Source organism: Lachnoclostridium sp. An196, assembly GCF_002160135.1.
Lineage (GTDB): Bacteria > Bacillota > Clostridia > Lachnospirales > Lachnospiraceae > Hominiventricola > Hominiventricola avistercoris.
Map to the genome: position 1 here is coordinate 171,336 of NZ_NFJZ01000003.1, position 57,327 is coordinate 228,662.

Sequence of the window (57,327 nt, forward strand, 5' to 3'; positions counted from 1 at the left end):
AAACGGTCGAGATGCCGGACAATGAAGCAGTACGCGGAATGATCTGGCATGTAAGACATCTGGTAAAAGTAGAAGAAATTTAATTTTGGATATGTAAGGAGGTGCCACTATGGATTTATCGAATTTAAGGTACGCCGAAGGCTCCAAACACAGCGGCGACTTCAGAAGAGGCCGCGGACATGGTTCAGGAAACGGCAAGACCGCAGGTAAAGGTCATAAAGGACAGAAAGCCCGTTCCGGAGCTCCGAGACCGGGATTTGAAGGCGGTCAGATGCCATTATACAGACGGCTTCCGAAGAGAGGCTTCACCAACCGCAACAGCAGAGAGATCGTTGGAATCAACGTAGACGCGCTGGAGAGATTTGAGAACGACAGCGTAGTTTCTGTAGAGACTCTGATTGCGGAAGGTATCGTGAAGAACCCGAAAGACGGTGTTAAAATTCTTGGAAACGGAGAATTAACCAAGAAACTGACCGTGCAGGCGAATGCATTTTCTGCCGGTGCGGTAGCGAAGATTGAAGCTCTTGGTGGAAAAGCCGAGGTGATCTAATGTTAAAAACATTACGGAACGCGCTTAAAATTGAGGACATCAGGAAAAAACTGATTTTCACATTTTTAATGCTTGTAGTTGTGCGCTTCGGCTCTCAGCTTCCGATTCCGGGTGTGAATAGAGATTATTTTGCCAACTGGTTTGCAGCCCAGACCGGTGACGCATTTAACTTTTTTGATGCGTTCACCGGCGGGTCATTTACCAGTTTGTCTGTATTTGCGCTTGGTATTACGCCGTACATTACATCTTCCATTATTATGCAGCTTCTGACGATCGCTATTCCAAAACTGGAAGAGATGCAGAAAGAAGGCGAGGATGGAAGAAAGAAGATCCAGACAATTTCCCGTTATCTGACGGTAGGACTGGCTCTGGTTCAGAGTATCGCTATGACGATCGGTTTCGGCGGACGCGGACTTCTGGAAGAAGTAACGGTTCCCAATATGATTGTCGTAGTGGCTGCTATGACGGCAGGAAGTGCATTCCTCATGTGGGTCGGTGAGCAGATTACAGAAAACGGAGTCGGAAACGGTATTTCTATCGTACTTCTGATTAATATCGTATCCACGATCCCGGACGACTTTGTAAATCTGTACAGACAGTTTATTCAGGGGCAGACAATCCTGAACGGAGTCCTGGCGGCTGTGATTATTCTGGCAGTCATCCTGCTCACAGTGATCTTTGTCATTGTTCTTCAGGGCGGCGAACGCCGTATTCCGGTACAATATGCAAAGAAAGTACAGGGCCGGAAGATGGTGGGCGGACAGTCTACCAATATTCCTTTGAAAGTCAATACATCCGGTGTGATCCCTGTGATCTTCGCTTCATCTTTGATGAGCTTTCCAGGCGTGATCGCGGCTTTGGCAGGATATACGGGCGGCGACAGCATCGGCGCGCATATTCTGACCGGACTGAGTCAGTCCAGCTGGTGTAACCCGGATCAGCCGATTTATTCCCTCGGATTACTGCTGTATATTATATTGGTTGTATTTTTTGCATATTTCTATACATCCATTACGTTTAACCCGATTGAGATTTCGAATAATATGAAGCGCCAGGGCGGATTCATCCCTGGTATCCGGCCGGGCAAGCCGACGACGGAATATCTCAGCAAGATTTTAAATTATATTGTATTTGTCGGTGCAGTGGGACTGATCATTGTATGTATCATCCCGATCTTTTTCAGCGGCATGTTTGGAGCAAACGTCTCTTTTGGAGGAACATCCATTATCATTATCGTGGGTGTAATCCTGGAAACGCTGAAGCAGATTGAATCCCAGATGCTCGTGCGCTATTACAAGGGCTTCCTGAACGACTGATACAGCGAGACATAAGCCTGTACGGAATACCATGCGGTGGTTCCGCACAGGCTTTTCGAATAGGATGGAAAAAACTGGTTACACTGAATAAGGGAGAACAGAAAATATGAAGATTATTATGTTAGGCGCGCCGGGTGCGGGAAAAGGGACACAGGCAAAAAAAATCGCTGAAAAGTATCAGATTCCCCATATTTCCACAGGAGATATTTTCCGCGCAAATATTAAAAACGGTACGGAATTGGGAAAAAAGGCAAAGACTTATATGGATCAGGGACTTCTGGTACCGGATGAGCTGGTCTGCGATCTGGTCGTAGACCGTGTGAAACAGGAGGACTGCAAAAACGGTTATATTCTGGACGGATTCCCAAGAACGATCCCGCAGGCAGAGAGCCTGGATGAAGCGCTGGGCCAGATGGGTGAGAGTCTGGACTACGCCATCAATGTGGATGTTCCGGACGAACATATCGTAAACCGCATGTCCGGACGCCGCGCGTGCGTGGGATGCGGAGCAACCTATCATATTGTGTACGCTCCTACAAAGAAAGAGGGAGTCTGTGACGTATGCGGCGCGGAGCTGATTCTCAGGGACGATGACAAGCCGGAGACGGTGCAGAAACGTCTGAGCGTTTATCATGAACAGACGCAGCCGCTGATCGACTATTATAAAGGAAAAGGCATCCTGAAGGATGTGGATGGAACCAAAGATATGGATGTGGTTTTCCAGGCAATTACAGACATTTTGGGAGCGTAAGATTATGGCGGTAACGGTAAAATCTGCGAAAGAAATAGAACTTATGAGAGAGGCAGGACGCCTGCTGGAGATCGTTCACGACGAGATGGCGAAAATGATCCGGCCGGGGATCTCTACGATGGATATCAACGAGTACGGAGACAAAGTAATCAGAGATCTGGGATGCGTACCTAATTTCCTTAACTACTCCGGATATCCTGCTTCGATCTGTGTGTCTGTCAATGAGGAAGTGGTCCATGGAATTCCCAGGAGAGACCACATTCTGAAAGAAGGAGATATCGTCAGCCTGGACGCGGGACTGATCTATAAAGGATATCATTCCGACGCGGCAAGAACCCATGCGGTCGGAAAGATCGCGCCTGAAGTGCAGAAGCTTCTGGATGTGACGAAGCAGAGCTTTTTTGAGGGAATCAAATATGCAAAAGCGGGAAATCACCTGTTTGATATTTCCAATGCCATTGATAATTATGTGACGCCTTTCGGGTATGGGATTGTCCAGGATCTGGTAGGTCACGGGATCGGCACCAGCCTTCATGAAGATCCCCAGATTCCTAATTTCCGCCAGAAGCGTAAAGGCATCATCCTGGTGCCCGGCATGACGCTGGCGGTGGAACCCATGATTAATATGGGGACCTGGAAGGTAAAATGGCTGGACGACGAGTGGACGGTCATCTCCGCGGATCACTCCGTATCAGCGCATTATGAAAACACAATCCTGATCACGGACGGCGAGCCGGAGATCCTGACCCTGCATGAATAGGCGGGAACAGGAGGACCCTATGATAAATATGGAAACAGGTATGCTCGCCAGATCGAAGGCAGGGCATGACCGGGGCAAACTCTATATCATAATCCGCGCGGAAGCGGAATATGTATGGGTAGCGGACGGACGCTGCCATACGACAGCAAATCCAAAGAAGAAAAACAAGAAACATATACAGGCGATCCGACGGATTCCGGATAAAGTGAGAACAGCACTGATGTCCGGGGAACCGCTTACAGACGGACATATCATAGCAGGAATTGAATCAGAGTCATAGACAGGCAGGAGGATAAACATGTCGAAAGCAGATGTAATTGAGATTGAAGGAACCGTAATTGAAAAACTTCCCAACGCTATGTTCCAGGTGGAACTGGAAAACGGGCATAAAGTGCTTGCCCATATCAGCGGAAAACTTCGGATGAATTTCATCCGTATTTTGCCGGGAGATAAAGTAACCATTGAGATGTCTCCGTACGATCTGTCCAAAGGACGGATTATCTGGAGAGATAAATAAAAAAGTACTTGCATTCCTTGCATGCCTCTGCTATAATGTGTAGGCATGATTTTGGGGGCGTATGCCTTCGGAAAGGAAAATGATGAAAGGAGGACTTTACTGTGAAGGTTAGATCATCGGTGAAACCTATTTGCGAAAAGTGCAAAATCATCAAGAGAAAAGGTAGTATCAGAGTAATCTGTGAAAATCCCAAACATAAACAGAGACAAGGCTAATGGTCTGTGAATGTTAGCACTTGTAGCTTTTTTATATGAGCGGCTGCAGTTGAAACACACGGAAGCGTGTGACAACTGATTTATATAAAAGAACTTAGAGTGGTAGATTATTCAAGGATTGGTGCATTTAGCTCAGGGATGCCGCCATGCGGGCCCGGCTTCGTCAGGCGCAGGCGCCCTATACATCCTTGCCAGTGTCCCCTGTCTCAGGCAAGCCTGGACAGTTTCCGCTGTCAAGTCTGTGCATGGCTGAATGCGAAATGATATTGCTTAAAACCGGGAAGTTTCTGCGAAAAGAGTACCGGAAAGAATGGGTATTTACCCATTTGGGCGTTGGGATGCGCAGACGTTCCGTGCCTCATTTAGGAAAATATTGTAGTATACGAACTGTTCAGTACAGGCCGAATCACTTGCTGATGAGGCCGTAAGAAAATGATTCAGGCGTGAGCAAACCCCATCAGCGGAGCTGATCCTTTTGGGTTTGCGAATCGTGACTGTGAAGGCACTGAACAGTTACGAAGTGTAGAAAATGGAGGAATAATCACATGGCTCGTATTGCTGGTGTAGATTTACCAAGAGAGAAACGTGTAGAGATCGGGCTGACTTACATCTATGGGATCGGCAGGGCAAGCTCCAACCGTATCCTGAAAGAAGCTCAGGTAAACCCGGATACCCGTGTCAGAGATCTGACAGACGAAGAAGTGAAGAGAATCAGTTCTGTGATCGATGAGACCCAGACTGTGGAAGGTGATCTGAGAAGACAGATCGCTATGGACATCAAGAGACTGCAGGAGATCGGATGCTACAGAGGCGTTCGTCATCGTAAGAGCCTGCCGGTTCGCGGTCAGAAGACAAAGACCAACGCAAGAACCAGAAAAGGTCCGAAGAAGACCGTTGCAAACAAGAAGAAATAAAGCGCTTGGCGAATACAGGGCAATCTTTGCCGTATGAGTATGAGTGCGTACCATATAATTTGAAGAAAGAAGAAAGTAGGTTAGTTTAGAAATGGCTAAAGTTACGAAAAAAGTGACAAAAAAGCGTGTCAGAAAAAACGTTGAACGCGGACAGGCACATATCCAGTCATCTTTCAATAATACGATCGTTACCCTGACCGATGCAGAGGGCAACGCTCTGAGCTGGGCAAGTGCCGGTGGTCTTGGTTTTAGAGGTTCAAGGAAATCTACTCCGTATGCAGCGCAGATGGCTGCAGAAACTGCTACGAAAGCAGCTCTGGTACACGGATTAAAGACTGTAGATGTATTCGTAAAAGGACCTGGTTCAGGAAGAGAAGCTGCGATCCGCGCGCTGCAGGCATGCGGTCTGGAAGTTGTCAGCATTACCGATGTTACGCCGGTACCGCACAACGGTTGCCGTCCACCAAAACGCAGAAGAGTTTAATCAGGAGGGTATGAGAAATGGCAGTAAATAGAACACCTGTCCTTAAAAGATGCAGATCCCTTGGACTGGATCCGGTCTATTTAGGAATCGATAAAAAATCCAACAGAAACTCCCAGAGAGGAAACAAGAAGATCTCCGAATACGGTCTTCAGCTGAGAGAAAAGCAGAAAGCAAAATTCATCTACGGCGTACTGGAGAAACCGTTCCGCAATTACTATGAGAAAGCGGATCGCATGAAAGGTATGACCGGTGAAAACCTGATGGTTATGCTGGAATCCAGACTGGATAATGTAGTATTCCGTCTCGGCCTTGCAAGAACCCGTCAGGAAGCAAGACAGATCGTTGACCATAAGCATGTGCTGGTAAACGGAAAACAGGTGAATATCCCGTCTTATCAGGTGAAAGCCGGAGATTCCATTGAGATCAAAGAGAAATGCAAGAGCTCTGACCGCTATAAAGCGATCGTTGAGGCAACCGGCGGAAGACTGGTGCCGGAATGGCTGGAAGCTGATCTTGACAATCTGAAAGGAACGGTTAAAGAACTTCCGACCAGAGAGATGATCGATGTGCCGGTTAACGAGATGCTGATCGTCGAGTTGTATTCCAAATAATTAAGTAGTTTCGTCACCCATCACAGAACAGGAGGGGCTTTTAGTGGTAGTATTTAACAAACCCAAGATTGAAATTGCAGAGATTTCAGAAGATAAGAGATATGGCAGATTCGTAGTAGAGCCGTTGGAAAGAGGCTATGGTACGACCCTCGGAAATTCTCTGAGAAGGATCATGCTTTCTTCTCTGCCGGGTTCTGCAGTCAGCCAGGTGAAGATTGACGGTGTTCTTCACGAGTTCAGCTCCATCCCGGGTGTAAAAGAAGATGTAACGGAAATTATCATGAATATCAAGAGTCTGGCAATCCGTAATACCAGTGATTCCGATGAGGCGAAGACTGCCTACATCGATTTCGAAGGCGAAGGTGTTGTGACTGCCGCTGATATTCAGTGTGATCCGGATATTGAGATTTTAAATCCGGATGTGGTGATCGCGCACTTGAACGGCGGCGCGGACAGCAAACTGTACATGGAGCTGACCATTACCAAGGGCCGCGGATATGTGAGTGCAGACAAGAATAAAGACGACGATCTTCCGATCGGTATCATCGCGGTGGATTCCATTTATACGCCGGTAGAGCGCGTGAATCTTACCGTTGAGAACAGCCGTGTAGGTCAGGTAATCGATTTCGATAAACTGACTTTAGACGTATATACCAATGGAACTCTGGCTCCGGACGAGGCTGTCAGTCTGGCGGCAAAAGTCCTGAGCGAGCATCTGAGTCTGTTCATCGATCTGTCTGAGAATGCCAAATCCACAGAGATTATGGTAGAAACAGAGACCGATGACAAAGAAAAGGTTCTCGAGATGAGCATTGATGAACTGGAACTTTCCGTTCGTTCTTACAACTGCCTGAAGAGAGCCGGAATCAATACAGTGGAAGAGCTGTGCAACCGGACTCCGGAGGATATGATGAAGGTCCGCAACCTGGGCCGCAAATCCCTGGAAGAAGTCCTTGCAAAGCTGAAAGAACTCGGCCTGGAACTGAACCAGAGCGAGGAATAAGCAATAAAAGATTCGCGAAAAACATTTGCGAATGAAGCGAAAAAGTTGATGCCAGACCCCGGGTCAGTAAGACCGAAGAAGCATGATCCGCGGGCGCAACGAATGGAGGAAATAAAATGGCAAAATATAGAAAACTGAGCAGAACTTCTTCTCAGAGAAAAGCGCTTCTGAGAAGCCAGGTAACCGCCCTGCTGGCAAACGGCAAGATCGTTACCACGGAAGCAAAGGCAAAAGAAGTGCGTAAGATTGCAGAGGGCCTGATCGCTCTTGGCGTAAAAGAGAAGGACAACTTCGAGATGGTGAAAGTAACCGCTAAAGTTGCCCGTAAAGATAAAGACGGCAAGAGAGTCAAAGAAGTTGTAGACGGCAAGAAAGTAACCGTATACGACGAGGTAGAGAAGGAGATCAAAAAAGATCTTCCGTCCAGACTGCATGCCAGAAGAGAGATGCTGAAAGTTCTTTACCCGGTGAAGGCTCCGGTAGAGGGCAAGAAAAAGAAAACCCAGGAAGTAGACATGGTTGCAAAGATCTTTGACGAGATCGCTCCGAAATACGCGAACAGAAACGGTGGTTACACCAGAATCGTGAAGATCGGACAGAGAAAAGGCGACGCAGCTATGGAAGTACTGCTGGAGCTGGTATAAATCCATACAGAGTGATACAGAGACTGTCATGAGAACAAATTGTTTTCATGGCAGTTTTTTTCTGTTCTTTTCTTCCGGTTTCAGAAGAATGGTTTGCACGATGGCTCAGAAAATCCGCTTGCTCATGTAATATGCGTCAGCTATAATAAAATCAACTATAATCTGTGAAACCTTTGAAAAGGAGGCTCTTATGTTCAGGTGGAGGATGAGAGAGGTGCTGCTTACGCAGGACGCCGGGCTGTTCGGCGCGGTACAGGACGCGCTGAGCGACAGCCATATTCCGTATGACACGCGAGTGATCAATACAGGAAGCCAGAACCGCCGGACCGGCGGGTGGGGAAGAATTGGGGAGAATGTAAATCTGGAAATTCTGTATTATATATATGTAAAACCAAAGGACGAGGAACAGGCCGGATATGTGGTTGCCGAATGCAGGAGCAGGATGCGCAGATAGAAGCAGGGTATTTGTCCCTGAGGCTTACCGGTTGCCGAATCTGAAGAAATCTTCTATAATGAGAAAAAGACAAGAAAGGCGGGAAACAATATGGATATTCTCTGGAGTGACAGAAAAAGGTGGCTGTTGTTCGGCCTTCCGTGGACATTTACAAAATACACCTGTACGCCGGAAAAGTTTGTAGTACAGTCGGGCATCCTGAAGCAGCGGGAAGATGAGATCCGTCTATACCGGATCATGGATCTGACGCTGGAGAGGACGTTTCTTCAGCGGATTTTCGGCCTGGGGACGATTATCTGCGATACGGTGGATAAATCTTCACCGCAACTTATAATCCGCAACGTGAAAGATTCCCGGCGGGTGAAGGATCTGATCTCAAATGCAGTGGAAGAGGAACGTATAAAGAAACGGGTGTCCTCCCGGGAATTTATGGCATCCGAGGATGAAGACGGGCTGGAGGAAGAACCATGATCAATGAAAAAATGTATGAATATGGGAGCAAAAGTTCTGTGATCCGCGAGCTGTTTTCTTATGGTCTGGAACGGAAAAAAGTTGTGGGAGAGGACAAGGTCTACGATTTCAGTCTGGGAAATCCCAGCATTCCTGCCCCTGCGGAGGTAAAACAGGCAATTCTTGAACTTTTGGAGGAACCGGCGGAGGAGCTGCACGGGTATTCTCCGGCATCCGGAGACCCGGCAGTGAAACAGGAGCTGGCGGAAGCGGTAAACCGCCGGTACGGGACGCACTTTACCGGAGACAATTTTTATATGACGGTAGGCGCGGCAGCGTCTCTGAATATTACGATTCAGGCGCTGACCAATTCCGGAGACGAGTTTATCGTATTCGCGCCGTTTTTTCCGGAATATCAGGTGTGGGTGGAGAATGCCGGAGCCGTACTCAGAATCTGTCCTCCAAATCTGAAAGACTTTCAGATGGATTTTGCGGAACTGGAGAAGCTGCTGAATCCGAAGACGAAGGGGATTATCATCAATTCTCCGAACAATCCCAGCGGGGCAGTTTATTCGGAGGAGACGATTCTCAGGCTTTCCGCACTGCTGAAAGAAAAACAGAAAGAATATGGAACGCAGATCTATCTGATCACGGACGAACCGTACCGGGAGATCGTCTATGGCGGAGTGGCAGTACCCTATGTGACCAAATATTACGCCAATACGATTGTCTGCTATTCCTACAGCAAATCTTTGTCCTTGCCGGGTGAGCGGATCGGTTATATCATCGTTCCGGATGAGATGACGGAATCGAAAAAGGTGATGGCGGCAGTGAACGGCGCGGGAAGGGCGCTGGGATATGTCTGCGCGCCGGTGCTTTTCCAGAAGGTGGTGGCAAAGTGCACAGGCGTGACCGGGGATATTTCCGCTTATGAAAGAAACCGGGAACTGCTTTACAATGGCCTTACGGAATTGGGTTATGAATGTGTGCAGCCGCAGGGAGCGTTCTACCTGTTCGTAAAATCGCCGGAGCCGGATGCCAATGCCTTTTCCGAAAAGGCGAAGAAATATGATGTGCTGATCGTGCCGGGGGACAGCTTCGGATGCCCCGGTTATGTCCGGATTTCCTACTGCGTAGCTGAGAAGACGATCGTAGACGCGATGCCGGCGTTTGCGAAGATTATGGAAGAATACCGAAGCGTATAGAAGATATTTTAATAATGACCGGACCCCCTGAAAAAGTTACTTCAGGGGGTTAATTTTTTGTTTTTGTTGACAAATCCGTTTGCTTGTAATAACATGAATTTATCCAATAAGTCAGCCATTCGGCTGATACATTCCCAAACTATTATGGAATCTGGCGCATGACAGGAAGAAGAGGGGATTTTTATACCCTTTTTTCAGCATTTCGTCATGCAGCCGTTATATTGGTGTCCCTGTGTGAAAGACCGGGAGGCCTTTTATGCCCGCATGGGGGCTTGGAAGGGGGGAAACTGTAATTTTTAAGGGCGCTTATTATTATTTTGGAAAAGGAGAAGAATTGTGAAAAGGAGACTATTTTGGAAACGTTTGTGCGCGCTCCTTTTGAGTGCCGCGCTGCTGGCGGGAGATGCGTCCGCCGTCAGCGCTTCCGTGCTGCAGGAAGCACCGGAGGCGGAATGGGAAATAGAAGATGCGGCGCCGGAATCTGAGCGGGGAAATGAAGAACAGCAGGATGTATCCGGGCAAACTCCCGGGGAGGGATCAGAGCAGGAGTCAGAAAAGGGTTCCGGGGTAACGGAGCAGGAGCCTGCAGGGCCTTCTGAAGAGCCCGGGAAGAGCGGCGCAGAAGCTTCTGAAACGCCGGAACAAAACGCTGCGGAGTCGTCTGAGACGCCAGCGCCAGAGATCTCTGAGACGCCGGAACAGACCGATGGAAATCCTCAGGAGACGCCGGAACAGACCGAAGAAGACCCTCAGGAGACCCCGGTTCCGGAAGCGGAGACGGCCCCGGAAATATCAGAGTCCGCCGCAGGAGAAACTTCCGGGACAGCAGGGCAGGATCCCGCGGAAACTCCGGGGGCTATAGGAACAGATACAGAGATGCCTTCTGAAAGCACAGAACAGATTCCGGAGGTGTCGGAGGAGACGGCGGAGGAACTGCCGCCGGAAGAAGACCAGGGATTTCAGGTATTGGATCAGGACGGGAATCCGCTTTCGGTGAATCTGGAAGAAGTGGACGATCCGGAAGCGCTGGAAGCTCAGGTGGATTTTTCCAGAGTATCCGGGGAGCTGGTATGGCTGCAGGATATACATGTGGAGACAGAAGGGACCGTTAACGTCCGGATCCGTTTGGAGAATCTGGATGGGAAAGTCGTTACAGTTGTGCATTTCCCGGATACAGGCGAGGTGGAATATCCGGAGGCGGAGATCCTGGATGGAGAAGTGTTGTCCTTCAGCCTGGATTCTTTTTCTCCCGTGGCAGTCTATGCGGCGGAAGACCTGTATCACTACAGCAGAGAAGATATGGCGACCATTCTGACGTGGAAAGAGAAGTATATACCCAATGGGTTTGAAGATCTTCTCGGTTACAGCGATTCCTGGTGGGACAGTCTGTATGATTATGAGCGCAGTCTGGCGGAATTCATGGAGGGATTGATCGAAAACCTGTCGGATACGGTGTATGACGGTCAGGATCTGTTCTCCTGTATCCGGATCCTGGAGGGCGGCGTGCCGGCAGAGGCATTCTTTGACGGCACGGTGTATCAGGGACTTACTGTTGAAGATCTGTATACCTTGTCGGAGTACGGGTATGATCTGGAGGATGTGTATGCGTTTCTGGCCGGAGCCTGCGGCTGGGAGGATACGGAACTGTTCCGGGAATATCTGCAGAGTCTGGAAAGTGAAGCGGGACCGGACGCGGGGCCGGAGGCACTGGCAGGGATGGCGGAGCGGATCATGCCGGCTAATCCCATGCTGTATGCGCTGTCAGACGGCGACCTGGTGGCAAGCATGTCTGTGAGCAGCACCGGATTTTCCGGGACAGGCCATGGAACGATCTGGAAACTTTCCATCGGAGGCGCGGACGCAATCTGCGCGACCCGGGGCAGAAGCGCCAGAAACGGATTCCTGTACAACGCCAATCCCGGCACATATGAAGTGCGTACCGGCGGAGAGGGGTACCTGGCCACGGTCGCCGCATTCTCCGGAGATTATTATGCCTGCGGACAGATCGCGCTGTGGCTGTTCCTGGAGTCGGAATCCTATACCCGGACAGAAGTAGAGGAACGGGCATACGCGCTTCTGGACGAATCGGATACCACGATTGAATCCATGCTCGTCAGGATCTGGAATTATTACCGCAGGGCCGCGCAGAATCCGGAGGCATACTATGTGTTCCATTCGGACAATGCAAATGCGCAGACTATTTTTACTTCTGATTTTCCGGATACCTATCCGTATGAAGGCGGAGGCGGAGAAGAGCCGGGACCGGGAGGAGATGAAGAATATGAGACGGCGTCGGTATCCGCGTCTGCAGAAGACAGCATAGAAGTGGAAGCGCGGGTGACTGTGACCAAACATGACAGCATTACGGACGAAGTCCTGGAAGGCGCTTCGATTAAGATCAACGGAAAGACTTATACCTCGGATGAATCGGGCGAGGTGACGCATAGGGAAGAAGATTCCCATACAGCCTCAGCCAGCGGTTCTTCTTATACTTATGTGACAGACTGGGGTTCCCTGACGCCGGAGCAGCAGGCGGACGCGGACAGCCACGGATACTATCACAGCTATGACGAAGCCTATTCCGCGTCCTGGGGAGAAGCCAATCAGCAGGTACAGGATGAACTGGATGACTGGGCAGACAGCTGGAGCGCGGACTTCTACGCGGAAGAGACGGCGCCGCCCTACGGTTACTGCGATAAGGAGGAAAATATTTATGATACATCGGCAGGGGACGGAGCTCATAAATATCATGATTTCTATAATAAACCCTGGGAAGCGTGGATCAAAGTGACAAAGCATGACTCCGTGACCGGGCAGACGGATTTCTCCCTGGCGGACGCGGAATTCTGCGTATATGAGTACAATAAAGATACAGAAGAGTACGAATTATACCGTTACGCAGACCGGCAGAAGATGCTGGACCAGGGCGACGGTACCTATCAGGTTGGACCCTTGTACTATAATCCGCGGAATCAGGGGAAATTCATGATCCTGGAGACCAGATCTCCCTACGGCTATACGATCGATCGGGAGACAAACCGTTTTTACTTTGAGATCACAGGAGAAAAGCAGATTACATATACTCAGGGCAATCAGTACAATCAGACAGGTACCTTTTCGGCGGCGCCGGACAACATGCATGACTTTCAGGCATACAATGAGCCCTGGAAGATCCGTGTACAGGCCATGAAGATCGATGAGAACACCGGAAATCTTCTGTCGGGAGTACGGTTTGATATCCTGAGATTTAACCGGGACAGCAATGACTACGAGGTGAAGACTTCTTACGCTCCGGTGGAAATCAAAGTATCAGAACAGGCGGATCAGACCTACTTAAGCGACTGGGTTTACTGGAATTATCAGAACCAGGGGAAATTGTATCTGGTGGAATCAGAAGCCAGAAAAGGTTACTTTGGCGACTGGAAGGACCGGCTGGCAGAGCTGATCACCGGACATCCGGCAGGATGGCAGGATGACGGCGCGGACGGGAAAAATGCCTATTATTTTGAGATTACCGGGTCCCGGACCGAAGAAGGAGTCGTAGAGGGCTACAATAATCAGACCACTCAGACCGCATCCGCCAATAATCAGGGAACAATCGCAAACGAGCGGACAAAAGGCCGCGTACGTGTGGTAAAATACGATACAGAATCGGAGAGCCAGATCATACAGGGAGATACGACTCTGGAAGGCGCGGTCTATGAACTGAGGGCGGCGGAAGATATCATTTACGCGGACGGACACACAGGCGTGATCTACCGGGCAGGAGACCTGGTGATGACCGGAACGGTCGGAAAGACGCCGGTGGTGGACGCGGCCGGATACATGCTGAACACGGAAGGCCAGAGATATATCTCTTACGGAGGAGAGATCCGGTACCGGGATACGCCGGGAGAGTTTTCTTTTTATAATATTGAACTGGGCAAATATGTCCTGAAAGAAGTAAAAGCCAGCGAAGGTTATATGCTGGACGAAACTGCCTATGAGCTGACCTTTACTTATGACGATGAGACACAGCGCGTGATCCTGCGCGACGAAACCTCCGGGGAAGATAAGAATACGCTGACCGCAGATGATCAGGACGATGGAAATGAGACGATCTATACCGGGGATCACGTGCAGAAGAAAGCCTTCTCTATCGTGAAAACTTCCGATAACCAGTTTCAGACGGAACTGGAACCGGCAGCAGGGGCAGGATTTACGGTTTATCTGGTGTCAGAGCTTCAGGGAGTAAAGGACAAAACCCTGGTCCCGGCAAACGGGGAAAACTGGTCCGGCCTGGACATCCAGCAGTTTTATGATTATGATTTTACGCAGGACCGGCCGGCCACCGTATATAAAAGAGCATTGGAGACCTGGACGGAAGGAGATCATCGCTGGCTGGAGCCGGTCCCGGGCGGCAAACTCAATGAGTACCGGGTAGGAGAGATGTTTACGGATGAACAAGGAGCCTTGACGTCGCCGGAACTTCCCTATGGAACCTATGTGGTAGTCGAGACTACCACGCCGGAGAAACATGTGATGGCGAGACCGTTTTTTGTGTTTATTACCGATGACGGAGGAGTAGTCTATACCGATGAAAGCCGGCAGGAGGTCAAGGAGACTTTTTCGGAACAGAAGGATATCCGGTTTGGAGATCATGCCAACAGCCGGGTATATAAAGATGAAAATGTATATGAGGAGGACGCGGTAGAAGGGCGTCTGCCCCAGGATACCCGTTATATATCCGATAATCAGACAGAGTCCTGGCTGCGGCTCATAAAGGCGGATACTGCTTTTCTTCCCCCGGACGGCACCGTGCTGAAACCGGAAGAGATGGCGGAGGGAACGGTGCTGAAAGAAGGTTCCCAGTACCGCATCCGCATCGTCAGCATGACGGACCGGGAGCTGGAGACTTTCACGAAAACGGGATGGAAGCAGGACGGGGACGGATACATCTGGTATTATGAACCCACGTCCCGGATTACTTACGGCACGGAAGAATCTCCCTTTGCGCCCACATTTTTAAGAGACGGATCAGGGAAGATTACAGACTGTTACCTGACGCTTCCGGCGAAGCTGCCGACAGGCGTCTTTGAGGTCACAGAACTTCAGGCTCCGGAAGGATATGTGCTGAACGGATACGAAACGACGCTCACGGATACCAGTACAGAAGATCTGAATATTTATGAAGTGTCGGATACGCCGGCAGAGCCGATCCGTTTTATCCTGGATAATAATTCTGTCTATCCTGACGGGCAGATGGGAGAGCATAAGTATACGCTGGCGGATTCCTACGGGAATATCACCTGTACTGTATTTCAGGACAATCAGGAACAGAAAGGCGTCCTGGAGCTGATCAAATATGGAGAACAGCTCTATGACGCAAAGGACAGCGGCACATCTCTGAAGGAGAAGCTTGATGATTCTTATTTCCGCCGGATCTGGCGGGAAGATCCCTATAATGCAAAAGATTATATATTCGAGTATCAGGACGCTCCGGTGGCGGGAGCAGTCTTTGAGGTCTATGCGGCGGAAGATATCTATACGCAGGAATTAGACAAAGAACTGCTGGAAGAATACGAGGTGGACATATCCGACTATCTTGTATGGGGCAAGGACCGGAAGGTGGCGGAGATCACCACCGATTCCACCGGATATGCATACCTGGCCGACTTGTATATTGGCAGGTACTACATAAAGGAAACGGTGGCAGGAGAAGGATTTGTCCGCAACCCGGAGATCCAGGAGTTTGAAATCACCCCGCAGGATCAGAAAGTAAGTCTTACCTGGGTGGCCAGTATCTGGGAAAACGAACGCCAGAAGATCGCCCTGGAAACAGTTAAGCAGGATGTGGAAAGCGGGGAGCCGCTGGAAGGCGCCGTGTACGGACTGTACAATGCGGAAGACATATTCAGTCAGGTCGTGAAGAACCCGGATCCGTCGGCGCCGGATTACCGTCATATAGACCTGACATTTGAATATATCCCGGATGAAGAGGGCCGTCTCCTGATCCCGGCGGACACGCTGATAGCGACGGCCGTGACAGACCAGGATGGCGCGGCGGTATTTGATGAGGATCTGCCCCTCGGGCAATATTATGTCAAGGAGCTGGAGGCGCCGTTGGGTTACACATTTACGGACCAGACAGAATCTGTTGACGGCAGCTACCAGGGCCAGGAGACAGAGATACAGGATCACACAGATCTGATCTATCAGAACCAGAAAACAAAGAGAGTCATCACAAAATCTGATATTGTATCCGGCGTCCATATTGCAGGCGCTTATCTGGAGATCTGGGAGATCCTTCAGGATGATCAGGGAAACGCGAGACGGAATGAAGACGGTTCTTATGTGCTGGCGGATCGTCCTGCGGATTCATGGGTGTCCGCGGCGGAAGGAGAAGAATTGCACTATTTTTATGAGGCGGACGGCTTCTATATGGAGATTCCTTCCCCCGAAGAACTGCCGGAAGGAAAGGATCTGATCGTCAAGGAAGGCCATCTGATCGAAGGATTGACAGCGGGACGGCAGTACATATTGAGAGAGACGCTGGCGCCGGAAAATTATGTGGGCTGGAAAGCTTCTTCCGATGATACGAAAGAACAGAACCAGATCGACAACCAGATTACAGAGGAAGTGATGTTTACGGTGGAAGACAGCAATATTGTGGCGGAACACGATCTGAAAGACCAGCGTACAGTCGGCGCGTTTTCGGTAACCAAAGAAGGAGAATTCTTTGTGGGAACGGAAGAGCAGGTAAGTTTCACAGACCGGGTGAAAAATCTGTTCCTGACGGTTTTCCGGTATCTGACAGGCCGAGTGGAACAGGCAGAATTTGAAGTGTACGTGAAAGAAGATATCTTTACGCCGGATGGAACGGGAGAATACGCCAGCTGGGTCAACGCGGCAGGGGAGACGATGATATTGAAGGCGGGAACCAGGATTGAAACTTTGATCACGGACCGTCAGGGACTTGCGTCTATAGAGAATCTCCCTCTGGGAACCTATTATCTGCGTGAGACTAAGGCGGGCGACGGCAATTTCCTGCTGAACAGAGAAGAAAAGGAAATAGTGCTTTCCTATGCCGGGCAGGATATCCCGGTAGTGTATCCGGACAGTGTACAGTATGTAAATGCCCGTCAGAAAATCCGCATACAGATTCACAAGATGGAGGAAGACACGGATCTGCCGCTTCAGGGAGCCGTCTTCGGATTATATGCCGCCGAGGACCTGCCGGGCTACGCGGTGACAGAGGAAAAGGCGGTCAGCCGTTACCCGGATGCACTGGTGGAGAAGGACTCGCTTATTGAGACGGTGGAGACCGACGCTTCCGGCATGGCCGTTTTCCAGGCAGATGTGCCGAACGGGCGATACTATGTCAGAGAACTTCAGGCGCCGGACGGATATCTGAAAACAGACGAGGTGTGGTATTTTGACGCTTCTTACCGGGGAGCAGATTCTGAGGAGACATTGAACTTCGAGCAGGATATATATAACGAGATATCCGACGTGACAGTATCCAAACAGGATCTGACCAACGGAGAAGAGATCGAAGGAGCACATCTGGAGATTGTGGAAGAAAGCACCGGAACGGCAGTAGACCGGTGGATATCCGAAAAAACACCGCATAGAATCGGCGGTATCAGGGTGTCAGAGGGTGAAGAGCATGTCTATGTGCTTCGGGAAACGCTCCCGGCGGACGGGTACGTGACCGCAGAAGAGATTCGTTTCCTTGTAAGAGAAACGGACGGGCTCAGAGAAGTCTGGATCGATCAGGACGGATGGAAGCCGCAGGACGACCGCTGCATCGTCATGAAAGATGATGTGACAAAAGTCGAGATCCGGAAGACAAAGGCGGACGGCGTGAGCATGCTCGCCGGTGCGGACCTGCAGCTGCTGGACGCGGAAGGAAATGCTGTGGCCGCCTGGACCAGTACAGAGGAAGCATATACGATAGAAAGACTTCCCATAGGGACCTATACGCTGCGGGAGACGAAAGCTCCGTCCGGTTACCGGAAAGCGGAGGATATGACAGTGGAAGTGCTGGATACGCCGGAAGTGCAGAGCTTCGTACTGATGAACCAGCGAAAACCGGGAAGTTCCGGAGGCGGATCCGGTGAAGATACTTCGTCCGCGCCGCAGCCTTCGGCGCCGGGACCTGTGTCGCCGGTGCTGACCGGGGATCAGGCAATGGCTGCCGTGTGGATCGGCGCGGCAGGGGCGTCTGTGGCAGGAATCCTGTATCTGATTCATAAAAAACGTCGTTCATAGGCAAAGAAAGGGACTGCGGCGCATGCTGCAGTCCTTTTTCCGATAGCCTTATTTTTTCTCCGGTTCCGGGTAAACAACTCCAAAAGTCTCTGCGGTGACTTTTTTCATAACCTGCGGAACGATCGGGCGGTCATTGTAATCCGTATCGACTTCCGCGATGCGGTCTACCACATCCATACCTTCTATGACTTTTCCGAAGGCGGCATAGTCTCCGTCCAGATGAGGCGAGTCCTTGTGCATGATGAAGAACTGGCTTCCCGCGCTGTCCGGGATCATGGTTCTCGCCATGGAAAGGACGCCTTTCGTGTGTTTCAGATCGTTTTTAAAACGGTTGCGGGTGAATTCTCCTTTGATGGTGTATCCGGGACCGCCCATACCGTTGCCGTCCGGGCAGCCGCCCTGGATCATAAAGCCTTCGATGACGCGGTGAAAGATCAGTCCGTCGTAAAAGCCTTTGTTTACCAGGCTGAGAAAATTGTTGACCGTATTGGGGGCCACATCCGGATAAAGCTCTGCCTTGATGATGCTGCCGTCTTCCATCTCAAATGTGACGATTGGATTCTGTGCCATGATAGATTCTCCTTTTTGTATCTGTGTTTATAACAGTTCGCGCCGTCCTGAACTGTTACTCACTTTTATTTTAGCGGAAGAAAGTCCGGACGTAAAGGATAAATTCCTCTGCGGCATTGACGGGGCGCGGATCCCGCGGTAAGATGAAAAAAGACAATTCGGAGGAATATATATGTGGGAAGAAGAGTACCCGGAACTGGATCCGGCCTTTGTGGAGAGAGATCACAGGAGAAAAGAAGGGCTTCCGGTGCTGATTGCCAAGACAGCGCGTCTGGTTATCCGGGAGACGGTGATGGAGGACGTTCCCCGTATTTTTGAGATCTACAACAGTCCGGGGATCCGGGAGATTGTCCGGCCATCGAGGACCCTGGAGGAAGAGACGGAGTTCATGTGGGCATACATTTCGCATGCGTACGCGTTTTATGATTTCGGACTGTGGAGCATATTGAAAAAGGAAAGCGGCGAAGTCATCGGACAGGCGGGCCTTTTCCCGTCGGACAGACTGGAGAATGCGGTAGAGCTGGGATATGTCATAGACCCGGCATTTCAGGGACAGGGCTATGCCAGGGAGTGCGGAAGAGCGGTGCTGGATTATGCCTTTCATACGCTGGATCTGGAGGAGATCCATCTGTTTGCCGGACAGGATAACGAAGCGTCGGTCCGCACGGCGCGGGCGCTGGGATTTCAGCCGGAAGAAACCTGCCCGGCGGAGGGAATGCTTCATATGTCGGTAAAAGCCGGACAAGAAAATTCCTTGAAACTTTGTTATGTTAATGATAATATAAAGCGCAGTGACAGGAAAGATACAGGTGAAAACATATGATTCGAGCGGAAAAGCTCACATTTGACTACGCAAAAACAAATGAAGAAGGAAATGTGGAGTCCTGGAAACGCGCCGTAGACGGGGTGGATCTGGAGGTCCGCTCCGGGGAGTTCATCGCGATCCTGGGACATAACGGATCAGGAAAGTCCACGCTGGCAAAACATATCAACGCGATCCTGCTCCCGACAGAAGGAACGCTCTGGGTAGACGGGATGGATACCAAGGATGAAGATAAGCTGTGGGATATCCGTCAGGATGCGGGGATGGTGTTCCAGAATCCGGATAACCAGATCATAGGTACCGTTGTGGAAGAGGATGTAGGATTCGGTCCGGAAAACCTGGGAGTGCCCACAGACGAGATCTGGGAGCGGGTGGAAGAGAGCCTGAAGGCAGTAGGGATGCTGAAATACCGGAAGCATTCACCCAACCGGCTGTCAGGAGGCCAGAAGCAGAGGGTGGCCATCGCCGGCGTCATGGCGATGCATCCCCGCTGTATCGTGCTGGACGAGCCCACCGCCATGCTGGATCCGCACGGCAGAAAAAGCGTGATCCGGACGGTGCAGAAACTGAACCGGGAAGAGCAGATCACAGTGATCCTGATTACTCATTATATGGAAGAAGTGATCGAGGCGGACCGGGTGATCGTCATGGATGACGGCAAGGTAGTCATGCAGGGGACGCCGCGGGAGATATTTTCCCAGGTGGACCGGCTGAAAGAACTGCGTCTGGATGTACCTCAGGCAACACTGGTGGCTTATGAATTACAGAAAAAAGGATTTCCGCTTCGGAACGGGATCCTGAGCAATGAAGAACTGGTGGAAGAGTTATGTCAATTAAAGTCAAAAATGTAAGTTATACGTATTCGGAAGGCATGGCGTATGAGGTCCATGCGCTGAAAGATGTAAATCTGGAGATTCCGGACGGCCAGTTCGTGGGACTGATCGGGCACACCGGTTCCGGAAAATCTACATTGATTCAGCATCTGAACGGTCTGCTCCGCGCCACAGAGGGGAAGATCTACTTTAATGGAAAAGATATATATGGAGATAAATATCCCATGCGCGAACTGCGCAGCAAAGTAGGATTGGTTTTTCAGTACCCAGAGTATCAGCTCTTTGAGACCGACGTACTGAAGGACGTCTGTTTTGGACCGAGAAATCTTGGATATTCCCAGAAAGAAGCAGAAGAAAAAGCAAAGAGAGCCCTGAGAATGGTCGGTATGGGGGAAGAATATGACAGTTCCTCTCCTTTTGAACTGTCGGGAGGGCAGAAAAGACGCGTGGCGATCGCCGGTGTTCTGGCCATGGACCCGGAGGTTCTGATCCTGGATGAACCGACTGCGGGGCTGGATCCCAGAGGAAGAGACGAGATCCTGGATCAGATCAGCTACCTGAAAAGAGAACGCGGCATCACGGTGATCCTGGTGTCGCACAGCATGGAAGACGTGGCGAGATATGTGGACCGGCTGATCGTCATGAATCAGGGACAGGTACGGTTTGACGGGACTCCGAAAGAAGTGTTCCGGCATTACCGGGAGCTGGAAGAGATCGGACTGGCAGCTCCGCAGGTTACCTATCTGATGCAGGAACTGAAAGAGAAAGGCGCCCGTGTGGATACGGATGCGACCACCGTAGAAGAAGCGGCGGACGCCATTGCAGCGTGGCTTGGAGGACAGGAGCAGTTATGATTCGAGATATTACACTGGGACAATATTATCCGGCAAAATCCGTCCTTCATGAACTGGATCCGCGGGTGAAGCTGGCAGCGACTCTGATTTTCGTGGTGTCGCTGTTTGTGGCGAAAGGACCGGTTGGCTACGCGCTGGCTACGGTATTTCTTGGCATAGTGATCCGGCTGTCCAAAGTCCCGTTCCGTTTTATGACAAAAGGTTTGAAATCCATCGTGATGCTTTTGATGATTACGGTGGTTTTTAATCTGTTTCTTCTGGACGGAGACGTGGTGTTCTGGCATTTTGGATTTTTAAGGATTACAGACCGGGGAATCCGGACGGCGGTGATGGTGGGTATCCGTCTGATCTATCTGATCCTGGGCTCTTCGGTGATGACCCTGACCACCACGCCCAATGACCTGACGGACGGGCTGGAAAAGCTGCTGAGCCCCTTGAAGAAGATTCATGTACCGGTACACGACATGTCCATGATGATGTCCATTGCCCTCCGGTTTATCCCGATTCTTCTGGAAGAGACAGACAAGATCATGAAGGCGCAGATCGCGAGAGGAGCGGATTTTGAGTCGGGGAATCTGATCCAGAAAGCAAAAGCCATGATTCCGCTGCTGGTACCTTTGTTCTTCTCCGCTCTTCGGAGAGCCATGGATCTGGCGCTGGCTATGGAAGCGCGTTGCTACCATGGGGGAGAAGGGCGTACCAAGATGAAGCCGCTGAAGTATGAAAGTAAAGACCGGACGGCTTATGCGGTGATCTGGATATATCTGGCGGCCATGATTGTGATCGGATACGGGAGACAGATATACGGCTGGATACCTTTTATATAGGAAGGAACAGGTATGAAACGGGTAAAACTGGTGGTCGCCTATGACGGGACCAATTATCGCGGATGGCAGGTTCAGAAAAACGGAGTGACCGTCGCGGAAGAACTGAACCGGGCTCTGAAAGAACTGACCGGAGAAGAGATCCAGGTGCACGGCGCCAGCCGGACAGACGCGGGAGTCCACGCTATGGGCAATGTGGCGGTGTTCGATACGGAGGCCCGCATGGCCGGTGACAAATTTGTATTCGCCCTGAATCAGCGCCTGCCGGAAGATATCCGTGTCCAGGATTCCTGTGAAGTGCCGATGGATTTCCATCCAAGGTTTCAGAAGACGGTGAAGACCTATGAATACCGGATCCTGAACCGGAAATTTCCGCTGCCGGCCTACCGGTTGAATACTTATTTCTACTATTATCCGCTGGATGTGGAAAAGATGCAGAAAGCGGCGGCATATCTGGTAGGTGAACACGACTTTGCCAGTTTCTGCGCCGCGGGCGCGCAGGTAAAGACGACAGTGCGCACGGTATACAGTTTGGATGTGGACAAAGACGGAGATCTGATCACGATCCGGATCACCGGGAACGGTTTCCTGTACAACATGGTCAGGATCATAGCCGGGACACTCATCCGGACAGGCACGGGAGAGTGGGAGCCGGAGTGCGTACCGGAGATCCTGGAAGCCAGGTCCCGCGCGAAAGCCGGACCTACAGCGCCGGCAAAAGGACTGACGCTGATGGAAATCCGCTATCCGGATGAGGAAAAAACGCCGAAAATTAGTGAAAAAATGTGTTGACATGAAAATAACGGTATAATATAATATCATAATGTGACGACGTGAGAAAATGTTTGATCCAAAGCCCCGGTAGAACATTTTTGCGTATAAATGATTTGGATTTACGAATTTAAACAGGAGGTACACCAATGAACAGTTTCATGGCTAATCCAGCAAAAGTGGAAAGAAAATGGTATGTTGTTGACGCTACCGGACTTACATTAGGCCGTCTGGCTTCTGAAGTGGCAAAAGTGCTGAGAGGAAAGAATAAACCGATCTTTACTCCCCATATTGACACCGGCGATTATGTAATCGTAATCAACGCAGAGAAAGTAAAAGTAACCGGTAAGAAATTAGACCAGAAGATTTACTATCATCATTCCGATTATGTAGGCGGAATGAAAGAGACTACTTTAAAAGAAATGCTTGCAAAGAAACCGGAAAAGGTGATCGAGCTGGCAGTAAAAGGCATGCTTCCGAAAGGACCTCTGGGAAGAGAGATGTACACAAAGCTTCACGTTTATGCCGGAGCAGAGCATCCGCATGCAGCACAGAAACCGGAACAGCTGACATTTTAATGAAGTAGGATAGGAGGTAAATACAATGGCTAAAGCAAAATTCTATGGAACCGGAAGAAGAAAAAAATCCATCGCCAGAGTATATCTGGTACCGGGAACCGGTAACATTACGGTAAATAAAAGAAGCATTGACGAGTATTTCGGACTGGAGACACTGAAAGTGATCGTTCGCCAGCCGCTGGTAGCTACGGAAAATGTTGATAAATTTGATGTATTGGTAAATGTACACGGTGGAGGTTACACCGGACAGGCCGGCGCAGTAAGACACGGTATCGCACGTGCGCTTCTGCAGGCAGATCCGGAGTACAGACCGGTGCTGAAGAAAGCCGGATACCTGACCCGTGATCCGAGAATGAAAGAGCGTAAGAAGTACGGTCTCAAGGCTGCACGTCGTGCACCTCAGTTCAGCAAGAGATAATCAGCTGTTCAAACCGTATCAAAATGGTTCAAAAACCCCGGAAAATCAAGGTTTTCCGGGGTTTTCTTATACCCATAGGGTCTGATATGGTTTGACTTGATTTGATATAACGAGAGCCATTTTCACCCAATTTTTAATGGTTAAATATAGGACAACCGGCAAAAATGGGGGTAAAAAGAGGGCCAAGTGGTTAAAAAATAGGACAACCGCAGGCTGATTTTTGCTGTCTGGAAGGGTGGTTTTACAGCTCCTTCCTGGTGCGTTTTTCGTTTGGTTAGTTTGAGATGATTTGACCTAATTTGAACAAAACAGAATAAATTTAATGCCGAGCGCTCAGCTTTTTCTGCTGGGCGCTTTTGGCTTTCCGGGATTAGAAAGAGCCGTCACTTTTCATTTTTGAAGTGGCGGCTTTTTCTATTTCCAGAAGAAATATCAACATTCAGAAATGAGGTGAAGTCCATGAACACGCAAATCATTGCCATCGCCAACCAGAAAGGCGGCGTTGGCAAGACAACGACCTGTGCGAACTTAGGAATAGGGCTGGCGCAGGCCGGACGAAAGGTGCTACTGATCGACGGGGACCCGCAAGGCAGCCTTACCATCTGCTTGGGCCATCCCCAGCCGGATAAACTGCCCTTTACGCTCTCTGATGCAATGGGGCGCATCCTGACCGATCAGCCGATTCACCCCGGCGAGGGCATCCTGCATCACCCGGAGGGTGTGGATCTGATGCCCGCCGACATCCAGCTGTCCGGTATGGAGGTATCGCTGGTGAACGCCATGAGCCGTGAGACCATCCTGCGGCAATATCTGGACACGCTGAAGGGGCAATATTCCCATATCCTGATTGATTGTCAGCCCTCCCTGGGGATGCTCACGGTCAATGCGCTGGCTGCCGCCAACAGGATCATAATCCCCGTTCAGGCAGAGTATCTGCCCGCCAAAGGGCTGGAGCAGTTACTTTCCACGGTGAGCAAGGTCAAGCGGCAAATCAACCCCAAGCTCCAGATTGACGGTATCTTGCTGACGATGGTAGACAATCGTACCAACTTTGCCAAGGAGATCGCCGCCCTGCTGCGGGAGACCTATGGCAGCAAAATTAAAGTATTCGCTACAGAGATTCCCCACTCTGTCCGGGCAAAGGAGACCAGCGCCGAGGGGAAAAGCATCTTTGCCCATGACCCCGGCGGCAAGGTGGCCGAGGGCTACAAAAATCTGACGCAGGAGGTGATGAAACTTGAAAAGCAGCGCGAAAAAAGTAGAGCTGGCATCGGTAGATGATTTATTCTCCACTGAGGAGAGCCGTGCCGACGCCCAGCGGGAAAGGGTCATGGAAATTCCGCTGTCTGAGCTGCATCCATTTCAGAACCATCCATTCAAAGTCAAGGATGACGAGGCTATGATGGAAACCGCAGACAGCATCCGGCAGTATGGTGTGCTGGTTCCTGCGATTGCCCGCCCAGACCCCAACGGAGGGTATGAGCTGGTTGCCGGACACAGGCGGCACCGGGCCAGTGAGTTGGCCGAAAAGGAGACCATGCCGGTCATTGTGCGTGATCTGGACGATGATGCCGCCACGATTATTATGGTTGACAGCAACTTACAGAGGGAAAGTCTGCTCCCCAGTGAAAGAGCATTTGCCTACAAGATGAAGCTGGATGCCATGAAACATCAAGGAGCTAGAACAGATTTAACTTCGGCCCAAGTTGGGCCGAAGTTGACTGCGGCAGAGAAAATCGCAGAGAACAGTCCAGATAGCAAATCACAGATTAAGAGATTTATTCGCCTGACGGAGCTGGTCCCCGAACTGATGGATATGGTGGATGAGAAAAAAATCGCCTTTAACCCGGCGTATGAATTATCCTTTCTCAAGAAGGAAGAACAGGTAGACCTTTTGGATGCGATGGACAGCGAACAGGCTACTCCTTCTCTTTCTCAGGCTCAACGGCTCAAAAAATTCAGTCAGGAGGGGCATCTGTCCATTGATGTGATGCGCGCCATTATGAGCGAGGAGAAGAAAAGTGAGCTTGATAAGGTAACGCTTACCTCCGACACCCTGCGGAAGTATTTTCCCAAGAGCTATACACCCCAACGGATGCAGGAGACCATTATTAAGCTGTTGGAGGCATGGCAGCGCAAGCGCCAGAGAGATCAGGAACGATGAAAGGAGCCGCCTATGAGGGATATTGCAGCCAGAGAGCTAAAAGGACATAACATTCTCGCCGTTGAGCGTTTTCAGGATAACACCCGCTGGATGCTTGAGTTTAGTGTTCAGCATCCCCGTACCGCCTACGGCAGCCCCGGTGATGAGATGCGGTTGTTTCTCACAGAGGGCGGGTATCAGGCCGCCCTTGCCAGCCAGCAGCGCCGGGAAATCAAAATCAAGCGGTACGCCCGTGTAGTCGAGGGGCATATCCTCGATTTTAAGCCGAAAAAGAAACGTCACCCGTAAACATACCCCATGAGAGGAAAGGAATGAATATGTGTACTGTTCAGAGCATTAAAAATGCGATTCGAGAAAAATGCCAATCACAGCATGATATGGAATCCGTCGAGATTGACCGGGTTTTGCAAGCCCTCCCGTTTTCGGAGCATAAATCGTTGTTCGACCAGCCGCTGATGCCCAAGCGCCCTTGCCGGCCCCGGAAGAACAAGAAGAACATCTGAACCACCACAGTCTTTTTTCAAGAAAGATTGTGGTTTTTTTATGCCCAAAATCAGAGAGGAGTGAAGGAATGGCGGTATTTCGGATTGAAAGAACCCGTGATTATACGGTAATGAGCAACCACCACCTGCGTAACGAAAAATTGTCCCTGAAAGCAAAAGGACTGCTTTCCATGATGCTGTCCCTGCCCGATGACTGGAACTACACCACCCGTGGTCTTGCAAAAATCTGCAAAGAAGGTGTGGACGCCATCGGCGGCGCGCTGCGGGAACTGGAGTCTGCCGGTTATATCGTGCGCCACCAGCTACGCGACCGTTATGGTCGTATCAGCGATACTGAGTATGTGATTTATGAACAGCCTCAGCCCAAGCAGCCAGATATGCCCCAACCGGATACGGCTTCACCAGGTACGGAAAACCCGTATCTGGATAAACCGGATACGGAAAAGCCCGCAGAATTAAATATAGAGAAATCAAATACTCAAAAATCAATTACTCATGGATCAAGTACCGATTCCATTCCCTTCCGGGAAACAGCGGCGGCAGGACCGCCGGAACGGAAAGGAAGGGATGCGATGTCTCTTGCAGAGATAGAGAGTTATCGGGAGTTGATTTTAGAGAACATCGAGTATGACTGCATCAAGCAGCAGTATGGAACCTATCGGGATGATCTGGATGAAATTGTGGAGCTGATGGTGGAGACCGTCTGTGCCAAACGAAAAACCACACGGATCGCTGGCAGCGACTTCCCTCACGAGGTCGTGCGTTCCCGGTTTTTGAAGCTGGACAGCTCCCATATCGAGTTTGTCATGGACTGTTTGAAGAAAAATACCACGGAAATTCGCAACATGAAGCAATACCTGCTGACGGTGCTGTTTAACGCACCCACCACCATCAACAACCACTACACCTCGCAGGTCAATCACGATATGTACGCAGGCGGCTGGTAAACAGCCGTTTTTTGCTGCCCGGAAAGGCCGGGAGAAAGGATTTTGCCATGAAACGACCCCTTGCTTACATCACAGCTCCCTGGAGCAACAGCCAGTATGAAAATGCCGAGAATGCCGCCAACTACTGCCGCCAGGTATATGACGCCGGATATTCGCCGGTCTGTCCGGTACTGTTTCTGCCCACCTTCCTCAAGGACGAAATCCCCCAGGAACACAAGGACGGCATGGATATGGCGCATGATTACCTTTGCCGTTCTCATGTGCTGGTGGTCTGCGGTCACGGCATCGACGAGACGATGAAAAATGACATTGCCACCGCCGAGCGTCTGCGGATCACAGCTACCGCCTTGGACGGTAATCTCACTGTGAAGGGTCAGGGACGTGGAAAAGGAGGTGGACACCATGCCTGAGCATAAGACCATAGGCCAGCTGATGGAGGAAATGCGGCTCAAAGCCGGAGCGCAGAATTACCATGGTCATGGGTATATGGACTTGGAACGATTTGCCGAGGACACCCGGCACATGATTATTTTCGATGTGCTTTCCCATGATTCCCCTGTCGGCTGGAAGGGCGAGCGTACCCGCCTGTTTCTGACGGATAACGGCTACCAGAAAAGTCTTGAGAGCCAGGAGAAAGGGCATATCAAAATTCTCAGCCATGCCAAAGTGCGTCAGGGAAATCTGTACTATGATCGCTCCGATCAGCCGCGCTGACGGAGGTTCCCTATGAAAAAATATTTACGGCGGCTGGTGGTCCCGCCTTAGTGCCAATGTGCCACCCCTGCAAAAAAACATGGAAAGGAGGCGATGACCCATGCAGGAGGAAGTAGAAAACAGGACTTTAACGCTGGTTGTCAGCGGCACAAAGTTTACCGGCAGGCTGCTCAAAGCCGCCGTTACCAAGTACATGGCCCATCTCAAAGAGAAAAAACTGCAAAAGCAGAAAAGCCGGGATGCGCCTGTCATTCCCCACGGTAAGCAGACCGTCAAAGAGCTTATAGGTCAAAATCAGGGTGTTTCTAATATCGAGATTACTGATCCCTCCATCAAGGAGTTTGAAAAAATCGCCCGGAAATATGGGGTGGATTATGCGGTAAAAAAGGATTGCAGTTGTTCCCCGCCCAAGTATCTGATCTTCTTCAAAGGTCGGGATGCCGATGCGCTGACCGCTGCATTTACCGAGTACACCGGCAAAAAGGTCAAAAAGACTGAGAAAACGGAGCGCCCGTCTGTGCTGACAAAGCTGAAGCAGTTCAAGGAGCTGGTGAAGAATGCCGTTGTGGATCGAACCAAGCGAAAGGAGCTGGAACGATGAAAAAGCAACCCAACATCAAAAAGCTCGTTTTGCTGAATCTGCCCTATCTGTTGATGGGGCTGTTCGCCACTAATTTCGGTGAAGCGTGGCGGTTGGCTGTGGGGGTAGACGCTTCTCAAAAACTGCTCTCGTTCTTCTCCGCTTTGCCTGGGGCGCTACAAAGCTTCTGGCCCAGCCTGCACCCTATGGATTTGTTGGTGGGGCTGTGCTGCGGTGCTGGCCTGTGGCTGGCGGTCTATCTCAAGAGCAAGAACGCCAAGAAGTACCGGCACGGTATGGAGTATGGCTCCGCCCGCTGGGGCACCCATGAGGACATCGCGCCCTACATTGACCCGGTATTCCAGAACAATGTGATTCTGACCAAAACCGAAAGCCTGACCATGAGCAGCCGCCCGAAAGACCCGAAAACGGCAAGGAATAAAAATGTGCTGGTAATTGGTGGCTCCGGTTCCGGTAAAACCCGTTTCTGGCTTAAACCCAATCTCATGCAAATGCACAGTTCCTACGTCGTGACCGATCCTAAGGGCTATACTTGGAGAGGATAGAGAAAGGGTGCGTCACACGAGATAAAAGTACATAACGAAGGGAGGTTAAAACCGTGGCAAAGAAAGAAGAAATCAAAATCACAGCGTTGTATGAGCGGCTGTCCAGAGATGATGAACAGGTCGGAGAATCCAACAGTATCCAGAATCAGAAAATGTACCTTGAAGAATATGCCCGTCAGCATGGCATGAGAAATATCCGGCATTTTTCGGACGATGGGTACAGCGGCACAAACTTCAATCGTCCCGGCTTTAACGCCCTTCTGGAAGAAATTGAAGCAGGTCATGTGGCTGTCCTGATTGTAAAGGATTTAAGTCGTTTTGGAAGAAACTACCTGCAAGTCGGCTACTATACCGAGGTTGTTTTCCCGAAAAAGGGCATCCGGTTCATCGCCATCAACAACAGCGTGGACAGTGCCAACCCCTCAGACAATGACCTTACCCCGTTTTTGAACATCATGAACGAGTGGTATGCGAAAGATACCAGCAACAAAATCAAGGCGGTATTCAAAGCCCGGATGAAAAACGGCATGAGGTGCAGCGGCTCTATCCCCTATGGCTACAAGCGCACCAAAGAGGACAAGCAGCAGCTGTTCGTGGATGAACCGGCTGCCGAGGTTGTCAGGAAAATCTTCTGCCTGGCTTGTCAGGGCATTGGAGTAACTGCCATTGCCGAAATGCTGTCAGCGGAAAAGATACTGATACCGTCAGCCTATGCCGCCAGATATTTTCCCGAAAATTGCAGACACAGCGAGGTTGCAGACCCCTACCGCTGGAGTGCAACCACCGTAGGGTACATTCTGGACAGGCAGGAATATCTGGGACATACGGTGCTGGGCAAATCCATCTGCGAAAATTTCAAAACGAAGCAGCGCAGAGCCGCCACAGCCGATGAACTGATGATTTTCCCCGATACCCATGAAGCCATTATTGAACAGGACACATGGGATATTGCCCATAAACTGCGGTTGCAGAAGCGTCCGAAAGCAGCCAACGGAACCTATACCCACCGTCTGTCCGGCTTGATTTACTGTGCAGACTGCGGTGCAAGGATGAATTTTTGCAGCCCGGACAGGGTGAAAAGCGGAAAACGGTTTGATTCAGATTCAGCTTTTCAGTGCGGAAATTATCGGAATACTGCCGGTCAATGTGTATCCCATTTTGTCAAAACATCGGTTCTGGAAGCGGTAATTTTACAGGCAATCCAAGCGGTCAGCAAATATGCCCTTGAAAATGAAGCCGAGTTTGTTGCCCAGCTCAAAAGCATCTGGAATGAAAACCAGAGCAAAAACACAGACAGCGGACAGCGGGAACTGGAAGAAGCCAGAAAGCGCATGGCAGAGCTGGACACCATGATCCAAAACCTGTACGAAAGCTCCGTAAAAGGTGTGCTGCCGGAACGACAGGCGCAGCGCATGATCCAGCAGTACGATGAAGAACAAATCCTTCTGGAACGGCGGGTACAGGAGCTGGAAAGCCAGATTCAGCAGGAAACCGTAAAGAAAGCAGACACTGAGCGTTTTCTGGCACTGGTCAGAAAATACCGTGACTGCACAGAACTGACCGATGCCATGCTCTACTCTTTCATCGACCGGGTGGAAGTTCATGAAGCAACTGGTGGGCGCACCATCTACCGCCAGCAGAACATCGACATCCACTTTAATTTCATCGGCAGCTACTACCCGCCTGTTGAAACTGTGTCCGAGGAAGAACGAATTGCCGCCATAGATGCGGAGCAAAAACGGAAAAAGCAGGAAAAAGGCAGACGAGCCAATGAACGCAGGAAACAGAAAATAGAAGCCCTGCGACTGGCAGCAGAAGCCGGTGATCCGGAAGCGATTGCCCAGTATGAGCAGCATTTGAGCAAACTGCGAGAGCGAAACCAGAAGTACCGCCAGAAGGTTCGGGAAGCCAGAGAAGCTGACCCGGAATATCTCCGGCAGCTGGATGAAAAAGAGCGTATCCGTCAGGAAAAGCTGCTGGAAACCGAGCGTAAGCGTATAGAACGAGCTACCCGGAAAAAGAAGCTGTCACGAGCCGAGCTGAGAGAAAAAGCCAAAACTGACCCGGAAGCTGCCGAGCAATGGGCGGCAATGAAAGCCAAAGAAGCCGAAGCCCGGCATCGCAAAAAGGAGCGTGAAGAAGCCCGGATAGCGTCAGACCCGGAGTATGCGGCTATGATGGCGGAGCGTAAGGCTGAATATACCCGCACCCGGACAGCCAAACGCAAGGCTGAACACAATGCACTGGTTGAGCTTGCCAGGACTGACCCGGAAGCTGCCCGGCAGTTGGCTGAAAAGCGGAAATACCAGAGCGAAGCAACCACAAAATCCCGTCAGAAAATGAAAGCGGCGGCAGAAGCCGGTGATCCTGATGGCATCAGGCGTTATGAAGCCTACCTTGCCAAACGCAGGGAGGATTATCATAAAAAGAACCAGAGCAAGGAGGAAATTTCAGCATGAAAGAGTTAAAACCGAGAATCCACGAAAACGGCATGGACTATGTGCTGGTGGGCGATTACTATGTGCCGGATTTGAAGCTGCCGGAGGAACACCGCCCCATTGGTCACTGGGGACGGCTGCACCAGTCCTATCTGAAACAGTTTCGCCCGATGGTTTACAGTGACCTGCTTTTGTCCGGCAAGCTCCACACTGTCCTTGCCGATCTGAACGAACAGGCATCTGACAGGCTGAACCTGATTATCCGCCAGATGGCAGAAGCCGAGGGTGTGACCGAAGCCATGAAAGCTGAAAATCAGATGTTGTGGGTGCAGTCCATGAACTCCATCCGCAGCCGGGCAGAGGAAATCATCAAGGCAGAGTTAATCTACTGCTGAAGGGAGGTGGTGCTATGATTTTGGAAGAGATGTACAGCGGGAGGTTTTATCCATGTGAAACGGTTGTCCCCACATCGGAAGTATACCGCAAGGCGGTCAAAGCCTGTGAGAAACTGATGGAGCAGCTGTCCCAGCGGCTCAGCAAAGAGGACTATGAACTGGTGAAGGAACTCCGGGCGCAGACAGCAATCGCCCAATGTGAAGAAAGCGAAAGCCACTTCAAATACGGCTTTTCTGCTGGGTTGATTGTTCAGCATGAAGCCTATGAACAGGTCAATGGGGAGAAATAGTCATGTTTCTGATAAAGCTGTTGGCGTTGCCGCTGGTGGCAGCTGTGGCCCTGATTCAATGGGTGGCAATCTTTCTGACTTCCTTTTCTGCTATCCTTTTTGACCTGCTGGCAGGAATAATCTTCATAATTACACTTGCCGGGCTAATGTTTGGAGTGTGTACCGTCATGGAAGCATTGAAAATGCTGGCAGTCAGCTTTGTAATCTTCATCATCCCCCGGATAGCGGAATGGCTGATTGAAAGAATTGTAGACATAAACTACGGACTGCGTAATTTTATCAAGTCCTGACCCGACAATTTCATATTGTTCACAAAGCGACAGGTATTCCTATGGGAACTATCTGCCGCTTTTATTTTTATCAACTTCAAGGAGGACTATTTTATGAAAATGAGCATTGGTGAAAAGAAAATCCTGTTTGTCTTTGGCTGCCCTAACCGTGAAGCAACGGTGGAGCGTCTGTATCAGGTGGCACACCTGATTCCCGACCCTGCCGGAAAGAAAGTCGTGGAAACTCTGGCTGACAAGCTGGACAGCGAGGGCGTAGAAAAGTGGTATCGCTGCTTCTTCTACAATATGAAGCTGGAGATGGAAGCCTATTACCGGCACAAGGCTATTTTGAATCGCATCGTGGGCGGCAGCATGGAGGTTGACAATGACGAGATTGACGAAGATTGAGAAAGAAACCATCATCCTGTTCAACGAGGGAGAAAGCACTGCCAGCATCTACACCTACAATGCCGGGCTAAAAAAGCGGCTGGCTGCGTTCAGCAAAAAGTATCCTGACCTGTGCCAACTGGAAAAGCCGGAGCATCTGGGCGGCGTGTCCTATCTGATCGACAAGTCCCGGCTGTCCATCCGCTTGCAACCGCCGTACAGCGAGGAACGCAGGCAGAAAGCCAGTCAGCACGCCCAGAAAAATGGTTTCAACGGCAAGACAAAGTAATGCAGCGATAAGGGGCGATTTGCGGTCAGAATGTCGGGTCTGCACCCGATGTTCTGACCACAACTACATAGAAAGGTATAAAGTATCAAGTTACAAATATTTGTTGAAAAAGCCGATTTAGAGTTGAAGAATTGCAAATTATTTCCGAGTTTTATAGCTCTGCTATTGCATTTTTATAGCAAACTTGCTATAATGTATAGTGAATTATTGTATAAACACCGCACATTATAGAGGTGAGAATATGAATTTTTCAGAAGCAATTAAATACATCCGAAAGGTCGCTTATCTTAGTCAAGAATCTTTTGCAAAAGAGATAGGCGTATCGTTCTCAACAGTGAATCGTTGGGAACGTGGGAAGTCAAAACCGAACTATGCTGCTATGAAAAAAATCAATGCTTTTTGTAATGATAACTCAATTAAGGTTGATTTTGACGAAGATGATTCTTAATTGAGGAGGTGACATCATGGCAAAGATAATGCAGATAATAGCCAAAGAAACGAATGGTAAAAGCTATAATACGGAAAAATATTCGTTTGATACCATAGGAATGCCATCATTTGATTATGACGATGATGGCAGCAAAATAATGAAATGGCAAGTATCTGGCGAGACCACACGCCACAAAAAGCCAGTGCCACTTGGAGACTATGCAAGACAGTTAGCAGGTAGTCCCCCTGTTATTAGCTATTTCTTAGATGGTTCACGTCATGCCTATAAAGTTGACGATATTTCATATAACAAACAGGTCTATCCAGTTGTAGCCGGACAAGTTGGCGTTGGATGTTGCAGACGAGTAGATGGTGTTATGCACGCCGAAAAGTTTTATAGAAGGCTGGTATTGTCTCTACCCAATGTATGTAATGCAGATGGTTGGGGTGATGAGGAGTTCTTTGCAGCAAAAACAGTAAAGTTGAACAAGAGTGCTGAGTTAAAGCGATTAGGGATTGAATTCTCAGCTATCCTTCCGTACACAATGCCAAAAGACAAGAGAAAAGGAAAAGTTGAAGATAGTGGCATAGCCTGCATCCAAGATTACATGATACAGTCCGAAAAGGAAATGGTAGCAGAGCTTGTAAAAGCAGGCAGAATCAATCAGAATAATTATTTGCTCAAAGATGGTTCGCTGGAATACAAGCCAATGAAAACAGGCAGAGACGATTTGCGAGAACTTCAGAAGATAAAGCACAACTATCGTTGGGTTATAGGCGTTTCAAAATCCTTTAATCCCGAAAGCATTTTAGACCATACTGGCAAACCGAATGCGAACTACATTGCTGACCTTCCACTATTCCATAGAACGCCAGTTGCACTCTATGAAAACAAGGCTTTTTTAGGGGATGTCCAGTTTGCAGTCTGGTACATAAGAATCAGAGATAAGAAGCACACCAGAACTCCTTTTGATGGCGTGATTAAGGTTGAAAAAATTCTTATGGACGAGGAATATGGCATAGGCATAGACAGTGATGAAATTGATTTGTTGAGTGCTACGCTGATCAATGAACGAACTCCAACGTGTTATGGTACGGATAAGAGATGGGCAAACCATCTTTACCCCGTTTTCTTGACAGAATCTTTTGTGAAAAGCAAATACATGAGTACAGAAATGTTTCTGCACTTATTCTAAGGAGGAAATGTTGTGACAGATTCTACGATTATAGGTCGAGTGTTGGCAACAGAAAAAGCCCCTACGACTATTGATAATTTTGCATTTTGGACTAATCCGACGCTGATATTAAATCCGTTTGATATTGTAAAAGTCGAACACGTTAATGGATCTTTTTCATATGGTATGATTGAGGATATATCTCATATTACTGATGCAGCGAGCTTTTTAACGAACTACATTTCAAGTGATTTCGGTGATGTAGGTGTAGAAAGTCCTACATTACGTGTTGGGATGAACTATGTTCAAGCAAAAGTTGTATGTAACACCAAGAATATCTACATTCCTTGCCAAAGCAATGCAAAGGTATATCTTGCAACAGCCAATGAAATCGAATATGCGTTAGGATTAAAAGATATTCGTAATCCGTTGGTATGTGGTTATCTTGAAATGTACGAAGGAACCGCCGGCTGTGAAAAGGTTATGCTTCCTGTACGGCTGAATTCTAAATTCATTATCGGACCAGAGGGCGCACATCTGAATATCTCTGGTATTTCTGGTCTTGCTGCAAAAACATCCTATTCAATGTTTTTGATGAAAGCTATCCAGGACAGATATTTGAATAGCGAGGATGAGGAAGATTCCGTTGCGTTTGTTATGTTCAATGTTAAGGGTAGAGACCTTTTAACCATTGACCAACCAAATGATTACAGCGATGAAGAAAATCCGGAACAGGCACGAAAAGAAAACCTTTCTATGTATGAGAAATTAGGCTTGTCAGCAGAGCCTTTCCAAAATGTAACCTACTACTATCCTTATTCTACCGAGAAATACTGGAATACGTATTTGAAGCCAGAAGAAGTAGCTGACAATGTAAAGAAGAAAAAGGCAAAGAAATTCAAGTATATCTACAAGTATGATCGCAATAACTTGGATTTGATGTTCTCTAATATTGATGATACCACTCAGACTATGGATGCAATCATCAATTATATTATGGCGGGTCAAGGTAAATTCGGTTCTGTAAATGACTGGCAAGAGTTCCTTGAAGCGATTAAGGAAAAATGCAATGCTGGTGGAACAACAGACAAGGAAATTCCTATTTCAAGCTGGCGAAAGTTCTACCGTATTGTAAATAAGGCGATTAACGACAAAACCGCTATTTTTGCAAGAGCTGTTGATGAAAGCAAGGCGGAAACAAGACTTGGCGATTCGTTGAAATACATCAAAAAGAACGAAGTCCATGTCATTGACATCGCAAAACTCTCGGAAGATAAGCAAGCGTATGTGTTTGGTGATGCGGTTAGAACGCTGTATAACTTGCAGCTTGGAGAGTACAACGGAGACGAGGGTGTAGCACCTCCGTCCAGAATTATTATTTTCATCGACGAGTTGAACAAGTATGCTTCTAAAGATGCTCCTCGTCATTCTCCGATTCTTCAACAGATCCTTGATGTTGCTGAAAGAGGACGTTCGTTAGGTGTTGTTTTGTTTGCCGCAGAACAGTTTAGAAGTGCAATCCATGATAGAGTAACGGGTAACTGCTCTACTCATGCCTATGGCAGAACAAACTCCATTGAGGTTACAAAGAGTGATTATAAGAGTGTTCCATCCGTATACAAGACAATGATGACAAGATTAAAGCAAGGCGAATACATTGTGCAAAATCCTATCTTTAGGTCTATGCTGCACATCAAATTCCCGAAGCCAATTTATAAACAGATAAAATGATGGAAGTGAAATGACATGGCTAAGATAGGAAAGAATATCCTTGAAAATCTGACAACGGGTATGTATTCGGATTCAAAGGTAGCCTACAGAGAATATGTACAGAATGCCTGTGACCAGATTGATAAGGCAATAGATAGTGGGATTGTAGCCCCCGAATTAGCAGAAGTTGCAATTTTTATCGACCAAAAGAAACGATATATTTCGATTGAAGATAACGCTACGGGTGTACGAGAAAAAGATTTTGTTGCACAGTTGGGCGACATTGCAAACTCCGATAAAAAGATCGGTGTAGACAAAGGTTTCCGTGGTATTGGACGACTTTGCGGTTTGGCGTATTGTCGAACTTTGGTTTTTACAACATCATATGCAGGAGAGGCAGTAGCTTCTCAAATGAGCTTTGATGCGAAGCTGATGCGTGAGATGTTGATTTCAGACAAGAAGTATACCGTGGATGAGATTCTTGATGCAATCGTAACAACTAAAACTGATAAGGAAGAAAAGGACAAACATTACTTCAAGGTTGAGCTGATTGATATTAACCACGAAAACACTGATTTGCTTGATACCGCCGGAGTGCGTGATTATTTGAGTTTTGTTGCTCCTGTTCCTTATACAAACAAGTTCCATTATAGGCATGATATTTATGGTCATGCTAAAAGCCTTGGTTTTACCATTGACGAATACAAGGTTACTGTTAATGGAGCGCAGCTTTTTAAGGAATATAAAACCCGTTTGTATGAAGGTACAGATAATGCACGAAAAATCTATGATGATGTTTTTGGTGTGGAGTTTAAGGACTTTTACGATGGGAAAACTTTGATAGCATGGGCATGGTATGGTTTATGCCGATTTGAAAAGGCTATTCCCAAGGCATTAAATCCTATGTATGGATTTAGGTTGAGACAAGGAAATATCCAAATCGGAGATAATACGGCTGTTGCGTCCTTATTCAAGGAAGATCGAGGAAATAGCTACTTTATAGGAGAGATTTTTACTGTTGACAAGAATCTTATTCCTAACTCTCAGAGAAACTACTTTAATGAAACCCCGGCAAGAATAAAACTGGAAGAACAGCTTAGAGTATTTTTTTACGATGAGCTTCATCGTTTGTATCATGTGGCTAACGAAACCAAAAACCATTATAGGAAGTTGGAAGCCTATAATGATGCTGTTGCAAAACTTCAAGAGAAGCACGCAAAAGGTTTTGTTGATAAAAAGGAACAGAGCCGCATGGAGGCTACGGTTGAAGATGCAAGAAAGAAAAAAGATGCTGCTAAAAAGAAACTCGAAAAGACTGTTGGAACTCTGTCTGCAAGTGGCTCTTTGACTCCAGAACAGCGTGTTCAGAAGGAGATTCAATATAAGTTTGAGAAGAAGAATATTTCTTCTGACACTCAGAAAGCAGAGAAAAAAGAAACAGAGATTGTTGAGCAGAAGGAAGAAAAGAAATCTAAATATTTCACAGATAACCTTTCGAAGCTCGACAAGAGCAAGCGTAAACTCGTAGGACAAATAATGGGAATTGTTAGCCAAATAGCTCCTGAGAATATCGCTGAGGAAATTCAAGCAGCAATAGAAAAGGAGTTTAGATAATCATGAACAGAAAAGTTCTTTTGGTTGAACCCAATTACAAGAACAAGTATCCGCCAATGGGACTTATGAAGTTGGCGACTTATTACCGTCAATCTGGCGATGATGTTCGCTTTTTCAAAGGAGACTTGAGAGACCTTGCCGCTGATTTGGTTATTGAAGATTTGCTTGAACAGCTTTCTTCAATCGACCCAGATACAAAGTGGAAGAAATATAAATTGGTTCTCATTAATTATATTCGTAAGGCTAATACATCTGCATTAGATGAATGCGAAGCGTTTACTTCAAATGCAATGGCATATCAACTTGCAAAAGATGCTCGCCTATCATACAAGAGAAAAGATTATTTCAAGAATCCTCCCTTTGATAAGGTCGGCATCACTACATTGTTTACTTTCTATTGGGACATAACAATAGACACCATCAACTTCGTTAAGAAATTATGCAAGGACGAAAAGGATGTTATGGTAGGTGGCATCATGTCTACATTGTTGCCGGAAGAAGTTTATCAAGCAACAGGCATCCATCCTTTTATTGGATTGCTTAATCATCCTGGTGACATTGACGAAGGTGATACAACAATCATTGATACATTGCCGTTGGATTATTCAATTTTGGATGAGATAGAATATAAATATCCTGCGAACAATGCTTATTTCGCATACATGACCAGAGGTTGCATCAATCACTGTGCTTTTTGTGCAGTACCTACACTCGAACCGACCTACTGTGATTATATCAGTCTGAAAGAACAGATAAATATAGCAAGGGAACGTTTTGGAGAGCAAAGAGATTTGCTTCTTCTGGATAACAATGTTCTGGCATCAAAGTGTTATGACAAAATCATAGATGAGATTAAGGAATGTGGCTTTGGACGAGGAGCAACCTACATTCCACCAAACCAGTACGAGATTGCAATTCGTAATCTGAGAGACGGATTTAACGACAGAGCATATATTCGGAAATGTGTGAGACTATACAAGGCTTTGATGGAAAAGTTACCGTCTGAAGAAAAAACAGAGTTCTATCTCAAACTTGAAGAGGTTGACTGCTTGCATCATGAAACTGCAACAAAAGAAGATATATTGTCATTGGACGAGTATGTTGCTCCGTTGTATGCGAAGCATTTCAAGCACAAAAAAGGGCTAAAACGTATTGTCGATTTCAATCAAGGTATTGATGCACGTCTTATCACAGATGCTAACATGAAAAAATTGTCCGAAGTAAATATCTATCCGTTGCGTGTCGCCTTTGACCATTGGGAACAGAAAGATATTTATGAAAGAGCAATCAGAACAGCTGTATCAAATGGAATTACGAACCTTTCCAACTATATGCTTTATAATTTCCATGATAAACCGGAACATCTTTACCACAGAATGAAGATGAATGTTGATATGTGTGACGAACTTGCTGCCAACATTTATTCATTCCCGATGAAATACCACCCAATCAATGACCCAGAGTTTTTTATGAATCGAGATTTCATTGGAAAGCATTGGAATAGAAAATTCATTAGAGCAATTCAAGCTGTGCTTAATTCGACAAAGGGTAAGGTAGGTAAAGGGAAAACATTCTTTGAAGAAGCATTTGGAGCAGATGAGCAACGCTTCTGGACTATCCTCTGGATGCCAGAAACATTTATCATTTACAGATTTATGTTTAAGGACAATCTGGCAAAAGAATGGGAGGAAAAATTCTGGAGCTTACCTGCTGACAAGTTAAAAACTGTGCAGGAAATTGTAGCACTAAACCAATTCAAAGAGTTGGATATGAGCCAGTACGATGAGCAAGTACGAGATGTGTTGACTTACTATCAGTTTACAAGAGACGAAGCCGAGGAACTCATCAAGAAAAACAAACAGGATAATGACTAAGCCAAAAGCGATCAACCGTAAAAAGTTGGTCGCTTTTGTTTTGCCCATTATTCAGAAAGGAGCCTGATCCTATGAATGAAAAACTGGAAAAACTGAGCCGCCAGAGAGCCGCAGCCGAGAAAAAACTGATTGCTGCCCAGCACAGAGAGAAACAGCTGGAGCATGAGCTAAAACGCCTGACACGGAGCGAGAGAACCCACCGGCTTTGTACTCGTGCCGGGATGCTGGAGAAGTTTCTGCGTGAGCCTACTCTGCTGACCGATGACGATGTGATGGAGCTGCTGACCTTCCTCTTTCACGATGAAGCCGCACAAAAGAAGCTGGACACGCTGATTGAAAAGCGGAGAAAAACGCTGACAACGGACGGCAGCGAGAACCCCTTGTTTTAACAAGGGCGCAATTATACACCGCCTAAAGGTGGTGCATTGCGTTCTGCCGAAAGCCCCTTGCAGGGAGCTGATGATTTCCGCACAGGATAAGCCCTCTGCTCCAATCATCCAGTGGAAGCTGCACTTCCCCTGCGCTGGCTAAAGCCAGCTACCCCTTTGCCCCCTGCTGTCCGAAAATCCCTGCCGGACAGGAATTTCCGAACAACAGGAATAGAACCCGATGACCTGACCGCTTGCAGCTTTGCAGACGGTCTTTTGTTTTGCCAAAGGAGATGATGAAGTGGCAAACCCTCATTTTGAAATCAAAATCACGAAGCGGAGCAAACGGCAGTCAGCTGTTGCCGGAGCTGCCTACCAGAGCGGAGAGAATCTGTTTTCCGAGTATGACCAGAAGCACAAAGACTACCGAAAAAAGGAAGGCGTGGTCTACACGGAAATCATGCTGCCATCCCATGCCCCACCGGAATACGCCGACCGGGAACAGCTCTGGAACGCTGTGGAAGCCGTTGAAAACCAGTGGAACTCCCAGCTTGCCAGACGGTTTGTGCTGGCACTGCCCAGAGAAGTGCCGGAGGAACTGTATCCTCGGATGGTGCAGGACTACTGCAATCAGTTTTTTGTTTCCAAAGGTATGATTGTTGATTTTGCCATCCACGACCCCAAGCCACCGGGACACAATCCTCATTGTCATGTGATGCTGACCATGCGGGCAATGGACGAGCATGGGAAATGGCTTCCCAAAGCCAGAAAAGTTTATGACCTTGACGAGAATGGCGAGCGCATCCGACTTCCATCCGGGAACTGGAAAAGCCATAAGGAGGACACTGTTGACTGGAACGAGCAGTATCATGGGCAGGAGTGGCGCACCGGCTGGGAAACAGTGCAGAACCGTTATCTGGAAATGGTAAACAGCCCTATCCGTGTCGATCTCCGTTCCTATGAAAAGCAGGGGCTGGACATCCTCCCCACCGTCCACATGGGAGCAGCTGTCACACAGATGGAACGCCGTGGCATCCAGACCAACATCGGCAATCTGAATCGGGACATCAAAGCCGCCAACCGCATGATGAGCGTGATCCGCAGTACCATTCAGAATCTGCGTGACTGGATCAGCGATATTCTGGAAGCCCGGAAAGAGCTGCTGGCAGAGAAGAAGCCGGAAAACGCATCCCCCGACCTTATTAACCTTCTGCGGGATTATCTCAATCTGAGAAAGGCAGAACGCCGGGACTGGTCAAGATACGGTCAGCAAAAAGGTGCAACGAAAGATTTGCAGTCCTTTGTCAACGCCACCAATTATCTGAAAGACCATGAGATTTTTACGCTGGAACAGCTGGACAGTGTGCTGGAGGAAGTGAAACAGAAATCCGGCAGCATCAGCACCGGCATGAGGAAAGCCGAGAGCCGCATGAAAGTGATTACCGGCATCCAGAACGCCGCCCAAGATTGTCAGCAGCATAAAGCTGTCCATGACAAGTATGTGCGAATCGGCTGGAAAACAGTGCAGTCCGTTTATGCGGAAAGCCACCGGGACGAGCTGGACACATACAACAAGGCGTACCGTTTTTTGAAAAAGCATGGTGTTGACCTGAATGTTGATCTGGAAGCCCTGCAAGCGGAATATGAACAGCTGCAAACTTCTCACGCAGAATATACCGGGCAGTTGGCGGCAGTGCAGGAGGAATTGAAGCCGCTGAAAGAAATCCGATACTGGGTCAGCAAGGTACTTTCCCCGGAACAGGCAGAGGTCAAAAAGAAGCCGGAGCCGAAGCACTCTGTCACCGAACAGATTCAGGATTATCGGGAGGAATCCAGAAAAAAGGACGAGCAGCACCGGCAGGAGAAAAAACAGAATATGGAACGGTAAGGCATCTGATTTTCAAAAGAAATCGGGTGCCTTTTGTTTTGTTAGGAGGTGGAATTTTGAATGTATTTGAAGCGGTCAAACAGAATGTGACCACCAGACAGGCAGCGGAGCTGTACGGCATCACTGTCAGCAGAAATGGCATGGCGGTCTGCCCTTTTCACAACGACAAAAACCCCAGCATGAAACTGGACAGGCGTTTTCACTGCTTTGGCTGTCAGGCTGATGGGGATGCAGTGGATTTTGTTTCCCGGCTGTTTCAGCTGCCCAGCAAGGAAGCCGCCATGAAGCTGGCTGATGATTTTGGGATTGCCTATGACAACGGGCAGAAGCCGACCGTCAAACCCCATATCAGGGAACCTACCCCGGAGCAGAAATACAGGCAGGAAGAAATGCACTGCTACAAGGTCTTATGCGAATACTTCCACCTTCTCCAGAAATGGGAATACCAGTATGCCCCGCAAACGCCGGAGGATGACTTGCATCCGCTCTTTGTGGAAGCCCTGCAAAGGAAATCCTACACAGAGTATCTGTTGGATAGTTTTCTGGACGGATCGCCGGAAGAACGCCGGGAGCTTGTAGCACAGCAAGGAAAAGAGGTGATGAAACTTGAGCAGCGAATTGCAGAATGGACAGCAGCTGGAACTCTGCACCGTGGAACAGGTCAGAAGCAGCCTGGAACAGACCGAGAAAGGTAAGGTATCCAATGCCGCAGCCAACTATAAACGGGTGTTTCAGCTTGACCCTCTGCTGAAAGGAGCTATCCGAAAAAATCTGCTGACAGAACGAGTGGATATTGTGAAGCCCCTCGGCTGGTATCGGGACAGCCCGACTCTGACCGATGTGGACATCAAATATCTGCTCTTGTATTTTGAGGAAAACTATGGGCTGACCATCGAGAAAAAGATACAGGATGCCGTGATGGTGATTGCCAACGAAAACCGCTATCATCCTGTCCGGGATTTTCTCAACGCCTTGCAGTGGGACGGTATAGAGCGCATCCGATATTGTCTGCACCGTTTTCTGGGAGCCGATGCCGATGATTACACCTGTGAAGCCATGCGGCTGTTCCTTCTGGGAGCAATCTCACGGGCGTTCCGTCCCGGCTGTAAATTTGAAATTATGCTCTGTCTGGTGGGCGGTCAGGGAGCCGGAAAGTCCTCGTTCTTTCGCCTGCTGGCAGTTCAGGATGACTGGTTTTCCGATGACCTGAAAAAGCTGGACGATGAAAATGTGTACCGCAAGATGCAGGGACACTGGCTGATTGAGATGTCGGAGATGATTGCCACCGCCAATGCCAAGAGCATTGAGGAAATCAAATCCTTCCTCAGCCGCCAGAAGGAAACCTATAAAGTGCCATACGAAACCCACCCGGCAGACCGAAAACGGCAGTGTGTGTTCTGCGGCACTTCCAACACGCTGGACTTCCTGCCCCTTGACCGCACCGGCAACCGCCGTTTTGTGCCGGTCATGGTACATCCAGAGTTGGCAGAAATCCACATTCTGGATGATGAACCGGCAGCAAGAGCCTATCTCATACAGGTCTGGGCAGAAGCGATGGAGATTTACCGCAGCGGAAACTTCAAACTCCGGTTCAGCCCGGCAATGAACGAGTATCTGAAAGTCCACCAGCGTGACTTTATGCCGGAGGACACCAAAGCCGGACAGATCATCGAGTATCTGGAAAAGTGTTCGGACAACATGGTCTGCTCCAAGCAGCTGTTCCGGGAAGCCCTGGGACACAGCTTTGATGAGCCGAAGCAATGGGAAATCCGGGAGATCAACGACATTATGAACAACAGCGTGACCGGATGGAGGGCGTTTTCCAATCCTCGGTACTTCCGCAGCCCCTATGGGCGGCAGAAAGGCTGGGAGCGCATCCAGCCCGACAACAGAGGTGGAGATTTTCAGGAATTGACGCCGGAGGAAGTGGAGCAGCTGGAACTTCCCCCAGAGTGGCTAAAGTAAAAAATCAGTGCCGGTTGCCGTTTTGTTGTCGAGCCGGTTGTCGGTCTGGTTGTCGGGCGAAAGTCTGAAAACCCCTGATTTGATGGGCGTTTCCTCTCCACTGACAACCATGACAACCGACTTTTATAAAAAAAGAAGAAAAAGAAAATAGAGCATCTGCCCGACAGAGTTTTAAGGTTTTCTGATGTCCGTTGTCAGGACTTCGTTGTCAGCCTTTCCTTTGTCGGGCTTCTTTACAGGAGGTGTCGCACATGGAACAGGCAGCAGCCAAAACGAAAGCAGGACAGGCAAGTCCGGCAGGAACATTCAGCATGAAGCTGGGCAAGACCACCTATGTGGTGGGCGTTCATTTCAGCCAGACCGCAAAGGACACGCTGGAGGACAAAATGAAGCGACTGATGAAGGACGATGTGAAATCATCGAATTTTTGATGCAAAACTTGGTGAGATATTCCCTTTATTTATCTTGACAAAACACTCCCGAAGGGAACTATTTTAGTCGAGTGCGGAAAGATGCTTCAGCGAGGAACGCCAAAGTTGGGCAAGGACGGAAAGCCCCTGAAAAACAAGCATGGTAAGGTCATTTATGAATCGTATCGAATCAAGGTTTTGAATACCATCAACTTCAAAAAGTCGATGCACTACAATCCTTTTTCGTACATTCACAGTGAAAAGGACATCTTGAAGCTGGTAACGACCTTAATTGCGAATACGAAGGGAGAGGGCAAGGCCGGGGACGATTTTTGGGTCAAGGCGGAGACGCTACTGTATTGCGCCCTTATTGGGTATATCCATTATGAAGCTCCGGTGGAGGAACAGAATTTCTCCACTCTCATTGAGTTCATTAACGCGATGGAGGTTCGAGAGGATGACGAGGAGTTCAAAAATCCTGTTGACCTGATGTTTGACGCCCTGGAGGCAGAGAACCCCAACCACTTCGCCGTGCGCCAGTACAAAAAATATAAGCTGGCTGCTGGTAAGACTGCCAAGAGTATTCTGATTTCCTGTGGTGCGCGTCTTGCGGTGTTTGACATCGCGGAGCTGCGGGAGGTCACTTCCTATGATGAGTTGGAGTTAGATACCCTGGGAGACCGGAAAACAGCGCTGTTTCTCATTATGAGTGATACGGATGACAGCTTTAACTTTCTGATTTCCATGTGTTATACCCAGCTTTTCAACCTCTTGTGTGAAAAGGCTGATGATGTGTACGGTGGGCGGCTGCCCATCCATGTGCGCTGCCTCATCGACGAGTGTGCCAATATCGGCCAGATTCCCAAGCTGGAGAAGCTGGTGGCCACCATCCGAAGCCGAGAGATCTCCGCCTGTCTGGTGTTGCAGGCACAATCCCAGCTGAAAGCCATCTACAAGGACAACGCCGATACCATCATTGGTAATATGGACACATCCATCTTCTTGGGCGGCAAGGAGCCGACTACCTTAAAGGAATTGGCTGCCGTGCTTGGGAAAGAAACTATCGACACCTACAACACCGGCGAGAGCCGTGGGCGGGAGACCTCCCACTCTCTTAATTATCAGAAATTGGGGAAAGATATGCCATACTTGTTGGTGAAGAGTTCAGCTGCCTTGAATTTGACATGAACAGGGACACGATCAGCTGAATTCGGAGAAAAATCGAATACAGGAGGTCGCTTATGGAACACTTACCGAAGAAAACCTGTCAAAACGGCATTAGCTATACACTGGTCGGTGATTACTACATTCCAGACTTACAGCTGCCGGAAGAAAACCGCCCCATTGGGATTTGGGGCCGTATGCACAAAGCCTATCTGGAGCAGTGCCATCCAGCCCAGTATAATGACCTGATTTTGACCGGAAAACTCTGGACATACCTGGCGGATCTGAACGAACAGGCACAAAACCGGCTGCATTGTATCATTGCCCAGATAAAAGAAACGGAAGAAATCACTGAGGAATTGAAAGCCCAGGATCAGATGGCATGGGTCAGGGCAATGAACAGCATCCGAAACCGTGCGGAGGAAATTGTCCGTCACGAACTGATCTATGATGCAAAGGAGGTGCTGTGAGATGGTGTTAGATGACTTATATTGTGGTAATATCTACCCCGCAGAACAGGTAGTTCCTCATGAAAAAGAATACCGCAAGCTACATAGGCATACCGGAGAACTGCTTACTGAGTTAGAGGAAAAGCTCTCTAAAGAGCAGATGGAGCTGGTCAACCAGTTTCACACCCATGTGATTGATGTTCACTGCATGGAGTTGGAAGCGCACTTTCAACACGGCTTTTCCTGATAAGGTAGAATAAGTTTCGCAAATTAAAAAATGGACAAAAAGAGACATGGTTTGCAGAACTCTGGTAGAATGAAGTTGCGACACCACCATTCTGAAAGGAGACAGCAAACCATGTCCGAGAAGATTGTACAGCTAAATGAGGAGGTAATCAAGGGGCAGCTCAAGGAACTCGTGCGCGGCAGCGTGGAGGAGACCCTTAACGAGCTGCTGGAGGCCGAGGCAGAGAAATTGACCCAGGCAGCCCGGTATGAGCGCAATGAGCAGCGGCAGGGCTACCGCAGCGGCCACTACAGCCGCAACCTCACCACCACTTCCGGGGATGTTACCCTAAAGGTGCCTAAGCTCAAGGGGATCTCTTTTGAGACTGCCATCATTGAGCGGTACCGCCGCCGGGAGAGCAGCGTGGAAGAGGCTCTCATTGAGATGTACCTGGCAGGCGTATCGGTCCGGCGTGTGGAGGACATTACAGAAGCTCTGTGGGGCAGCAAGGTCTCTCCCTCCACCATCAGTGAGCTGAATAAGAAAGCGTATGTCCACATCGAGGATTGGAGGAACCGTTCTTTGCAGGGTGGGCGTTATCCGTATGTCTATGTGGATGGGATCTACCTGCGCCGCAACTGGGGCGGAGAGTTTGAAAATGTAGCCATTCTGGTGGCAATCGCGGTCAATGAGGACGGATACCGTGAGGTTTTAGGTGCCGCGGAGGGCATGAAAGAGGACAAGGCCAGTTGGGTCAGCTTCTTTCAGTGGCTCCGCGGGCGTGGTCTGGGCGGTGTCAAACTGGTGGTTGGCGACAAGTGCCTTGGTATGCTGGAGGCTGTGGGAGAAGTATTCCCTGAAGCCAAATACCAACGGTGTACCGTTCACTTCTACCGCAATGTGTTCTCAGTCACGCCTCGCTCCAAGGTAAAGCTGGTAGCCAAGATGCTCAAGGCGATCCACGCTCAGGAGAGCAAGAAAGCTGCCCGTGAGAAGGCCAAAGCTGTGGTGGAAGAACTCCGCTCCATGAAACTGAAGGAGGCCGCTAAGAAGGTAGAGGATGGCATTGAGGAGACGCTGACTTACTGCGATTTCCCCAGCGAGCACTGGACTCGCATCCGCACCAACAATGTCATTGAGAGGCTGAATCGGGAGATCCGCCGCCGCACCCGCGTGGTGGGCAGTTTCCCGGACGGTAACTCTGCCCTCATGCTGGTCTGTGCCCGGCTGCGCCATGTGGCCGGTACCCAATGGGGCAACAAGAAGTACATGAACATGAAGCACCTGGAGGCTGCCCTAGAGGATGCCTCCATTGCTGGCTGACTTCATTTATCACGGAGCCTGCAAACCAATTTGCGAAAAATCCTTGACACTACCCTTTTCCTTGGGAATGATGCTGATGAAAGAAGTATATGAATTTATGGAAAACAGTAAAAATTAGCAGCTAATGTTTAAAAAGTCATAAGCAAAAGCGACACAGACCAACTCCTAAGAGAAGTTGATGTGTGCCGCTTTTTATTTCAGTGAGATAGGATAGTATGCAGCTATATATTGCTACACTCAACTTACTCTTCGGGATCTTCTGCTACATTATCAGTTGAATTAGATCTCATTTTCTCGTATAAAGTGATTTGAGCAGCTTCTAACTCTCCTGTTAAGCTAAAGAGAAAATCCTTCATCACATTGTATCTAATCATTCGATTTGTGTGCTTATTTAAGCCTTCGGATGATGCAAGTTTATATTTTTTCAACCAATCAAACAGTGTCTTTTCTGGATCAGTAATTTTTCCTGTTAAATCCATATCATTATCAAAGATGGAATAGAGTTTAACGAATGATTCTAAACGGTCTTTGTGGTGCTGATCAACTTCGATCTTTTCTCGTTGCATATAAAATACAACAGAAAACAGGGTGTATAGTTGGGCTTTTCTTCTTAGAAATTTGGTAACGCCATCAGAAACAAAAAATGATGATATCGTTTCTATTGCAGCACATACTGCTTCTTTATCACGTTCTGCATCTTTATATTCGACTTGCAACTCCTCATAAGCTTGATTGAGGGCAGATTGATCAGTTTGATCTATTATTCCTTTACGATATAGCAGCAAAAGCGATGCACAAAATTCCACATCCTTCATACGCTTTACATCCGGGCCAGTAAATAGCCGCCTTTCGTCCCATAACGAATTGTTGGAAATTTCCCTTGCAAGTGCCGCAAATTCGCCAGATACGCTATTCCGTTTTTCTTGATCGTTTAGGTTATAATCTGTAAGATTAAGACGATTAAACATAGTAATGATATCATCACGAGTTGCTTTGGAATCAATTTCTATTATCATTAATGGGTAATTCCAAAAAGTTTTTCTCGTTTCAGTATCTAAATCTCTAAAATATTTATTTGCGTAAGCTTTCTTAATGCTGTCATCCAATAAAAATTGCGATTTCAACTTGAACTCATTGTTGATGAAAGAATAGATTGCCTTTATTCTTTGCTGTCCATCAACAATATGCGTAATAGATGCACCCGTTTCGGGATCAGTGTCAGCCCTCCAGAAAAAAAGTTCTGGAATAACTAATTGGAGTAAAATAGTTTCTATTAAACGTACTTTGTCTTTTTCGCTCCATACGGAACGGCGCTGATAGCTATCATCAACAATCAGCTTTTTTTCATCGAACATTGTAAATATTTCGCTAACTGTTTTTCTGTTATCACTAAAGCTAAACATTTTTCTTGCCCTCCAATGCAGCTCTCGCCTTAGATATTCCTATAAGTTGGTATTCTTCTAAATCTTCCCAGCTTCTATAAATTCGGTATGTAATTGGATGCTCAAAGCGGAGTTTATCTTGCAACGCTACATTTATGGGGGAAACTAATTCATCCCATTCTTCACGTATACCATCTATTTTCTGAAGGTTTTTGTCATTAATATACCCTCGGAATATGGAAGCGGTTAAGTATTGATAATAGTATTGGTTATATATCCCTTTTGTGTTCCTCAAAAGCGTCCAAAAATGTAGGTATAGTCTTTCCGAAATAACAGCAATATCAATATCAGAGGAGTCTATTTTACCATCTCGATTGTGAAAAGGCTGTAACACCTTCTTAGGGGACAAACTATACCCTGTTTTGGCACTCCCTACAATTTGCATACTATGAAAATTAATTCCTAAATTTGTAGATACCACTTCTTTGAAGAAATCCATTTTATCTACAATCTCATCCGGAGCAAAATGGAGATAGTCTGAAAAATACCAGTTATGCGATTTCACAATATGTTTTAAATAAAATGCTTTTGGATCTAATGTCAATAAATCTTCCTTGAGAATATCTTGTGTAGCCATTTGTCTATTCCTCTATTCTGTGTAAAAACTGGTCAATCCATTCAGAAATGTCATTTGCAATTCCAAGTGCCAACAGATAAGGTACACCATTTCCAACCATCTTAAATTTTGCTGAAAGTGGTAAATCTGGAGGCAAGGAAAAATCTTCTGGTAATGATTGTATTGCTAATGCCTCCGCTACACTGATTCTTCTGGCTAAATATGGATGAAGATGAACTTCATTATTCCCATAAGCTGCTGTTGGAGAATATCTCCAGCGATGCAATCTCTTGAACGATTTTCCGCCAGAATCTCCTTCTGGGATTGTGATAAATTTCTGGGTGCTTTTCACAGTAAAAATATCATTTGCATTGGGATGGTGTTCGACATTATTCTGAATAAACCAGTGTTCGACTGTTAATTCATCTATAATTCCTTCCGGTTCATCTAAATGTCCATTTTCGACAAATGGTGCAGTTCTTGGCCAGTTAATATCTTCTATTTCTTCCATTTCAAATTGATGATGTTGTCCAATCTGAAAATTCAGTTGCTTTCCAAATCTGCTTCTCAGCAAACCAACCAGTACAAGCCTATCCCTATACTGAGGAACACCATATTCCAATGCGTTTTCTAATGAATCAAATAAAGAATAACCAGCTCGGTATAATTTCCGCTTCATACGTTCATAAAACTCTTTGTGTTTTTTAGTATGAACCAACCCTTTGACATTCTCCAACACAAAGAAATCTGGTTTATGTTTAATAAGTAATTTTACATAAACAGATGTGAGCTGTCCGTTTTCTCCATTTTCCCCCTTGTTTTTTCCTGCTGTAGAAAAGTCTGGACAAGGAGGTCCGCCGATAAAACCGATTAATTTATTCTCTCGATTGTCATAGCCGGGAAATGATTCTTTCCAAATTTTATCCGACAAAAATTCTCTAACATCTTTATGACTATACCCATAAGCTGGAATGTGTCCATTATATCTTCGTGCATATTGATATGCCTTCAGAAATTGCTCATTGTATTCATTAACAAAGACAATGTTGAAGCCGGCATTTTCAAATCCCAAGTCTAAAAATCCCAATCCAGAGAAAAAAGAAAAAACTTCAACATCCATCTTTTTCTCTCCTGGTAATAATTTTTAATTGCCCGAGTTGAATTCTACAAGTTTCTCCCAGTTAATGCTACCATCCTCGAAGCAGAACTCCTGGGTAAACTCTCGGACGAGCCGGTTTGCGGCCTTCTGGTAAGATGCGTCGAATTCTTCCACATACTTCTCAGGCAGCTTGTCCATGAAGCGGATCAGCTTTATGTAGAACTCTTCATCGCCGGTCAGTTCTGTCCAGAAATCTTTGCCCGCCAGTTCCATATAGAATTTTGGCAGTCCACGATTGGACACTTTTTTCTTCCCATAACCATAACCAACAATCGGGACAAAGCGTTTCTTCGCCTGCTGTGCCAACTTGCTGGCTGCCATAAAGTTTTGTTCCTGCTTTTTACGGCTATCAGCATTGAAAACGCTTGTACCAGATTTTACTGCAATGGCATAGATAGTGTTATCCCGTTCCACCATAATGTCCACACCTTCAGCCAATGCTTTCTGACCCTGGGCGGCAGCGGTGGCTATCGGCTCAAAGAATACATTGCCGAAGATCGTTTCTTCCGACGAGGACACAAAAGCGGCAAGAATTGCATCAATAATCTGAGCCGCCCCATTCATAGCCTTGGCTCGGAACAGATACGGATTTTTGCGTTTCATGACAGTTTTTACATTTAGGCTGTCTACTTTTTTAATTAAGTTCGTATAGAAGTTATCCAACGCAGTAGCAATTGCTTCCACGATAGCAGCTTCGTTGTAACTATTATTTATTGGCATAGCAGCTTCCCCCTAATTCGATAGCTTGTTTCAACTTTTGATGGATGTCAGTCCCTCTAAACCGCTTTGTCCGGATTTCAGCAGACTGATCTGCAACAGAAAGCACAGCTTTCCCCAACGCTGTTGCCAGCCCTACCGGAACGGCATTACCAATTTGCCGGTATTTCGCAACACTTGTCCCCATGAATTTCCAATCATCAGGGAACTGCTGGATACGGGCATACTCTTGTATGCTAAGAGGGCGATCTTGGGTTGGATGGCACATCATTGTTGCCTTCTGAACAGGAGATGTTACTAATGTAGGCGATGGCTGGCTATAAGATAGCCGTCGGTAAAAGCCCACTTTTCCTCCTCCTGATCCATAAGCACCACCCATTGCCTCCATTCTTACATCTTCCGGAAGGTCACGCCAATTCCCACCCTCCGGAACAAGGCGGAGATATGCAAGACGGTCTTTGCTGAACGCAGCACATTCTCCACAGTTATGTTCTAAATCTTTAATGGTATCCTGGAGTGTACGCCAGCGATAAGCAGGGTCTTGATGCATTTGAAAATGGGTCGGGAATGGCAGAAAAATATCTTCGTTATCTCTGCTTCCAATCAAAACAAACCGTTCACGGAATTGAGGAACGCCATAATTTACAGCATCCAGAACCCCATACACAGTTTTATAGCCAAGCTTGTTGAATTCAGAAAGGATAACATCCAGAACCGTGCCCAAGTGTTGTTCAGGATCATTTTTGTCACGCTCTGCAAGAGGGGTGTGCTTTAACGGGGCAGACATAATCCCTTTCACATTTTCCATAATGAAGAAACGGGGACGGATATAGTCAATCATTCGGATAAAATCCATGAACAAGCTTCCACGGGGATCATTGATTCCCAACCGCTTTCCAGCAGTGGAAAACGGCTGGCAAGGCGGTCCGCCGCAAATGAGGAAAGGTTCTCCTTGTGCAAGCCCAACTTGTTCAAGCAAATCTGCGGCATCAATTTCTCTGATATCTCCGCCCAATACCTTGTGGCCATTTGCCCGCATAGTGGCTACGCAGGCAGGGTCAAAGTCTTGTCCAATCACAATGTTCAGACCCGCCTTTGCAAGGCCGATATCCAATCCCATCGCTCCGGAAAAAAGGGAAATCACATCCCGGTTTGAGGTGTTATTTTTGTAATGCAGAAAATCCATGTATGCCCTCCTAATCAAATCTTTTCGCCATCTGGAAGGACAAAATGGCGCTCAAAAGAACACCCCACCGTTTCCGCCAGATATTCTAAGTCAGAGACTGTGAAACTTTCCCGTTTCATTTTTGAATTAAAATTTTGTGGTGTAGTCCCCATTCGCCTTGCAAGTTCCGCAACGCTGATATTGGAGCGCACACATAGCACTTTGATCTGTTCTGATATCGTCATAAGGGTACTCCTTGTGATTGTAAACTTATAAATTGAAGATATAAAAATATTATTTTATATCTTCAACACAGTCCCTCGCATCCTCTATCATACCATCAAACTGCATCATCTGCAACTCGAAAATCAAATCTTCGACAGCTTCTACACATTCATCTGTGTGCTTTTGTATCTCTTGCCCCCAAAAATGTATAGGAACCCAATCCATAGCAATCAGTTTGAGATCATTTTCACGATCCCGTGCCATATTTCGCTCAATCTTTTTAATCCAATATTCTCGGTTATTCCCCAGTTTTTGCTTCTTGATTTCCCAATTATGGCCATGGAAAAATTCACTGTCACAAAAGATGGCAATCTTGTACTTGGTTATCGCTATATCTGGGGTTCCGGGCAATCTTTTGTAATTTTTTCGATATCGTATTCCTCTATGCCAGAGTGATTTTCGCAATAAAATCTCTATACTGGTGTTTTTGCCTTTAATATGGCTCATTGTTTGGCTGCGTTGTTTAGGAGTCATTACATCGCTCATTAAAACCTCCTCATATTACCCCTTTCTATTTTCGCTTTTTCTTTTTTGTTCCATGGTATGCCTGCGGCCTGGCCTTCCCTCTCATATTGTTGGGATTCTTCAGCAGCTTGGACAGGCTCAATATCCGCATAAACGCCGAGAAATCCTCGGAAGCAATCTTGTCGAAGGGAATCTGCATCTGGTCGCAAAACTCGTGGATTATCCGTTCCTCGTTACTGCCCAGCTGCATGGCACGGTCAAATTTTTCTTTGACCTCTGTGAAGGTCGGCTGTGGATCGGCGGTGGTGCGGTCGGTGACATGGGCCTGACGAATATCCTGAACGATACTGTCCAGATCGTCGTGGATTGTGTGGCTGAAAAAATCACTTTCCTGTACCTGTCCCAGCTCCAGCGTGCGGACATAAAGGTCATTTTCTCCCGGCGCATGGCTGCGGATCACTTCCTGCCGGGTGGCCTCCAGCACCAGATTCATCTGGGCGATCCGCATATCGGCGATCCGGTCAACGAAAATCTCAATATCCGTCATCAACCGTTGGAAGTTCTCATGTGTGGCAATCTCACACAGCAGCCGGTTGTTGATTTTTCCGCTGCTCAATAATGTAACCATATCATCACTCAAATGCAGGGCCTGAAGCTCTGTGTTTGGGTGATTTTTATTTTCCGACAACCCCATCAGGTAATCGGTGGACACCCCATAAAATTCCGCCAGCGTAGCGATAGCAAAGGGACTGATGTCCTTATAATCGTCACTCTCATATTTGCTGAGAGCAGATTTGGAAAGCCCGGTCTGTTCAGCCAGCTGCTCCAGCGTCAAGTGCTTATCCACCACCCGCAAGTCTTTTAGCCGTTCCGGGATAGACAGTTTTGTGTGCATCCAAATTCCCCCTCTCATCAGGAAAATCCTGCCGTTTTTAACTATTATACCATGATTCCATAAGCGTGGAAATATGCTGACCTTAAGCCGTTTTCCATCGTTTTGGACATACGGGAGGGGGCCTGTTTTTTCGGTAAAATGAGTTTTGTCAGGAGACACAGAACCTTGAAAATTGAATGACCGGCTGCAAGGGGTATGACCTTTGGGGAAGTGACGCCATGACAGGAGCGCACCAAGGAGGACAATACGCTGGGGAAAATCCGGGCAGGAGCGATTGCAGGCAAACCGGCAACTAACACATGGAAAATAAACTTTTAGGAGGTTGATTTTTATGAAGTTGAGTATTCGAGAAAAGAAAGTGCTGTACGACTTTGCCTGTCCCAATCACCACAACACGGTGACACGGCTGAAATGGCTGACTGCCCTGACCGTTGACCCGCAGGCCAAACACCGGATGCTGGAGCTGGCCCGGAAGATGGAAATGGAGGTGGCCGAAAGCTGGTACACCGGTTTTTATCACCAGCTCCGTGCGGAGATGGACGAGTATTACAGTGCCAAGCGCCGCCTGCGTTTGGTAAAGGAAAACACCGACTATGAGGAGGATCTGTATGACGAAGCTGTCTAAGTATGAGAAAGAAACCATCATCAACTGGAACGAGGCGGATGACACCGCCAGTATCTACACCTTCAACGCCGATCTGAAGCGCAGGCTGGCCGAGTTCAGCCGCAAGTATCCCCAGCTGTGCCAGTTGGAGCGCAGCACCACAGAGGGCAGCGTGACCTATGTGATAGATAAGTCCCGGCTGTCCATCCGTCTGGTGCCGCCGTACAGCGATGAGCGGCTGGCTGCTGCCAGAGAGTACGCCAAACAGCACGGATTTCAGGTTTTGCGGACGGACAAGGAGAGCGCCTGAAATCGGGTCAATTCACGGGAAAATAGGGGGTCTGCACCCGGTATTTTTGCGGTGAATTGGTATCGTAATACCCCAGTATCCCCCATGCCGGGAAATGCGACAAAAGGAGCATTCAGAGCCGGAGGAGCTGACAGAAACCGCACAAGCGGTGGAAGTCGGCTTCTCCGGGCAGGAGTACAGAGGACGGCAAGCTCTTTGTGCTGGGTACAGGGGTGCAGCGCCCTGTTGGGGTCAAGGGGCAAGGCCCATTGGCGGGTTGAGGGCAGCCGCCCCATCGGGTCAAGGGTGAAACGCCTTGCCCAGGGAGAGTTGATGCCTTGCGTCAATTCGTACTGGGTATTACCTGACGCAGAAATCCGCAGGTTTGGCGGCTTCGCCGCTGCTCCCCTTCGGGAAAATCAACGGAGAATGGAGGGATGAAAATTGAAACTGACACGGCATAACGGACGCTCCGGCAAGCATGGCACCTATAATCCCCGGCACAATGACCGCCGGTTTGATGTGGAAAACAGTGAACACATTGATGCCCAGCGAGCCAAGAAAAATGTGTACTGGGACTGCTACCGTGGATTCACCACCCCGGAACTTCGGGAAAATCCGGAACAGCCGGATTTCAGCTTTGAAGAAATTGAGCGGATGTATTACTACGAGCATTATTCCGACCATGTGGATGCCCAGAATGCCCGGAACGAGAAAACCCGGCACACCGAGCGCAACCGTACGGTGGAAGACCTTTTGAAAAATAACAAGACCTGCCCGGAGGAAAGTATCTACCAGATTGGCACCATGGAAGAATCCGTTCCACCGGGTACTCTGGCACTCATTGTCAGCGAATTTTACGAGGAGTTTGAACGGCGCTTTGGTTCCCATATCCACATTCTGGACTGGGCGCTGCATCTGGATGAGGGTACGCCCCACATCCATGAACGCCATGTGTTTGACTGTAAAAACCGGTATGGGGAGCTGTGTCCCCAACAGGAAAAGGCGCTGGAGGAACTGGGCTTTGAATTGCCCGATCCGAGTAAACCCAAGGGCAAACACAACAACCGCAAGCAGACCTTTGATGCAGTATGCCGGACGCTGCTTTTTGACATCAGCCGAAAACATGGGGTGCATCTGGAGCAGGAACCGTCCTATGGTGGGCGGGCGTATCTGGAGAAGCAGGACTACATTCTGATGAAGCAAAAGGAGCAGCTGGCCGCCCAGGAACAGAAGCTGGAGGAGCTGACCCTGAAAATTGAGGATGTGGAAACACTGGTGGAGGAAGTTTCGGAACTTGCCTATGACAAGGCGGTGGAGGTTGTCGCCGATACTGTCCGGCTGGAAACCCATAAGGAGGACATCCGGTTGGTGGAGGAAACGAAAAACTGGGTTCTCTCGCCGGAACGAAAAGCTCCGCAAAAAGAGCGTGAGTATGCCGCCGCCCGGCTGGATGGGGTGATCTCCAAAATCAAAAATGCCATGCAGTCTGCTCTGTCAAAAATCCAGAAGAAGCTGATGCAGCCGGAGGTCAAGCAGGCTGGCAAGCAACAGATTCAGGAAAAGGCCAAGGAATCCATTCTTGCTTTCCTGAAAAAAGCCAAGCACGATAGCGCACAGAGAGAATCCAACCGGAAAAAGCAGCAGAAAAAACAGGATATGGAGCTTTAAGGCATCCGATTTTGCGAACAAATCAGATGCCTTTCTCTTGAGGAGGTGAGAAACATTGAACAGTGAATCGCAGAGCTTAGCGCCTGCAACCCAGCAGGCCGAAAGTGAGGACTTGACCGTTGATGAGGTACGGGAAAGTCTCTC

63 protein-coding genes and 2 pseudogenes (2 of these 65 running past the window's edge) are annotated in these 57,327 nt (G+C 48.2%); 56 read left to right on the top strand and 9 right to left on the bottom strand.

Annotated features, from left to right (window positions below; genetic code table 11):
• The 17 genes from rpmD to B5F29_RS05395 form a co-directional block, all read left to right on the top strand.
• A protein-coding gene (rpmD, locus tag B5F29_RS05315; protein WP_087153637.1) for a 50S ribosomal protein L30 crosses the window boundary here: on the top strand, positions 1-83 show its 3' end. 100 nt of this gene lie to the left of the window's left edge; only the last 83 of its 183 coding nucleotides appear in the window; its start codon lies beyond the left edge, outside the window; its stop codon occupies positions 81-83.
• 26 nt (positions 84-109) lie between these two features.
• On the top strand, positions 110-550 hold the full coding sequence (gene rplO / locus B5F29_RS05320; protein WP_087153638.1) for a 50S ribosomal protein L15: 441 nt from the start codon (positions 110-112) through the stop codon (positions 548-550).
• Entirely contained in the window at positions 550-1,866 is a 1,317-nt protein-coding gene (gene secY, locus B5F29_RS05325) for a preprotein translocase subunit SecY (protein ID WP_087153639.1), read from the top strand. Before rplO ends, secY begins: the two co-directional genes overlap by 1 nt.
• A 106-nt stretch (positions 1,867-1,972) precedes the next feature.
• On the top strand, positions 1,973-2,617 hold the full coding sequence (locus B5F29_RS05330) for an adenylate kinase (protein ID WP_087153640.1): 645 nt from the start codon (positions 1,973-1,975) through the stop codon (positions 2,615-2,617).
• A gap of 4 nt (positions 2,618-2,621) precedes the next feature.
• Positions 2,622-3,377, top strand: a complete 756-nt coding sequence (gene map / locus B5F29_RS05335) for a type I methionyl aminopeptidase (protein WP_087153641.1) — start codon at positions 2,622-2,624, stop codon at positions 3,375-3,377.
• A gap of 19 nt (positions 3,378-3,396) precedes the next feature.
• The gene (locus B5F29_RS05340; RefSeq protein ID WP_087153642.1) at positions 3,397-3,657 is read left to right on the top strand and encodes a KOW domain-containing RNA-binding protein; all 261 of its coding nucleotides are present in this window, start codon (positions 3,397-3,399) and stop codon (positions 3,655-3,657) included.
• 18 nt (positions 3,658-3,675) lie between these two features.
• Entirely contained in the window at positions 3,676-3,894 is a 219-nt protein-coding gene (gene infA, locus B5F29_RS05345) for a translation initiation factor IF-1 (RefSeq protein ID WP_087153643.1), read from the top strand.
• A 101-nt stretch (positions 3,895-3,995) separates the two neighbouring features.
• Positions 3,996-4,109, top strand: a complete 114-nt coding sequence (gene rpmJ, locus B5F29_RS05350) for a 50S ribosomal protein L36 (protein WP_003497809.1) — start codon at positions 3,996-3,998, stop codon at positions 4,107-4,109.
• Between the two features lie 545 nt (positions 4,110-4,654).
• Entirely contained in the window at positions 4,655-5,023 is a 369-nt protein-coding gene (rpsM, locus tag B5F29_RS05355) for a 30S ribosomal protein S13 (RefSeq protein ID WP_087153644.1), read from the top strand.
• 91 nt (positions 5,024-5,114) lie between these two features.
• Positions 5,115-5,507, top strand: coding sequence for a 30S ribosomal protein S11 (gene rpsK / locus B5F29_RS05360; protein ID WP_087153645.1), 393 nt, complete (start codon positions 5,115-5,117; stop codon positions 5,505-5,507).
• A gap of 17 nt (positions 5,508-5,524) precedes the next feature.
• Positions 5,525-6,118 carry a 30S ribosomal protein S4 gene (rpsD, locus tag B5F29_RS05365; RefSeq protein WP_087153646.1) on the top strand — a complete coding sequence of 198 codons (594 nt, stop codon included), beginning with the start codon at positions 5,525-5,527 and terminating at the stop codon, positions 6,116-6,118.
• A gap of 43 nt (positions 6,119-6,161) precedes the next feature.
• On the top strand, positions 6,162-7,121 hold the full coding sequence (locus B5F29_RS05370; RefSeq protein ID WP_087153647.1) for a DNA-directed RNA polymerase subunit alpha: 960 nt from the start codon (positions 6,162-6,164) through the stop codon (positions 7,119-7,121).
• Positions 7,122-7,237: 116 nt separating this feature from the next.
• The gene (locus tag B5F29_RS05375) at positions 7,238-7,765 is read left to right on the top strand and encodes a bL17 family ribosomal protein (protein ID WP_087153648.1); all 528 of its coding nucleotides are present in this window, start codon (positions 7,238-7,240) and stop codon (positions 7,763-7,765) included.
• A gap of 190 nt (positions 7,766-7,955) precedes the next feature.
• On the top strand, positions 7,956-8,219 hold the full coding sequence (locus B5F29_RS05380; protein WP_087153649.1) for a hypothetical protein: 264 nt from the start codon (positions 7,956-7,958) through the stop codon (positions 8,217-8,219).
• Positions 8,220-8,309: 90 nt separating this feature from the next.
• Entirely contained in the window at positions 8,310-8,690 is a 381-nt protein-coding gene (locus tag B5F29_RS05385; protein WP_087153650.1) for a PH domain-containing protein, read from the top strand.
• Positions 8,687-9,874, top strand: coding sequence for a pyridoxal phosphate-dependent aminotransferase (locus B5F29_RS05390; RefSeq protein ID WP_087153651.1), 1,188 nt, complete (start codon positions 8,687-8,689; stop codon positions 9,872-9,874). The genes B5F29_RS05385 and B5F29_RS05390 overlap by 4 nt, the downstream gene beginning before the upstream one ends.
• A 336-nt stretch (positions 9,875-10,210) precedes the next feature.
• Positions 10,211-18,127, top strand: a complete 7,917-nt coding sequence (locus B5F29_RS05395) for a SpaA isopeptide-forming pilin-related protein (RefSeq protein ID WP_143449121.1) — start codon at positions 10,211-10,213, stop codon at positions 18,125-18,127.
• 48 nt (positions 18,128-18,175) lie between these two features.
• On the opposite strand, the gene B5F29_RS05400 is transcribed toward B5F29_RS05395, so the two are convergent.
• Positions 18,176-18,697, bottom strand: coding sequence for a peptidylprolyl isomerase (locus B5F29_RS05400; RefSeq protein WP_087153653.1), 522 nt, complete (start codon positions 18,695-18,697; stop codon positions 18,176-18,178).
• Positions 18,698-18,869: 172 nt separating this feature from the next.
• On the opposite strand from B5F29_RS05400, the gene B5F29_RS05405 reads away from it, so the two are divergent.
• The 35 genes and pseudogenes from B5F29_RS05405 (at position 18,870) to B5F29_RS05575 (ending at position 47,935) form a co-directional block, all read left to right on the top strand.
• Positions 18,870-19,520, top strand: coding sequence for a GNAT family N-acetyltransferase (locus B5F29_RS05405; protein WP_087153654.1), 651 nt, complete (start codon positions 18,870-18,872; stop codon positions 19,518-19,520).
• Positions 19,517-20,371, top strand: coding sequence for an energy-coupling factor transporter ATPase (locus B5F29_RS05410; RefSeq protein WP_087153655.1), 855 nt, complete (start codon positions 19,517-19,519; stop codon positions 20,369-20,371). The genes B5F29_RS05405 and B5F29_RS05410 overlap by 4 nt, the downstream gene beginning before the upstream one ends.
• The gene (locus B5F29_RS05415) at positions 20,347-21,207 is read left to right on the top strand and encodes an energy-coupling factor transporter ATPase (RefSeq protein WP_087153656.1); all 861 of its coding nucleotides are present in this window, start codon (positions 20,347-20,349) and stop codon (positions 21,205-21,207) included. The genes B5F29_RS05410 and B5F29_RS05415 overlap by 25 nt, the downstream gene beginning before the upstream one ends.
• Positions 21,204-22,034, top strand: coding sequence for an energy-coupling factor transporter transmembrane component T family protein (locus B5F29_RS05420; RefSeq protein ID WP_087153657.1), 831 nt, complete (start codon positions 21,204-21,206; stop codon positions 22,032-22,034). Before B5F29_RS05415 ends, B5F29_RS05420 begins: the two co-directional genes overlap by 4 nt.
• A 12-nt stretch (positions 22,035-22,046) precedes the next feature.
• The gene (gene truA / locus B5F29_RS05425) at positions 22,047-22,823 is read left to right on the top strand and encodes a tRNA pseudouridine(38-40) synthase TruA (protein ID WP_087153658.1); all 777 of its coding nucleotides are present in this window, start codon (positions 22,047-22,049) and stop codon (positions 22,821-22,823) included.
• Between the two features lie 128 nt (positions 22,824-22,951).
• On the top strand, positions 22,952-23,380 hold the full coding sequence (gene rplM / locus B5F29_RS05430; protein ID WP_087153659.1) for a 50S ribosomal protein L13: 429 nt from the start codon (positions 22,952-22,954) through the stop codon (positions 23,378-23,380).
• Positions 23,381-23,405: 25 nt separating this feature from the next.
• Positions 23,406-23,798 (top strand): 30S ribosomal protein S9, encoded by a 393-nt coding sequence (rpsI, locus tag B5F29_RS05435; RefSeq protein ID WP_087153660.1) that lies wholly within the window; start codon positions 23,406-23,408, stop codon positions 23,796-23,798.
• Positions 23,799-24,257: 459 nt separating this feature from the next.
• Positions 24,258-25,079 carry a ParA family protein gene (locus tag B5F29_RS05440; protein WP_002587398.1) on the top strand — a complete coding sequence of 274 codons (822 nt, stop codon included), beginning with the start codon at positions 24,258-24,260 and terminating at the stop codon, positions 25,077-25,079.
• Positions 25,036-25,962: a ParB/RepB/Spo0J family partition protein gene (locus B5F29_RS05445; RefSeq protein ID WP_087153661.1), complete on the top strand. Its 927-nt coding sequence runs from the start codon at positions 25,036-25,038 to the stop codon at positions 25,960-25,962. Before B5F29_RS05440 ends, B5F29_RS05445 begins: the two co-directional genes overlap by 44 nt.
• Positions 25,963-25,974: 12 nt before the next feature.
• The gene (locus B5F29_RS05450) at positions 25,975-26,250 is read left to right on the top strand and encodes a DUF5720 family protein (RefSeq protein WP_002587400.1); all 276 of its coding nucleotides are present in this window, start codon (positions 25,975-25,977) and stop codon (positions 26,248-26,250) included.
• Positions 26,251-26,533: 283 nt separating this feature from the next.
• A complete protein-coding gene (locus tag B5F29_RS05460) occupies positions 26,534-27,412 on the top strand; it encodes a DUF6017 domain-containing protein (RefSeq protein WP_002587402.1) in 879 nt (292 codons plus the stop codon).
• A gap of 47 nt (positions 27,413-27,459) precedes the next feature.
• A complete protein-coding gene (locus B5F29_RS05465; RefSeq protein WP_087153722.1) occupies positions 27,460-27,822 on the top strand; it encodes a DUF7768 domain-containing protein in 363 nt (120 codons plus the stop codon).
• On the top strand, positions 27,815-28,126 hold the full coding sequence (locus tag B5F29_RS05470) for a DUF5720 family protein (protein WP_002587404.1): 312 nt from the start codon (positions 27,815-27,817) through the stop codon (positions 28,124-28,126). Before B5F29_RS05465 ends, B5F29_RS05470 begins: the two co-directional genes overlap by 8 nt.
• A gap of 100 nt (positions 28,127-28,226) precedes the next feature.
• Positions 28,227-28,727, top strand: a complete 501-nt coding sequence (locus B5F29_RS05475; RefSeq protein ID WP_002587405.1) for a PcfB family protein — start codon at positions 28,227-28,229, stop codon at positions 28,725-28,727.
• A pseudogene (locus B5F29_RS05480) lies at positions 28,724-29,254 on the top strand (type IV secretory system conjugative DNA transfer family protein); the annotation flags it as partial. The gene B5F29_RS05475 and the pseudogene B5F29_RS05480, both read left to right, overlap by 4 nt.
• A gap of 71 nt (positions 29,255-29,325) precedes the next feature.
• Positions 29,326-31,731 (top strand): recombinase family protein, encoded by a 2,406-nt coding sequence (locus B5F29_RS05485; protein ID WP_087153663.1) that lies wholly within the window; start codon positions 29,326-29,328, stop codon positions 31,729-31,731.
• Positions 31,728-32,105: a TnpV protein gene (locus B5F29_RS05490; protein ID WP_087153664.1), complete on the top strand. Its 378-nt coding sequence runs from the start codon at positions 31,728-31,730 to the stop codon at positions 32,103-32,105. Before B5F29_RS05485 ends, B5F29_RS05490 begins: the two co-directional genes overlap by 4 nt.
• A 14-nt stretch (positions 32,106-32,119) precedes the next feature.
• Positions 32,120-32,395: a DUF6809 family protein gene (locus B5F29_RS05495; protein WP_009259727.1), complete on the top strand. Its 276-nt coding sequence runs from the start codon at positions 32,120-32,122 to the stop codon at positions 32,393-32,395.
• A 2-nt stretch (positions 32,396-32,397) separates the two neighbouring features.
• Entirely contained in the window at positions 32,398-32,685 is a 288-nt protein-coding gene (locus B5F29_RS16265) for a CD1845 family protein (RefSeq protein ID WP_143449122.1), read from the top strand.
• Between the two features lie 93 nt (positions 32,686-32,778).
• Positions 32,779-33,072 carry a hypothetical protein gene (locus B5F29_RS05500; protein WP_087153665.1) on the top strand — a complete coding sequence of 98 codons (294 nt, stop codon included), beginning with the start codon at positions 32,779-32,781 and terminating at the stop codon, positions 33,070-33,072.
• Positions 33,050-33,340, top strand: a complete 291-nt coding sequence (locus B5F29_RS05505; protein WP_087153666.1) for a molecular chaperone — start codon at positions 33,050-33,052, stop codon at positions 33,338-33,340. The genes B5F29_RS05500 and B5F29_RS05505 overlap by 23 nt, the downstream gene beginning before the upstream one ends.
• A 241-nt stretch (positions 33,341-33,581) precedes the next feature.
• A complete protein-coding gene (locus tag B5F29_RS05510; protein ID WP_087153667.1) occupies positions 33,582-33,788 on the top strand; it encodes a helix-turn-helix domain-containing protein in 207 nt (68 codons plus the stop codon).
• A 16-nt stretch (positions 33,789-33,804) separates the two neighbouring features.
• Positions 33,805-34,965 carry a hypothetical protein gene (locus tag B5F29_RS05515; protein WP_087153668.1) on the top strand — a complete coding sequence of 387 codons (1,161 nt, stop codon included), beginning with the start codon at positions 33,805-33,807 and terminating at the stop codon, positions 34,963-34,965.
• A gap of 12 nt (positions 34,966-34,977) precedes the next feature.
• On the top strand, positions 34,978-36,675 hold the full coding sequence (locus B5F29_RS05520) for an ATP-binding protein (protein WP_087153669.1): 1,698 nt from the start codon (positions 34,978-34,980) through the stop codon (positions 36,673-36,675).
• A 15-nt stretch (positions 36,676-36,690) separates the two neighbouring features.
• Positions 36,691-38,268, top strand: coding sequence for an ATP-binding protein (locus tag B5F29_RS05525; protein ID WP_087153670.1), 1,578 nt, complete (start codon positions 36,691-36,693; stop codon positions 38,266-38,268).
• A 2-nt stretch (positions 38,269-38,270) separates the two neighbouring features.
• Positions 38,271-40,142: a hypothetical protein gene (locus B5F29_RS05530; RefSeq protein ID WP_087153671.1), complete on the top strand. Its 1,872-nt coding sequence runs from the start codon at positions 38,271-38,273 to the stop codon at positions 40,140-40,142.
• Positions 40,143-40,213: 71 nt separating this feature from the next.
• The gene (locus B5F29_RS05535) at positions 40,214-40,531 is read left to right on the top strand and encodes a DUF3847 domain-containing protein (RefSeq protein ID WP_087153672.1); all 318 of its coding nucleotides are present in this window, start codon (positions 40,214-40,216) and stop codon (positions 40,529-40,531) included.
• A gap of 280 nt (positions 40,532-40,811) precedes the next feature.
• Complete coding sequence (mobQ, locus tag B5F29_RS05540) at positions 40,812-42,398, top strand: MobQ family relaxase (protein ID WP_087153673.1); 1,587 nt, start codon at positions 40,812-40,814, stop codon at positions 42,396-42,398.
• Positions 42,399-42,454: 56 nt separating this feature from the next.
• Positions 42,455-43,093 carry a CHC2 zinc finger domain-containing protein gene (locus B5F29_RS05545; RefSeq protein ID WP_087153674.1) on the top strand — a complete coding sequence of 213 codons (639 nt, stop codon included), beginning with the start codon at positions 42,455-42,457 and terminating at the stop codon, positions 43,091-43,093.
• Positions 43,035-44,363: a virulence-associated E family protein gene (locus B5F29_RS05550; protein ID WP_334293251.1), complete on the top strand. Its 1,329-nt coding sequence runs from the start codon at positions 43,035-43,037 to the stop codon at positions 44,361-44,363. The genes B5F29_RS05545 and B5F29_RS05550 overlap by 59 nt, the downstream gene beginning before the upstream one ends.
• Before the next feature lie 251 nt (positions 44,364-44,614).
• A complete protein-coding gene (locus B5F29_RS05555) occupies positions 44,615-44,794 on the top strand; it encodes a transposon-encoded TnpW family protein (protein WP_242955584.1) in 180 nt (59 codons plus the stop codon).
• Positions 44,795-44,836: 42 nt separating this feature from the next.
• Positions 44,837-45,916 (top strand): annotated as a pseudogene (locus tag B5F29_RS05560) (VirD4-like conjugal transfer protein, CD1115 family); the annotation flags it as partial.
• A gap of 98 nt (positions 45,917-46,014) precedes the next feature.
• Positions 46,015-46,407, top strand: a complete 393-nt coding sequence (locus B5F29_RS05565) for a TnpV protein (protein ID WP_087153677.1) — start codon at positions 46,015-46,017, stop codon at positions 46,405-46,407.
• 1 nt (position 46,408) lies between these two features.
• Entirely contained in the window at positions 46,409-46,633 is a 225-nt protein-coding gene (locus B5F29_RS05570) for a DUF6809 family protein (RefSeq protein ID WP_087153678.1), read from the top strand.
• Between the two features lie 111 nt (positions 46,634-46,744).
• A complete protein-coding gene (locus B5F29_RS05575; RefSeq protein WP_087153679.1) occupies positions 46,745-47,935 on the top strand; it encodes an IS256 family transposase in 1,191 nt (396 codons plus the stop codon).
• 242 nt (positions 47,936-48,177) lie between these two features.
• On the opposite strand, the gene B5F29_RS05580 is transcribed toward B5F29_RS05575, so the two are convergent.
• From B5F29_RS05580 to B5F29_RS05615, 8 genes are read right to left on the bottom strand one after another with little or no spacing between them, the layout of a single operon-like run.
• Complete coding sequence (locus B5F29_RS05580) at positions 48,178-49,338, bottom strand: DUF262 domain-containing protein (RefSeq protein ID WP_087153680.1); 1,161 nt, start codon at positions 49,336-49,338, stop codon at positions 48,178-48,180.
• Positions 49,331-49,954, bottom strand: a complete 624-nt coding sequence (locus B5F29_RS05585; RefSeq protein ID WP_087153681.1) for a hypothetical protein — start codon at positions 49,952-49,954, stop codon at positions 49,331-49,333. Before B5F29_RS05585 ends, B5F29_RS05580 begins: the two co-directional genes overlap by 8 nt.
• Positions 49,955-49,958: 4 nt before the next feature.
• Positions 49,959-51,053, bottom strand: a complete 1,095-nt coding sequence (locus B5F29_RS05590) for a DNA cytosine methyltransferase (RefSeq protein ID WP_082382892.1) — start codon at positions 51,051-51,053, stop codon at positions 49,959-49,961.
• A gap of 24 nt (positions 51,054-51,077) precedes the next feature.
• Complete coding sequence (locus tag B5F29_RS05595; protein ID WP_054338965.1) at positions 51,078-51,812, bottom strand: PmeII family type II restriction endonuclease; 735 nt, start codon at positions 51,810-51,812, stop codon at positions 51,078-51,080.
• Positions 51,799-52,995, bottom strand: a complete 1,197-nt coding sequence (locus B5F29_RS05600; RefSeq protein WP_087153682.1) for a DNA cytosine methyltransferase — start codon at positions 52,993-52,995, stop codon at positions 51,799-51,801. The genes B5F29_RS05595 and B5F29_RS05600 overlap by 14 nt, the downstream gene beginning before the upstream one ends.
• A gap of 14 nt (positions 52,996-53,009) precedes the next feature.
• Positions 53,010-53,219 carry a helix-turn-helix domain-containing protein gene (locus B5F29_RS05605; protein WP_082382894.1) on the bottom strand — a complete coding sequence of 70 codons (210 nt, stop codon included), beginning with the start codon at positions 53,217-53,219 and terminating at the stop codon, positions 53,010-53,012.
• A gap of 49 nt (positions 53,220-53,268) precedes the next feature.
• A complete protein-coding gene (locus tag B5F29_RS05610) occupies positions 53,269-53,745 on the bottom strand; it encodes a very short patch repair endonuclease (RefSeq protein WP_087153683.1) in 477 nt (158 codons plus the stop codon).
• A 25-nt stretch (positions 53,746-53,770) separates the two neighbouring features.
• Positions 53,771-54,619: a helix-turn-helix domain-containing protein gene (locus tag B5F29_RS05615; RefSeq protein ID WP_087153684.1), complete on the bottom strand. Its 849-nt coding sequence runs from the start codon at positions 54,617-54,619 to the stop codon at positions 53,771-53,773.
• 331 nt (positions 54,620-54,950) lie between these two features.
• On the opposite strand from B5F29_RS05615, the gene B5F29_RS05620 reads away from it, so the two are divergent.
• The 4 genes from B5F29_RS05620 to B5F29_RS05635 form a co-directional block, all read left to right on the top strand.
• The gene (locus B5F29_RS05620; protein WP_087153685.1) at positions 54,951-55,244 is read left to right on the top strand and encodes a hypothetical protein; all 294 of its coding nucleotides are present in this window, start codon (positions 54,951-54,953) and stop codon (positions 55,242-55,244) included.
• Entirely contained in the window at positions 55,228-55,533 is a 306-nt protein-coding gene (locus B5F29_RS05625) for a molecular chaperone (protein WP_087153686.1), read from the top strand. Before B5F29_RS05620 ends, B5F29_RS05625 begins: the two co-directional genes overlap by 17 nt.
• A 423-nt stretch (positions 55,534-55,956) precedes the next feature.
• Positions 55,957-57,183: a serine/arginine repetitive matrix protein 2 gene (locus B5F29_RS05630; RefSeq protein ID WP_087153687.1), complete on the top strand. Its 1,227-nt coding sequence runs from the start codon at positions 55,957-55,959 to the stop codon at positions 57,181-57,183.
• Between the two features lie 55 nt (positions 57,184-57,238).
• Positions 57,239-57,327 carry the start of a virulence-associated E family protein gene (locus tag B5F29_RS05635; RefSeq protein WP_242955585.1) on the top strand. 1,297 nt of this gene lie beyond the right edge of the window, so only the first 89 of its 1,386 coding nucleotides appear in the window; its start codon is at positions 57,239-57,241; the stop codon falls past the right edge of the window.

What these genes read in the sequence shown, in the direction of transcription:
- B5F29_RS05595 (WP_054338965.1), bottom strand. Translation starts at nt 51,812, where the DNA reads ATGCCAATAAATAATAGTTACAACGAAGCTGCTATCGTGGAAGCAATT.
- B5F29_RS05380 (WP_087153649.1), top strand. Translation starts at nt 7,956, where the DNA reads ATGTTCAGGTGGAGGATGAGAGAGGTGCTGCTTACGCAGGACGCCGGG.
- B5F29_RS05605 (WP_082382894.1), bottom strand. Translation starts at nt 53,219, where the DNA reads ATGACGATATCAGAACAGATCAAAGTGCTATGTGTGCGCTCCAATATC.
- B5F29_RS05405 (WP_087153654.1), top strand. Translation starts at nt 18,870, where the DNA reads ATGTGGGAAGAAGAGTACCCGGAACTGGATCCGGCCTTTGTGGAGAGA.
- B5F29_RS05610 (WP_087153683.1), bottom strand. Translation starts at nt 53,745, where the DNA reads ATGAGCGATGTAATGACTCCTAAACAACGCAGCCAAACAATGAGCCAT.
- B5F29_RS05490 (WP_087153664.1), top strand. Translation starts at nt 31,728, where the DNA reads ATGAAAGAGTTAAAACCGAGAATCCACGAAAACGGCATGGACTATGTG.
- map (WP_087153641.1), top strand. Translation starts at nt 2,622, where the DNA reads ATGGCGGTAACGGTAAAATCTGCGAAAGAAATAGAACTTATGAGAGAG.
- B5F29_RS05590 (WP_082382892.1), bottom strand. Translation starts at nt 51,053, where the DNA reads ATGGATGTTGAAGTTTTTTCTTTTTTCTCTGGATTGGGATTTTTAGAC.
- B5F29_RS05570 (WP_087153678.1), top strand. Translation starts at nt 46,409, where the DNA reads ATGGTGTTAGATGACTTATATTGTGGTAATATCTACCCCGCAGAACAG.
- rplM (WP_087153659.1), top strand. Translation starts at nt 22,952, where the DNA reads ATGAACAGTTTCATGGCTAATCCAGCAAAAGTGGAAAGAAAATGGTAT.
- B5F29_RS05375 (WP_087153648.1), top strand. Translation starts at nt 7,238, where the DNA reads ATGGCAAAATATAGAAAACTGAGCAGAACTTCTTCTCAGAGAAAAGCG.
- B5F29_RS05620 (WP_087153685.1), top strand. Translation starts at nt 54,951, where the DNA reads ATGAAGTTGAGTATTCGAGAAAAGAAAGTGCTGTACGACTTTGCCTGT.
- B5F29_RS05580 (WP_087153680.1), bottom strand. Translation starts at nt 49,338, where the DNA reads ATGTTTAGCTTTAGTGATAACAGAAAAACAGTTAGCGAAATATTTACA.
- B5F29_RS05600 (WP_087153682.1), bottom strand. Translation starts at nt 52,995, where the DNA reads ATGGATTTTCTGCATTACAAAAATAACACCTCAAACCGGGATGTGATT.
- rpsM (WP_087153644.1), top strand. Translation starts at nt 4,655, where the DNA reads ATGGCTCGTATTGCTGGTGTAGATTTACCAAGAGAGAAACGTGTAGAG.
- B5F29_RS05450 (WP_002587400.1), top strand. Translation starts at nt 25,975, where the DNA reads ATGAGGGATATTGCAGCCAGAGAGCTAAAAGGACATAACATTCTCGCC.
- B5F29_RS05505 (WP_087153666.1), top strand. Translation starts at nt 33,050, where the DNA reads ATGACGAGATTGACGAAGATTGAGAAAGAAACCATCATCCTGTTCAAC.
- B5F29_RS05585 (WP_087153681.1), bottom strand. Translation starts at nt 49,954, where the DNA reads ATGGCTACACAAGATATTCTCAAGGAAGATTTATTGACATTAGATCCA.
- B5F29_RS05330 (WP_087153640.1), top strand. Translation starts at nt 1,973, where the DNA reads ATGAAGATTATTATGTTAGGCGCGCCGGGTGCGGGAAAAGGGACACAG.
- B5F29_RS05510 (WP_087153667.1), top strand. Translation starts at nt 33,582, where the DNA reads ATGAATTTTTCAGAAGCAATTAAATACATCCGAAAGGTCGCTTATCTT.
- rpsI (WP_087153660.1), top strand. Translation starts at nt 23,406, where the DNA reads ATGGCTAAAGCAAAATTCTATGGAACCGGAAGAAGAAAAAAATCCATC.
- B5F29_RS05500 (WP_087153665.1), top strand. Translation starts at nt 32,779, where the DNA reads ATGAAAATGAGCATTGGTGAAAAGAAAATCCTGTTTGTCTTTGGCTGC.
- B5F29_RS05615 (WP_087153684.1), bottom strand. Translation starts at nt 54,619, where the DNA reads ATGCACACAAAACTGTCTATCCCGGAACGGCTAAAAGACTTGCGGGTG.
- B5F29_RS05400 (WP_087153653.1), bottom strand. Translation starts at nt 18,697, where the DNA reads ATGGCACAGAATCCAATCGTCACATTTGAGATGGAAGACGGCAGCATC.
- B5F29_RS05470 (WP_002587404.1), top strand. Translation starts at nt 27,815, where the DNA reads ATGCCTGAGCATAAGACCATAGGCCAGCTGATGGAGGAAATGCGGCTC.
- B5F29_RS05475 (WP_002587405.1), top strand. Translation starts at nt 28,227, where the DNA reads ATGCAGGAGGAAGTAGAAAACAGGACTTTAACGCTGGTTGTCAGCGGC.
- rpsK (WP_087153645.1), top strand. Translation starts at nt 5,115, where the DNA reads ATGGCTAAAGTTACGAAAAAAGTGACAAAAAAGCGTGTCAGAAAAAAC.
- truA (WP_087153658.1), top strand. Translation starts at nt 22,047, where the DNA reads ATGAAACGGGTAAAACTGGTGGTCGCCTATGACGGGACCAATTATCGC.
- B5F29_RS05575 (WP_087153679.1), top strand. Translation starts at nt 46,745, where the DNA reads ATGTCCGAGAAGATTGTACAGCTAAATGAGGAGGTAATCAAGGGGCAG.
- B5F29_RS05460 (WP_002587402.1), top strand. Translation starts at nt 26,534, where the DNA reads ATGGCGGTATTTCGGATTGAAAGAACCCGTGATTATACGGTAATGAGC.
- B5F29_RS05625 (WP_087153686.1), top strand. Translation starts at nt 55,228, where the DNA reads ATGACGAAGCTGTCTAAGTATGAGAAAGAAACCATCATCAACTGGAAC.
- B5F29_RS05385 (WP_087153650.1), top strand. Translation starts at nt 8,310, where the DNA reads ATGGATATTCTCTGGAGTGACAGAAAAAGGTGGCTGTTGTTCGGCCTT.
- B5F29_RS05390 (WP_087153651.1), top strand. Translation starts at nt 8,687, where the DNA reads ATGATCAATGAAAAAATGTATGAATATGGGAGCAAAAGTTCTGTGATC.
- B5F29_RS05465 (WP_087153722.1), top strand. Translation starts at nt 27,460, where the DNA reads ATGAAACGACCCCTTGCTTACATCACAGCTCCCTGGAGCAACAGCCAG.
- B5F29_RS16265 (WP_143449122.1), top strand. Translation starts at nt 32,398, where the DNA reads ATGTTTCTGATAAAGCTGTTGGCGTTGCCGCTGGTGGCAGCTGTGGCC.
- rplO (WP_087153638.1), top strand. Translation starts at nt 110, where the DNA reads ATGGATTTATCGAATTTAAGGTACGCCGAAGGCTCCAAACACAGCGGC.
- B5F29_RS05415 (WP_087153656.1), top strand. Translation starts at nt 20,347, where the DNA reads ATGTCAATTAAAGTCAAAAATGTAAGTTATACGTATTCGGAAGGCATG.
- B5F29_RS05340 (WP_087153642.1), top strand. Translation starts at nt 3,397, where the DNA reads ATGATAAATATGGAAACAGGTATGCTCGCCAGATCGAAGGCAGGGCAT.
- B5F29_RS05525 (WP_087153670.1), top strand. Translation starts at nt 36,691, where the DNA reads ATGGCTAAGATAGGAAAGAATATCCTTGAAAATCTGACAACGGGTATG.
- B5F29_RS05440 (WP_002587398.1), top strand. Translation starts at nt 24,258, where the DNA reads ATGAACACGCAAATCATTGCCATCGCCAACCAGAAAGGCGGCGTTGGC.
- infA (WP_087153643.1), top strand. Translation starts at nt 3,676, where the DNA reads ATGTCGAAAGCAGATGTAATTGAGATTGAAGGAACCGTAATTGAAAAA.
- B5F29_RS05530 (WP_087153671.1), top strand. Translation starts at nt 38,271, where the DNA reads ATGAACAGAAAAGTTCTTTTGGTTGAACCCAATTACAAGAACAAGTAT.
- B5F29_RS05410 (WP_087153655.1), top strand. Translation starts at nt 19,517, where the DNA reads ATGATTCGAGCGGAAAAGCTCACATTTGACTACGCAAAAACAAATGAA.
- B5F29_RS05535 (WP_087153672.1), top strand. Translation starts at nt 40,214, where the DNA reads ATGAATGAAAAACTGGAAAAACTGAGCCGCCAGAGAGCCGCAGCCGAG.
- secY (WP_087153639.1), top strand. Translation starts at nt 550, where the DNA reads ATGTTAAAAACATTACGGAACGCGCTTAAAATTGAGGACATCAGGAAA.
- B5F29_RS05555 (WP_242955584.1), top strand. Translation starts at nt 44,615, where the DNA reads ATGGAACAGGCAGCAGCCAAAACGAAAGCAGGACAGGCAAGTCCGGCA.
- B5F29_RS05565 (WP_087153677.1), top strand. Translation starts at nt 46,015, where the DNA reads ATGGAACACTTACCGAAGAAAACCTGTCAAAACGGCATTAGCTATACA.
- B5F29_RS05420 (WP_087153657.1), top strand. Translation starts at nt 21,204, where the DNA reads ATGATTCGAGATATTACACTGGGACAATATTATCCGGCAAAATCCGTC.
- rpsD (WP_087153646.1), top strand. Translation starts at nt 5,525, where the DNA reads ATGGCAGTAAATAGAACACCTGTCCTTAAAAGATGCAGATCCCTTGGA.
- B5F29_RS05495 (WP_009259727.1), top strand. Translation starts at nt 32,120, where the DNA reads ATGATTTTGGAAGAGATGTACAGCGGGAGGTTTTATCCATGTGAAACG.
- B5F29_RS05515 (WP_087153668.1), top strand. Translation starts at nt 33,805, where the DNA reads ATGGCAAAGATAATGCAGATAATAGCCAAAGAAACGAATGGTAAAAGC.